This is a genomic window from Bacillus sp. MRMR6, from assembly GCF_001940785.1.
GTDB lineage: Bacteria > Bacillota > Bacilli > Bacillales > Cytobacillaceae > Neobacillus.
Map to the genome: position 1 here is coordinate 1 of NZ_MSLS01000006.1, position 57,671 is coordinate 57,671.

Below are 57,671 nucleotides of genomic sequence, written 5' to 3' on the forward strand. Positions count from 1 at the left end.
CATTCGAATTGGTGGCACGGCATTGCGACCGTTATCCAGACAATATTTATCTTTTAATTCTTCAATTATGAATGAAAAGTCGACTAGTTTTTTAATTTGGCGAAGCATATTATCTTTTGGAACAATGAGATCATAAATTCCTATATATGGGCTAAGATTAAATGAATCTTGAAAGGAAATCATTTCGGTACCACCTTTAAAGTCTTGTTACCTTAATTATAAAATAAAAAGCAGTTGAAGGGTTGATAAAATCAACCTTCAACTGCCTCAAAACAAAGGACTTTTTCAGTGCCCTCGCGGAACGACCGAGGAGGCTCAGCGGTGAGCCCGCGGAAAGGGAGCGGATTTCGCAAAAATCTCTACATAAGAAAACAGCCTATAGTTGATAGACTGTTCTGAAAAATTATTTTATTTCATTCGCTAGTGGAAGTAAATACTTCCACTCTTCATACCTGATAATCGTTTCCCAATGACCTGTGATTTTTGCAAAGGCAACAACTAAGAAGAACGCAGCTAAGAAAGCAACAGGGATAAACCATTTGCTTACCTTTCTATTCACAACTGTCATTTCCAGGGTATCCTTTTTCGGGCAAGCTTCCACGCATGCCATGCAGGCATTACAATTTAAGCTATTAACTGTTTCAACCTTGTGTACGGTTATTCGCGAAGGACATACCTTTGTACACATTTCACAATTCGTACAGGTTTCTTCATTTCTGCGAACCTTTGAAATTCTGAATATAGATCCTAACCCAATCAAAGCACCATAAGGGCATAGAAAACGACACCAGAAGTTCTTAAAAAACAGCGATAAGACAAACAATGAACCGACTACAATTAATCCTACACCGCCAATGTTTAAGAAAAACAGCAGCATTTTCACATCAGAGATTTTATTATACGGCTGATTCAAGAATTCAATTGCACCATAAACCGGCATCGCAAAAACCATACTTATGAAAAAAAATAAGATCATATATTTTATCGGCGTTAGCAGCCAGCCTAGCCAGGTTGGAATCTCAAAGTTTTTGCCAAAAATCTTCTTTCCGAGTCTTCCCACCCATTCACCGACCGTTCCAACGGGGCAAATCCAGCTGCAAAAAGACCTGCGGAAGATAATTGCACCGCCAACAAAAAAGGAAAATAATACAAGACCTGCCGGATGGATCGCATCAAATTCTCCAATTGATAGCCAGACCTTTGACGCAAGCAGTGCACTTACTGGTAAAAAACCTTCAACAGCAGCCGGTCTTTCAACAAAAGGCGACTCCCCTCCAGTTGTAAAGTGCATATAGAACTGATAAAACTCAATTCCTACATAGAGCATAAAGAATAAAAAGATTGCTTGAACCGTGTATCTCGTCATTTGAACCGGTTTCCGCTTAATCTGTTTGATATACCAGTTCTTAGATTTCATGATAATTCCTCCATTCTTCCATATTTTAAATATAGAAGAGGAAGCAAACAGGGTATGTGATAAAAGTTAATATAAAAACCTTATTCATAAAGAGTTCACAGATTCCTTCTTAAAAAATTCGAAAATTAATTTTATTATTATATTTACAATATTGTAAACGGTTACTGCTTAAAAGTCTGCAAAAAATAGGGTTGCAAAATTATATAATAATAATATAATTACTTTATTGTTAATTCGAATTTTTAGAAAATACCTTTAAAAAGTCTATGACGAGAAGAGTAACTGATATACTTGTCCAAAGAGAGCCGGCGGTTGGTGAAAGCCGGTGTCAAGATATGAGCGAAAATCATCTCTGAGATGCCTAGCTGAAATTGTTCTAGTAAGCTATGCCGGAACTGCCCGCCGTTAAATTAGGGACGCGTATGTTGGTACGTTGATCGAGAGCCGCATTTTTTGTTGTGCGGAAGTAGGGTGGTAACGCGAGCTAGCTCGTCCCTATCCATGGGACGGGCTTTTTATTTTGGGTATAAATTGAAGGGGAGAGAGAAGTTATGAAGAAGAAGGATACGTTTTTTGTAGGATTAATGCTATTTTCAATGTTTTTTGGAGCTGGGAATTTAATTTTTCCACCATTTCTAGGGATGGGCTCAGGAACCTCCTTTTGGCCAGCTATTACTGGTTTTATTATCACTGCAGTAGGATTACCCTTATTAGTTTTGGTTGCAATCGCTCGTGTTAAGGATGGTGTGAATACACTAGGCAGCCGAGTACATCCGTGGTTCGGAGTCATTTTTACAATTATCGTCTACCTTTCAATCGGACCATTCTTCGGTATTCCTAGAAATGCCAATGTAGCTTTTGAAATGGGATTTAAACCTCTCTTAGGCAGCTCTTCCGATCAGGCTTTTTTATTATTAGGGTTTACTGCTATTTTCTTTTTAATCGTTTATGTATTAAGCTTAAACCCCTCTAAAGTAGTTGATTATATGGGCAGATGGATTACGCCAACACTTCTTTTGTCTATCGTCGCCCTTTGTGTGATCGGTTTTGTTAATCTAGATCAAGGGCTGGAGGCACCGACTGAGGGTTATCAAACCGCTTCATTAATGAAAGGCTTTATCGATGGGTACTCAACCATGGATGCTCTGGCCGCACTTGCTTTTGGGATTGTCATCTTAACTACCCTTAAGCAAAAAGGGGTTCGTGATAAAAAGCAGTTAACCTCTTATACGATTAAAGCAGGTTTAGTAGCGGGCTTGGCGCTTTCTCTCGTTTATGTTGCGATTGGTCTATTAGGTGCAAAAATGGCACCATATGGTGAATTCGAGAATGGAACAGCACTATTGTCTTCTGCATCCACCATCCTTTTAGGAAGCAGCGGCAAAGTTCTGCTTGGTGTGATTTTTACGCTTGCATGCTTTACCACCTGTGTAGGATTAACGATTGCCTGTGGACAATTTTTCACGAAACTGGCACCAAAAATGAGTTACCGTATGGTGGTAACCGCAGTGACGGTCGGAAGCTTTTTAATAGCGAATCTCGGATTAAATCAAATTATCACTGTTTCTATTCCTTTCTTAGTAATGGCATACCCATTAACCATTGTCTTAGTAACACTTGCTCTGCTCCACCGCTACTTCGGAGGATCAAATAAGGTTTATGCTGGTGCTATGCTCCTAACTGGGATTGTCAGCTTATATGATGGAGTAAAAATGTTCGGGCTTAACTTGAGTGTTTTAGAACCGTTAATGAGCAGTCTGCCATTTTCAGCAGTTGGTCTTGGATGGGTTGTCCCTGCCCTTGTGGGAGCTGTTTTGGGCTATATTTTAGATCGCGGAAGTAAATCAGCAGCAAACAGAGACGCTGAGCTTCGTAAAGCTTCATAAGCAAAAGAGCCAGGACAACAAACCCTGGCTCTTCCCTATTTTTCTACTGCAAAAATAATGTTATTTTGTTTTCTTGCTTCTTCGGTAATCTTCAGGACGATTTTACTCAAATTTTTCAGGTCCATATATTCTTCTTCATTATTGGTTTCAATAATTCTTGCGAAGGTAATACATTCGTAGGCCATATCCTGCTTTTCCTGAGATACACTCAAAAGTTGGCTTTCTTTCGTGTGGCTGTCTAAAAACTTGATCTCGGATATAGGTGCAGCGTCTTCTAAGACAAAAGTTCCCTTTTCGCCATGAATTTCACACGGTGCAACAGAGTCCGCAATTTTAGAGCAAAGAATGGTACAAACAAAGCCCTCATATTTTAGTATAAGCGTACCACTTCCATCTACCCCACTTCGTAAAAGGACAGGATGATAGGTTACTTCCTCTGGCTCACCAAACAATCCGACAGCTATCGCAAGCGGGTAAACACCCAAATCTACTAGGGCACCGCCAGAGTACTTCGCAGAAAAAATATTGGGCTCTTCTCCTTGTAAAAACAAATCATACCTTGATGAATACTTCATATACGGTAAAATAGCACTTCTAACACTGCCAGCTAAATGCAGCTTTTCTTTTAAAATGCGATAATTGGGAGTATGTATATTCCGAATAGCTTCAAATAAGTACACACCATTTTCCTCAGCCGTTTTATAGGCTTCATCGAGTTCAGCAGTTGTTGAAAACATTGGTTTTTCACAGATTACATGCTTTTTATTTTTCAAAAATGTAATGGCTTGTTCAAAATGCACTGAATTCGGAGAGGCAATATAAACTGCCTGAATATCTTGATTCTTTGCTACTTCATCAATGGAAGTATAATAGGCAGTGTTAAAAGAATCAGCAAACTTTTTTGCCTTTTCTTCGGTTCGTGAATACACACCGACTAGCTGAAGCTCATTACTAAGTTGTGCAGCATGAATAAATCTTTCAGTAATCCAACTTGTTCCAATTGTAGCATAGGTTAACATCGACTCACTCCTTACATTCATGAACACTATTGTATCCTTTTCTTTTGAATCATTCCATTTTTTCAACCAATCTTTAAAAAATTTCACCTTCTCTTATAGTTTTTCCTTTGAATTGTTGGGAACAATGGAAAAATATCAGTATTTATGTTATTTATTAATAGTACCTAATGTAGTGCACGGAGCAAGACACTGAAAGAAAGAGGTTGAATAGAGTGGACAATCTAACGTCAAATTTTATAAAGGATATTATGATCAAGGATTTGGAAACAGGAAAACACAGTAAAGTGATTACCCGTTTTCCTCCAGAGCCAAACGGTTATTTACATATTGGACATGCAAAATCAATTATTATTAATTTTGGACTAGCCGATGATTTTAACGGAAAGACGAATTTACGATTTGATGACACGAACCCGTTAAAGGAAGATATCGAATATGTAAATAGCATTAAAGAAGATGTGAAATGGCTTGGGTTCGAGTGGGATAACCTATACTTTGCCTCTGATTATTTTGAAGAAATGTATAAACGTGCCGTTCTTTTAATTAATAAGGGACTCGCATATGTCGATGACCTTAGCGCTGACGAAATTCGCGAATATCGCGGGACACTTACAGAGCCAGGTAAGGACAGTCCTTACCGAGAAAGAAGTGTAGAAGAGAATCTAGATTTATTTACTAGGATGCGTAACGGCGAGTTTGCTAACGGAGAGAAAGTACTGCGCGCAAAAATTGATATGAAGTCGCCCAATATTAACCTGCGTGACCCAGTTATTTATCGTATTTCTCATGCAACACATCATAACACGGGCGATAAATGGTGCATCTATCCAATGTATGCTTTCGCTCATCCGCTTGAAGATGCGATTGAAGATGTAACACACTCCATTTGTACGATTGAGTTTGAAGATCAGCGCCCTCTTTATAATTGGGTTGTAGAGAAATGTGAAATGGACAGCCAACCTCAGCAAATTGAATTTGGCCGTTTAAATGTGACAAACACCGTTATGAGTAAGCGGAAATTAAAGCAATTGGTCGATGAACGATTTGTCGATGGCTGGGATGACCCACGTATGCCGACAGTCTCTGGAATGAGACGTAAGGGATTCACTCCTAAATCGATTCGTGATTTTGTCATAGCAACTGGTGTATCAAAGGGCTCTGGTGCAGTCGATTCACAGATGCTTGAATATTATGTTCGTGAAGATTTAAAATTAAAAGCACCGCGGACAATGGGTATTCTAAAGCCGCTTAAGGTTGTTATCACCAACTACCCTGAGGGTCAAATTGAATTACTAGATGCAGAGATTAACCCTGAAGTACCAGAAATGGGCATGAGAAAAATTCCGTTCTCAAGAGAAATCTTCATTGAGCAGGATGATTTCATGGAGAATCCTCCAAGCAAATATTTCCGTCTATTTCCTGGCAATGAAGTTCGCTTAAAGCATGCTTATTTTATTAAGTGTGAAGAAGTGATTAAGGATGAAAGTGGAAATGTCGTAGAACTACGCTGTACGTATGATCCTGAAACAAAGAGCGGTACCGGCTTTACAGGGCGCAAGGTAAAAGGAACCATACATTGGGTTGAATCAACGAACTCTGTTCCTGCAGAATTTCGTCTATATGAACCACTTATTTTGGATAAAACAGAAGAAGATGCAGAAGACGAGGGAAAAACTTTCCTTGATCATGTTAATCCAAACTCTTTAGAAGTTTTACAAGGTTTTGTTGAACCGAACATGAGAGACTCTAGACCACAGGATAAATTCCAATTCTTTAGACATGGTTACTTTAATGTCGATCCAAAGCACACTACAGTTCATAAGCTTGTCTTTAATAGGATTGTCTCGTTAAAAAGCTCATTCAAAATTTAGTACGAACAAAAAGAAGAACCACGCAACGTTGCTGGTTCTTCTTTTTAATATTCCTTTTTATCCTTTTCTGGAATGGAAGCAGGAACTTCTAGTATCACTTTTGTTCCCGTACCTGGACTCGACCAAATGGTTAATTCTCCACCCACTGCCCGTGCTCGTTCCTCCATACTAAAAAGTCCCACACCGCGTGTTTGTGTTCGGGGATCAAATCCTTCACCATGATCTTCAATCAAAATTCTCACCGCATCATCCAATTCTCTAATCGTAACCGCTGCATCCCGAACATTGGCATATTTGCGTATATTGGTTAATGCTTCTTGGATGATTCGATAAATCGTTAATTCGATGCTTATATTTAGGCGCTGGTTCAATACGCATTCAAGGTACACATCGATGTTATAGTTTTCCGAAAAACGTGAGAGAAAAGATCTTATCGCAGGGACGAGTCCCAAATCATCCAGAACAGATGGGCGTAGCTCCCATGAAATGTCTCGGATTTCTTGAATTAATTGCGTGGCTTCCTCTTGCATTTGCTGAAGCAATGGATGGTTGATCTCGGAAATTAAACGGTTAATGGTAATGAGATGACTATATAAATTTTGCCCGATACCATCATGGAGGTTTCGAGACAAACGTTTACGTTCCTCTTCCTGAACATCAATAATGGTTGTCATCATTTTCTGAAGCTCTTGTTCTACACGCTTTCGTTCGGTAATTTCATAGCGGATCGCTAAGTACTGATACGGTTTTCCCTTTTCATCTAAAAAAGGAACAATCGTGGTATCAACCCAATATAAGGTTCCGTCCTTTGCTCTGTTACGGATTTCCCCTTTCCATACTTCACCCGTCCCAATGGTTTTCCACATATCTTTAAAGAAGCTTGGCACATGAAATTCAGAATTTAAAATACGGTGATCCTGCCCAATCAGTTCTTCTTTCCGATACTTTGAGATTTGACAGAATTGTTCATTTACATATGTAATAATCCCCCGGGAATCGGTTATTGCTACGATAGAAGATTCATCTAGTGCAAATTTGATATCCATTAATTCCTGCATGCTCTTCTTCAATTCTAACTCCAGATTCGCCTTCTCTGTTAAAGGCTTTTGCCTATCCATACCATAGTAACCCCCTCTCATCTACCGAATTAAATGGCTTTTTAAGACTTGTTCCAATTGACTGGCAGATTCCTTTACTATGTCCTGTTCATCTTCGTTAAAAGTATACCTCTCTCTCTTGCCAACAAGTAAAACCCCTTTAGGGGCACCATTAAAAAATAAAGGAACAGCATATGAAGACACAAGTTTTTCCGCAAGCATAATCGGATAATCGGTTACTTTCCCGATAATATTCTCTGGAAAGTTGCTAATCATCATGGCGCTGCCACTGGAAATAATCTTACCTGCAATACCTTTTCCAAAACGAACGGTTATTCTTTTGTATTTGTCATTTAAATTACCAGAAGCATAATGCCACTGAACATCTGGTCCTACCTCATTTTGCAGGGCAAGAGCAACGAATTGAAAGCTTGTTTTTTCTAATAATTGATCACATACCTCAGAAATTGCTTTAATTCCTTTTATTTCCGTCATAACTGGTTACTCTCCCTATATGCCATACCCTAGTAACCCCTTCTTTACTGCATATTGGACAAGTTCTGGACGGGTCTTCATTTGCAGTTTCTCCATTAGGTTCCCTTTATGGGTTTCTACCGTTTTTACACTGATTATCAGTTTCTCAGCAATTTCCTTATTTGCGTAACCCTTCGCAATTAAAGTAAGGACTTCCTTTTCACGTTCAGATAGAAGATTATAAATGTCGCTGCTGTCTTGCTTCATACTAATTAAATATTCCTCCATTAACCTTTTCGTTGCTGCAGGGTGCAGATAGGCATCCCCCTTTGCAACAGATTCAATGGCTGACATTAATTCATCGTGGGGAGCACTTTTTAAAATACAGCCTGATGCTCCTGCTTGAACTGCTCGAAATAAGTACTCTTCATCATCGTGCATCGTCAAAATTAAAATATTCACTTCAGGCATCAGTTTTTTAAGCTCCGCGGTGGCAGACAATCCGTCTTTTCCATGCGGCATACTCAAATCCATTACGACTACATTCGGTTTTAGCTTTAACGCTTTTTTTATTCCCTCATTGCCTTCCGACGCTTCTCCAATAACCTCCATTTCGGGGTTATTATTTAAAAGCAAGGTCAGCCCCATTCTAACTACCGCATGATCATCAACTAATAGGATTTTAATCAACATACCCGCTCCTTTAATCCCTAGATGGGAAGAGAAATCAAAATTGAAGTTCCTTCATCAATTTTAGACGAAATTACACATGTTCCGCCAGCAAGAAGCATCCTCTCTTTCATTGCTGAGATCCCTAAAGTATAGCTTCCAATTTCCTCAGGCTGAAAACCTTTGCCAAAGTCATCAATGGAGATTTTTAGTTCCGTTTCATTCCAGTGTATATCCATACTTACATTGCAGGTATCTGCATACTTTGCAATATTGGTCAAGGCTTCCTGACATACCCGGAAAACAGAAATACTGGCTTTCTCTGAGATTAGTTTAACTTCTCCACTAGACTTTAAATCAATAAGAATTCCAAATGTGGATGTATATAACTTGCTATAGCTCTTTAATGCCGGCAGTAATCCAAGGGTTGTAAGGGAAGGAGGATGTAGCTCAACGGATAGCAATCGAATTTCCTGAATCGTCTTCTCAATTAACTGGGTCATTCCATAAAGATAATCTTTCAAATGCGGCTGATTTGTACTTGATTCGACGAATTGTAAACCAGTCAAAATACTGTACAGGTTTTGTCCAACCCCTTCATGAAGATCCAAGGAGATTCGCTTGATCTCTTCTTCTTGTTCTTCAATAATGTAAGAACGAATCTGCTGTTTTTCAGGTGATATCTCCACTTATTTTTCCTCCTATCCCTTTATAAAAAAATTCAGGTGAGATTAATCAACCTGATCTTTTTTTAGTATATAGGTTAACCCACTAGCTTGGTCAAATGCGGACCATTGTGTGTCTGTTTCTTTAATTGAACTGTTGACGGGTACAGCTAGAAAATATACTTGGTCAAAATAAAAGCGTACATGAGTTTGATCCGGGCAAAGTTGAACTTTCTTGATGGATTTTTTTACAGCCGCGGCCTGGTCACCGCCTTGTTTATCCTGGATCATAATTTGCACCTTTTTCTCGACAAATCTCTGCAATTCTTTTACATTAATGGGTAGCACAGCTATTACACCCTCTCTTAACCGGGTAGATAAACATCTTATAGCCTTGAATATATTCCCAGAATTTTCCCTCTGCATGATCTTCTATATAAAGGATTGCTTCCTCTTCGGAATTCCAGTTGCTCATGCCCTTCACTTCTGCGACAACCATTTCGGCACCTTCAATTGTTTTCTCCTCTAGATACCAATTCAAACGTTTTTTCCCAAATGTCTTTTTCAATAATTCATCAATTTCAACTGCAAATCCACCTGATTCTTTTCGGATAAAACAAAAATCAATATACGTTTCGCTAGTCATTGACCTTCACACCTTTTTTATAAATAAGGAATGCTATAGGAAATAAAATGAAATTCATTACACCCGCAAGAACGGTGTTTGTATAATTTTCATAATAGTATTGATGTACCATGTATTGAGTAAAGATAATATTCAGCATTAACACCGCAAGCAGGAGGGCAACCGGAATGTAACTACGCTTCATAACGCTTTACCCCCACTGCATAAACTGCATCGTTCTCTACTTTCACATAAATCTCAGGCAGTGGTCTTCTTGGCGGACCCGCTGTTGGTGCACCTGTTTCAACATCGAATTTTCCGTGATGGCAAGGGCAAAGCATTTCTTGCTCCTCTTTCTGCCAGAAAACCGGGCAGCGAAGGTGTGTACACGCATTTTGATAAGCTACATATCTCTCTTCAGAAAGTCTGATTAAAATAGCACTATCATGTTCTCCTGGAAAGTGAAATTCTACCGCATCCCCAACAGGGATCGATTTTACATCGGTAATTTTTTGTTTCGGGTATTTCTTTTCTTCTAAACCTGTAAGTTCCTTAGCGGCTAAAACTCCCCAAGGCAGGGAAGAAACCGCGAAAACTCCAGCTGCACCGACTAATGTTTTCATGAACCCACGGCGATCTAGTTTTCTTTCATTATTACGGTTGATATTGTGTGTATAATTATCTTCATTAAATGGGATTTTATTATTTTTGTCTGTCATGCTAATCCCTCCTAAAACAATTTGGTGACACCCTGCAGAATACCAGGGAGATTCACTTTTACATTTGTTTCGCCTTCTAAATAAGGCATACTTGTTACCCACTTACCATTATCTAAGTTAAACTGCTTTTGCTTTGCTTCAATTTCTTCATCTGACAGCCATTGTAATGTATTAGAAGGACAGACACTCGCACACATTGGCGGAATCCCATCCTTTGTACGATCGATACACAAATCACATTTATACATTAAATTTTGCTCAGTATCGAATTTAGGAATTCCATATGGACAGGCAATCGTACAGTTTTGACAGCCTATGCACTTTTCAACAAGTGCTGATAAAACCGCGCCTGTTTCATGGATTTGTATCGCTTGTGCAGGACAGCTTCTCGCGCAGGCTGGGTTCACACAGTGAAGGCACATGAGAGGCATTGTTTGACGGTTAACAAGCGGATTAACATCGTACACATAGTTACGGTTACGCTCCTCATGCCCTCCACACTGTGTACAAGCCGCTAAACAAGAGCGGCATCCTATACAGTTTTCAAGTTCTAAATATAACCTCTTTTTCATTTATTGCACCTCAGTTTTTTCTAGTTTTTCCATCTGTGCGGCACAGGCTTTAAATTCTGGCATTCTGGACATCGGGTCCAATGCGGCAATCGTTAATAGATTAATAGATTTATCGTGACCCCAGTGATAGGGGACAAATACGGTATCTTTACGGATTGCTTCCGTAACTTTTACTTTATACTCCGCTTCCCCTCTACGGGTAAAAAGCCGCACATATTCTTCATGATTGATATTGTATTTTGCTGCTGTTTCAGGATGTACCTCAACAAATGGCTCTGGTGACATATCACGCAAGAATTGAATTCTTCGAGTCTGGTTACCAGATAGATAGTGATAGACAACTCGACCTGTTGTTAAGCGTAATGGATATTCACCGCAAGGCTCTTCTGCTGGTGCTCTATAGGGTAATGCACAGATTTTTGCTTTTCCATCTGGGTGATAGAATTTCTTATCTAAGAACATATGTGGTGTTCCTTTATCACTATCCTCTTCACTGCGACATGGCCAGAAGACCCCGTCTTGCTGGTCAATTTTTTCCCAAGTAATTCCGTAATAATCTGCATATCCACCTTTTGAAGCTAAACGGAATTCATCATTAACATCTCTAGCTGTTTTTAAATGTGAGAAGTACTTTCCTCTGCCTAGACGTTCACATAATTCAATTTGGATTTGCCAATCTGGCTTAGATTCTCCAAGTGGTTCCTGTGCTTTATTGATTTTAATACAACGTCCTTCAAGATTCGTAACTGTTCCTTCATCTTCAGACCATGTTGTAGTTGGTAGAATGACATCGGCAAATTCTGCTGATTCTGATAAATAGAAATCAGCGCAAACCATGAAATCAAGGTTTTTCATTTGCTCACGAACATAGTTTAAGTTTGGTGCCGATACTGCTGGATTTGAGCATAATAAGTACAATCCGCGGATGACTTTCTGCTCCATTAATCCGAACATTTCATAAGCTGAAACGCCCTCTTTCGGCATTTCTTCTGGTTCAATTCCCCAAACCTTCGATACTGCCTTTACATGCTCTGGATTCGCAATCTTTCGGTACCCTGGAAGAGCATCGGCTTTCTGCCCATGTTCACGGCCTCCCTGGCCATTCCCTTGACCAGTAAAAGTGGCGACACCTGATTTTGGACGGCCAATTTTCCCGGTGATTAAGGCCATATTGGTGTAGCCTGAAACATTATCAACACCCTTATGCTGCTGTTCAATCCCGCGTGCAAACATAACAATTGCGTTTGGAGCTTTTCCATAAATCTCTGCTGCTTTGATGATTTTTTCTACCGCTACACCTGTAATTTCGCTTGTATATTCTGGTGTAAATTGTTTTACAAGTTCTTTTGTATCTTCGAATCCATTTGTATGTTTATTGACAAACTCTTCATCTACATGACCATTTTTGATAAGTAGATTTACAATTCCGTTCGCCAGTGCCAGGTCTGTTCCTGGTCTTAAATCCAAGTGAACATCTGCCCTTCTAGCAATTGGTGTTTCACGTGGATCTGCTACGATTAAGTAACCGCCGCGTTCTTGTACAGCCCAGATTCGGAACATAGATGTTGGGTGACACTCAGCCGTATTACTTCCCGCAATAAATAAGCAATCTGTTTCATGAAGATCTGTCCATGGAAGTGTCGAACCGCGGTCAACACCAAACGATCTCATAAAGCCACCGGCAGCACTTGCCATACAAAAACGACCGTTGTAGTCGATATAACGTGTTTGTAAACCAACACGGGCAAACTTACCAGTTAAGTAGCATTTCTCGTTCGTCATCGATACACCGCTATATACACTTAGTGAATCTTTACCATATTTGTTTTGTAACTCTTGGAAATTCTTCACGATTAAGTCATAAGCTTCTTCCCATGTTGCTTCACGGAAGCCTTCTTTTGTTCCTTTTAGTGATTTATCATCACGAATTAATGGTTTTAATATTCGATCGTCATGGTTCGTTTGCTGGTAAGCCGTCACACCTTTAGGACACATTTTACCAACTGTTACCGGCCAATCATATCGTGGTTCTACACCAATGATTTTGTTTGTCTTTGTATTTACACGCAGGTTCATCCCACATTGCATACCGCAATAACTGCAGTGTGTTTTTACAAGCGTTTCATTTGGATGGTTTACGTTTTCTATTTCTTTAAAGAATTTATCCCTTTGCATTCTGGTTAGCCTCCTTGACCTGAACGAAGTGCGTTGCGATTCCAGAGAATCTAGCTATACGGTATTTTCTACGGCATGGAAGGCACAACTCAGCGAGGTTAAAGCCATCCTCCATATTAAATTCGATCTCATTTACACCCAATACTTGAATTACATCATTTGATTGTTCAACTGATACAAAATGATCTCCACACACTTTACATTCCTTCGTTGCCTGCTCCGCATAATGCTCACGATAATTTCTAGCGAATACGCTCAACGGACGGAAAGGAATATGTGCCAGTTTTCCGAAAGGCAAGTATATTAATGTTACGATTACTGAGAATTGATGAATTAGGGACATAACTGGGTGGCCCCATCCATGTAAAAACATGTTGCTAAATGTTAACATTAAGCCTGTAATACTAATAAAAAGAAGCAGATATAGTGGTAAAAAGTCATAAATAATCGTTTGTTCCGCTCTTGCCTGCATGTTTTTCAATCGGCGGTAGAGGACCATACAAACACCTGTGATCACCATGAACGATGAAATATTTAAAGCATTATAGAAGAAATACCCAAGAATTCCATCAGCTTTAATCGTCATGATATCGATACCCATTCCAACTACCGTATAATATCCATTGTCACCCATCGTAAAGTACATCCAACCGAATACAAGAGGGAAAGTAACAAAGCATGCTAATACACAGCCCCAGCCAATCAGTAAATGCTGTGACCAGCGATAAATGCCGCGATTCCAGATAAATCTGTAAGTAGCTAGGTGCTCTACAGATGTTTTAGGTGTTGATTTTCTGAATAATAGTTTAAGTCCCTTTTTAATGAAAATCTTTGTTGGCGGTCTCTCTCCCCATGCGATAAAGCGATAGAAGAATCCTCCAATAAACACAAGCGTTCCGACCATATAGCCGTAAAGGTTTAAATCAACATGTGTGAACATTCTTGTTCCAATAAATGATAAAATAACTAGCCCTGAGATGGTTAGAAACATTGACTTTGCAAACTTTGAAGCAAATGCATTATTGACTGAGTGTTTTTTATTTTTTGTCGTTTCAGCTTGCGTGTTAGTAGTAGAATTTGCCTGCACTTGAATTCCTCCTAAAAAAATAGCACTAACGTTTTTCTTACTCTTATTGTAAGAAAAACGTTAGTGCTTTCTATATCGGGGAACTCCCCCATCCTCAGGGGAAAAAACCCCTAGAAAACCGGAATTAGACAAAACTCTGTCACAAACTACTACGATGGTACTTTTTGACCCATGAATATGAAAGCAGCACTACTACAATAACGATTTGCACTGAAAATATGGCTGCGTCCCAAAAGGCATAGGTTGTCGGTGCTTGTTGAAAACCTGGAAGAACCTGTTGCCAAGCATAGATCATTTGTGGAATATAAAAAATACTAAACAGTCCAATCGTCAGAACTACCCCAGAGAAATAAAAGACAGCATAGAGCATGATCGTATTTTTTTCACCCTTAAATACGACCTCTGTCTTTGTATTTGTCTGTTGGTATCGTAGTTTACTATTAATAAACTGCTTTGCATTTTCCATTAAGTTATAGCAGCCTGATTTATTTTCAAGCACAAAATATAGATCTGTTTTCATGTAAACACAGCATTGATATAGCATTCTCAGAAGGATATCCAATGCAGCAAGGGTAATGATCCCACCGAGGACGACTGATTTATTAGCAATAAGCAGCTGGGCCATTAAACTAATCGTTAGGAGTACAGTATCAAAGCATAGTCCTGCAAAAAATAACTGGTTACGAGCTTTAGAGGGTAATTTCCATACTGTCGACATATCTGTTTCGAGCACTACCAGGAATAATCGATGACCAACCTCTAATCTTGTTGGGAGGTTGTGTGCTCTCATTGCCAAAATATGACCAAATTCATGTATAAGCACAAGAACAAATGTCAAAGACATCCAAAGTAAGATATTTAAAAACATATAATCAAAAACAAATACATCCTTAAAATGAGGCAATAATGAAGGATTCAGAATGAATAGAATAATATTTATGATAAATAAACAAATATAGATAACAAAGGAAAACTTATTAAAAAAGAATTTCCCTACTTTTGGAGAGATCGCTAAAAAACCGGGCCGACCCTTTTCCTTCTGCTGTTTTTCAACCTTTACACCGTCGATTTCAGCAATTAAGTTTAATTGAAGAAGCTGTTCGGAAAAATCAAGAAGATCCACTTCCTCACTAGGGAATCTTTCCTTTAGTAACCTTTCAATCTCCCCCAGCTGTTCACCCTGGTTTAACAAATTTATGGCGTCAATACAGACCTCAGGCATTTCATAAAATTCACCTGTGTGTTGATCTTCAATTATATAGTGTTTTTTATCTTTGCGAATACCGATTGGAACGGTAGCAAGCCGTGAATTATGGTTTATATTCAAGTAACATCGTTCCTATCTAATTTTTTATAAAAAAGAAGGATGTCTAGCATTAAGCTAGCATCCCTCAAGAATTACTTACCTACTCCTAAATATGGACACCACCAGCAAGTTGTCTTAATCTTCTTAAGCTTACGGATTTTCATGAATCCACCTCCTTAAGTACTTCACATTTTTTTGTCCATTGATAATTTTCATGAAATTTGACCCAAGCTGGATAAACCTTTTTAAATTCTTCCACTAAAAAAGGATCAAATTGTGAACCCTTACCTTCAATAATTCTTCGGTATGCTTCCTCCACCGGCATTGCTTCACGGTATGACCTCGAAGAAGTCATAGCATCGAATGCATCTGCGACTGCTGACACTCTTGCAAGCAATGGTATGTCCTCACCTTTAAGTTGGTCCGGATAACCTTTACCATCCCAGCGTTCATGATGAGAGCGGATAACACAAATACTATCCTTTATCCCTTCAACATTCTTCACTGCCTCTGTTCCAACAACAGGATGGGTCTTAATAATGTCAAATTCCTCTTTTGTAAGTCGTCCTGGTTTCATTAGAATATGATCAGGTATATTCACTTTCCCGATATCATGAAGTAAAGCAGCATAATAAAAAGATTTTTGTTCTTCATTTGAAAATTCACCAACTTGTTTTGCTAATATTAGTGCATAACTAGCTACACGTTCACTATGTCCTCTAGTATAAGGATCTTTCAACTCAAGGGTGGCGATTACACCTTTCACGATACCTTCTAATTGATTGTCATACAAATTACTAATTGCTCGAACATATCCTTGAAAGCGTACAAGCAAAAAGAAGGAAACGATTGATAATATTAAGATTAAGATAATTGGCATGATTACATAAGATGTGCTTAAAATTAATCCCGTAAGTAAATATTTAATAGTAAATCCTAAAGTTACAGACCAAAAGTATTTAGTATTTAGAAATAGAGGTAATGATAAGATTAAAAATACTTCTATTACATTGCCACTAAAATAGTCATCAGGTTTTCCTAAATAGGTTAAAACATCTACCAAAAGTGCTGTAAAAAGATACGAGAATATAAATACATATTTAACCCAATTATGCTTATCAATCTTATTCAAATAGAAGGAAACCGGAACTATAATAAACAAGGTCAAATAGTTTAGAATCCAATAATGGCTCGGTAACCCAACTTCTCTATTAACAATATTCAGAGTCGGAGCTAGATAAAAGTAAAAAATGTCATACCCTATTAAAATAATGTAAGATATTAGAAGAAACCATTTAACGGTTTGTTTTTCCTCTTGCGGTATCATAAAATCCTCCAGTGTGTCTGCACACTCATTCGACATTTTCTTTTCATACATACATCATTCAACATTCCTCTACATTATATATCATTGATGATAACGTTGAAATATAGTATATTGTTGATTTTTGTATATTTATAGAATTATTTTTGGGTGATTGGTAAAACAACTGTTACCGTTGTACCTGTATCAAGACTGCTTTCAAATTTCAAATTACCTTTATGCTCATTTATTATTTGATTTGTCACCATCAACCCAAGACCGGTTCCTTCCATTTTTGTGGTAAAGAAAGGTTCGCCTAGGTTAAGTAGGTTAGCATCTGGAATTCCACAGCCTTCATCTCTAATAGTAATCATCATTTTTTTTCCATCTATTACTTTTACTTTAATTTGAATATTTCCACCATCTAGCATTGATTCAATTGCATTTTTTATAAGGTTTAGAAACACCTGCTTGAGTTGCCGAGAATCACATTCAATTGGCGGAAGAGGGCCTTCCATAATTGTTTCAACCTTTATTAGACTTCTTTCAGCATCGTGCTGAGTTATCGATAAGGTATATGCAATTATTTCTTCTATACTAGCTTTATCATACTTGATAATTCTAGGTTTTCCAAGATACATTAAATCATCGACAATTTTATTAATTCTATCAATTTCTTGAATCATAATTGGGTAATAATTATGATTATCAGGGTTTCGTTCTTGCTGCAATTGGGTAAAGCCTCTTAAGGAAGATAAAGGATTTCGAATTTCATGACCAATTGCTGCAGCCATTTGTCCAATAACCGCTAATTTTTCCTTTTTTCTTAGTTCTTCATGTGCACTATTCAAAGAACTAATATATGAGTAAAAACGAGTTAAGATGACATAGACAATTGCTGATAATATCATATAAATAATGATAGGAACAAGAACCAAGTTATCTTCTAACACAAGTCCCATAAAGAGATATTTTAAAACTACAACTGAAGATACGGTCCAAAAATATTTCTTACTCACAAATATTGGTAAAAAGAGAATAAACAACACTTCTACTATATGACCTGCTGCAAATGACTCATCTGTACCTAGATAGATAATTAAGTTATTGATAATATCAATGAAAATAAAACTAAAAAAGTAAATATATTTTATATTTTCCACTTTTCCAATTTTAAGAAGATAGTACGAAACTGGGAAAATACCAGCTATTAGAACGTACATCCAAAGACCTATTCCATCATTTGGTCTAGTAATAACACCATCGCCTGTTAACCGTGGGGCAATATAAAAATATACTACCTCGAAAATAATAAAGAATATATAGAATAACCATATGAAAAACTTTGTAGCTTTGGTTTCTTCATGTAGTAATTTCGTTTTCCTAAGTTCCTCTTTCACTGCGATACTCCCCTATACAATAAAACATTAAATATAGTCAAATATTTCTCCTACTATTTTATCATCTTTCAACAAATAAATAACGATATAATTTTGGTAAATTCGACAAAAATCGATAAAATAGACAAAAAAAGCCTTGCATCCCGCAAGACTCTTACTCTGGTAAAATTTTCACTAGTCTTTTAGCTTACTTTCCTTAAGCTTTCCTCATTGTGACTAAGCTTAGAATGTTTATATCCATAGCTAAAGTAAACAATTAATCCGATGACTAGCCACACAATGAAGCTGATCCATGTGGATAATGGAAGCTGGATGGCTAAGTATCCACAGAACAAGAAAGCTAGGATTGGAATCACTGGAACAAACGGTACACGGAAACCCGTTTTTGGCAGCTGTTTGTTTTTACGTAAATATAATATTCCGATTGATACAGTCATAAAGGCAAAGAGTGTCCCAATGTTAACTAAATGAGCCAGTTTACCTAGTGGAATAAATCCTGCAAATAGAGCTACTATTATGCAAGTGATCCACGAATTCACTACTGGAGTTTGTTTCTTTTTATCTACTTTAGAAAAAATCTTTGGTAATAACCCGTCACGGCTGATTGCATAGAACAAGCGCGATTGTCCATAAATCATGACAAGCAATACGGTTGTAATCCCCGTAATCGCACCTAATGAAATAAATCCAGCCACCCAATCCTGATTGATATAGTTAAGGGCAAAAGCAACAGGGTTCTTCACCCCAAGCTCTGTATATGGAACAATTCCGGTTAATATTGCAGATACTGCTATATATAGGATAGTACAAATCAACAGAGATGCAATGATACCTATTGGCATATTCCTTTGAGGATTTTTCACTTCCTCCGCTGCAGTAGCAACTGCATCAAACCCGATATAAGCAAAGAAAACAGTTGCTGCACCTACCGTAACTCCTGAAAAACCAAAAGGCATAAATGGAGTCCAATTTGCTGGTTCAACATACCAAACACCTACAGCAATAAATAATAATACTACAGCAATCTTTATAAACACCATGATTGCATTAAATTGTGCTGATTTCTTTACACCCTGCATTAAAAGCATAGTTATTAAGATTACAATAAGAATAGCAGGTACATCGACTACCGTTCCATTTACTGAATCGTATGCGCTGGTTATGGCTTTTGGCAGGTGAACTTCAAATCCAGCTAGTAATCCTTGAAAATAACCTGACCAGCCACTGGCCACTGCTGAAGCAGCTAAACCATATTCAAGAACTAATACCCATCCTAAAATCCAGGCTATGATTTCCCCAAAAACCGCGTAGCTATAGGTATATGCACTCCCTGCTACTGGAACAGTGCTAGCAAATTCCGCATAACATAAGGCTGCAAAAACACAGGCAAGTCCTGAAAGAATAAACGAAAGGATAAGCGCTGGCCCCGCATGTTCTGCCGCCGCAACTCCTGTAAGAACAAAAATACCCGTTCCAATAATGGCACCTATGCCAAGCATAGACAAATCAAATGCCCCTAAATCCTTCTTTAAGGCAGCATCTTTCTGACCAACTTCTTTTATCAAAGCCTGAATAGACTTTTTTCTAAATAAACTCATCAAAATTCCTCCCTGAAACTGTTAAAACATGCTTCTCAAAAAACACATAACGAAATAATATAATTACTTTACTAAAAAATCAATCTATTTTAAAAATAAAAAAATAAAGTAAGTATAGTCACGAGAAATTTGAAATTTTTCCAATATAACACTATTCCGATAGAGTAAATTAATTTTATTGATAAACAAAAAAAACAACCATCTTCTATGATGGTTAGCTAGTAAACTATAAACTCAGCAATTCTTTTTTTCCTTCAGGAAGAATCATCGTCACGATTGTTCCAATACCTGGCTCACTCTTGTAAGAGACTTTTCCATTCATCGTTTCAATAATTCGTAGAGAAACTGAAGTTCCAAGACCTGTGCCCTTGTCTTTTGTTGTATAGAACAATGTACCAATCCTCGACAGTTGTTCAGCGGTCATTCCTTTGCCAGTGTCAACGATAAAAATATACGCCTGGTTTCCATTAGGTTTATAGGTGACTGATACTTTTCCACCTTCTGGGGTTGCTTCAATTGCATTTTTCACCAAATTAACGAGTGCCTGCTTTAACTGGTTTCGATCCGTCACAAGCAAAAAATCATTATGTTCTAATTTACTATCCAGCAGCACACCTTGTTTGGTAGCAAGAGGCTCTAAAAGCATCAGTACCTCGTTTAATACTTCAGCTAGCAAGAACTCCTCAATCTTTTCAAACTTCGGTTTCGCAAAATTTAGATAGTCATTAATGATTGATTCTGCACGTCCTAACTCATTTAAAACAAGTGTAAAATATTCATATTTTTTCCCCTTTTCTTCCTCCTTCATCAGTTGCAGGAATCCTTTTACAACCGTTAAAGGATTTCGAACTTCATGGGCGATAGATGCCGCGAGCTCACCAAGGGTATTTAGCTTTTCAGCTCTTTGAATTTCTTCCTTCATTCTTACTCGTTCAATCAATCCTTCATTCAGCTTTGCTGCAATCGCAATGGCGATCGTATTGATAATCCCAACGATTAAGATGTCCGGGATATTTAAATTAATCGTAATCGCTTCCCCTATTAAACTTTGATGTACGGTAAAGGAAAAGTAACAAACGAGTAAGGACCACCCGCCAATTAAGGTTGTGATTAGCACTCTCATATTCGGATTAAACCCCATAAATTTTCTCATTAAAAGGAACGGAATGGCTGATATAACCAAAGTATTGATCAGTCCATAAATAACTGTCTCCCCCCCTAATAACACACGCCCTGTTATTAGAGTCCCAAAGACCATCGCACCTACAATCGGTCCACCATAAAGAAAAGCTAATATGAGCGGGACGTACCGAAGGTCCCAGTTAAAACCATAGCTGGCATAGGTAAAAATCATACACGCAAGCGCCGCAGTACTTTGTAAAACACCGCAGATGATAGGTGAAGTAAATTTTCTTTTTTCTGAAAGGACACTGTAAAGCAGGACTGGTGATATCGTAATTAACATGTTCAAAAGGAGCTTTTCTGCCAACATTTTACTTCCCCCAAAATGTTTCCATTTAATATGATTAAAAAATACGACAAAAATTTTATATTTCCTTCAAATCCAAGAAAAATAAATATTTATCGCATTTTTCCTGTAAATTTGCCATAGTACACATAACATTTCCGGTCCTCATCGATTTCACGTGAATCCAAGGCAAACTCCCTAAATGCTCTTTCCTTTTGAATATAGATGAAATCAGAATGTAATGCGGTTACAATTTCTTCGTGTTCCCATACATCCTTACTCTCCAAAAGTATGGAACCTGTACCTGTCATTTCCCGTATTTCAAAGCCAATATGGGAGTAGGTCTTTTCTGAAGGGTCATTAGGATAACTTTCTTTTTTTACATATAAAACAGTTGTTCCATCTGGATCTAGAGCAGTTGCTGTTACCATATAAGTGTCTCTCTCTTTAACATAAAATTCACACGTCATTCTTGCTACCGCTTCACTGACAGAAATATTTGGATAGTTCCATAAAGCAGGGTAGTTTTTATATTCATCATCCAGACGATATTCCAGTCTCATCCTCAATCCCTCTTTCCTTTTCTTCAATATACCATTGTTTTCCTAAAATTTACTTTTATAATAAAAATATAACTCAAAAAAGGAGAGTGAGAAAGTGAAGAAAACCCAATGGCTTATAACCGGTGTTCTTACTTCTCTTATGGCCGGAACCTTAGCAGGCTGTGGGCAGGATTTACCACCGACTCCAGATGACCCAAGCTGCTCTGATTGGGATTGGGACGATGAACAAGGTGTCTGGCAGTGTGATGATACCACCTCGAGACATTATGGGCATTTTTTCTATGGAGGAATGTTTTATCGGAGTAAATCTGCTCTTTTAAACTCCTCTGCTTATAATTCTTATAAATCGTCCTCATCCTTTAAGGGCGGCTTTGGCAGTGGTTCAAAAGGTGGATTTGGGGGATAACCATGTCTACATACAAGGAGAAAAGATCAAATTTTTATTCTGAATTCCCCGCCTTTTGGTCTGATTTATATGGCGGAGAGTATAGTCTTTATCATGTTTTCCCTATAAAAGAACAAACTTTGCACAAGGTCCAGGAAGCGACAGAACGTCTAGGAAGGGTCTTCTTTAAAACGGCTAAACTCCTTCGAACCCTGCCTGATGACCAGCTGCTCGCACTCGGCTTTCCATCTGCATCCCTGCCCTTTTTAAAAGTAAAAGCATTGTTTCCCGAATCAGTGATTTCTAGGTTTGATTTTGCATTAACCGAACATGGTATTAAAATGCTTGAGTTTAATAGTGATACACCAACGTTTATCGTCGAGTGCTTTCAGATGAACGGCAGACTTTGCAGCGAATTTAATCTCCATAACCCAAATGAAGCACAAGAAATGATACTTGCTTCTGCAATTACAAAAGCTGTGCAGGAAGCATCGCGGGGAATACAGTCTCCAAATATCGTTTTCACAGCCCATGATGACCATATCGAGGACTGGAATACCACCCTATATTTAAGCGAATTATGTCAGATTGCCAATCAAATGCTTCCATTAACTAAGTTGAGAATTAGCAAAGATGCCTTATTGGACGCTAATGGTCGCCCCATTGACGTGTTATATCGTCAAACCTATCCGCTCGAGCATTTACTTGAGGACCGTGACCTAGAAACTGGTGAACCTGTTGGAATTGAGCTGCTGCAACTCGTAAAAGAAAGGAAGATTTCGGTTATTAATCCGCTCTCCGCCTTTCTCCTTCAGCCAAAATCGATTCAATGTTTAATCTGGGGTCTGGCTGTAGAAGGTGCATTTTATACGAGTGAAGAACAGCAGTGGATTTTCGAATACATGCTGCCTACATACCTTGAACCAGATACTTTTCTAGGTGAAAGCTCCTTTATTGAAAAACCTTCCTTCGGGAGAGAAGGGGACACGATTAAGCTCTTTGATCAAAATAATGAAATGGCTTTGCAGAATCCTTTTCAAACCTATAAGGATGAGCTGCCAGTCTATCAAGAGTATGTTCCCCTGCCAGCCATCACTCTTGAAACAGAAAAAGGTTTAGAGGAGTTATCCTATGTGATTGGATCATTTCTAATCGCGGGGAAACCAAGCAGTATTGGGATTCGTGCTGGTGACAAAATTACTGGTAATGACTCATATTTTTTACCAGTTGGCGTTAAGAAAAACTAGGGGCTTATAACGATTGTTTTAAAAGGAGGATTGGAATGATGATTAATTTCTTGATCTATTTGCTGGTTGCACTTGGTCTGCTACTAGTTGGATTGTTCTTAATGGAGGTAACGACGAAAGTAAAGGAATTCACTTTGATGGCGAAAGGGAATAAAGCAGCTAGCTATGTGCTTGGCGGAAGACTCTTGGGTCTTGCGATTGTACTCTATTCTTCGCTTGCCAATTCCATTTCACTAACGGATATGCTTCTATGGGGGTCAATTGGAATCCTGGCACAAATAATTGTATTTTACCTGGCAGAGCTTCTTACACCGAAGTTTAATGTCAACCAAAGTATTGAGGAGGATAACCAGGCAGTCGGAATCTTCCTCATGCTTTTATCTATCTCCATTGGGATTATTATAGCTGGCAGCATCACCTATTAAAGAAACGCATCATTTGATGCGTTTTTTCTATAGTTTCTTATAGGTATGCTTATCACAAATAACAAGCAGACTTGCTTCCTTCGGTATTGGTTCGTTTAACTTTTTAAGGATGTTTAGATCGCTTCGATCTGCGATTAATTGGGCCCCTTTACTTTTCAAGTCATCATACGCATGACCATATGTTTTCCACTCTTTTTTTACATCCACTTCCCAAAGGTCACTGCCTTCATCTTGTCTGCTTAACAATTGGGTAAAAAGGTGACTGGCTCCTTTTGTCTGGGCTGATTTAGCCATCAGATTGGAGACAGAGCCGTTTGATAAAATAAACTCATCAATTTTAACATGTTTAAAGTTTTCAACATGCTTTTCATTTAATATTTCAGCGATGGTATAAATATTTTGTTCAGTTCCCTCATCATATCTTTCAATAGAGGATGCTGTTAACAGTGTTTTTCCATCTGCTAAATCCGGATTACTAATACCATCTTCAGCAAATAACAGCACTGCCTTAGATTTTTCAATTCTAGCTTTACGTAAGGTCTCTACATCCGTAGGACTTCCTTGTATATAATGGAAGCGCTCGTGCTCATATGGGGTCTTTTCCTTGTCATCAATTAATACAATATCGGTAATAGAATCTGCCAATATCAGCTCTTTAATGGTATTTTTACTTTTAGCTGTCCAACCCATAATAACAAAATGATTTTCTCCTTTATAGGACAATTTCCCTTCCTCCTTCGCTCGTTTGTATTTCGTCACTGCATCAACAATCATTCCTATTACAAACCCAAAGAGACCAATCCCAAGGGTATAAACTACCAGCATCGCCCAAGTTCTTCCTGCAACGGTAACAGGAGAAACATCCCCATACCCAACCGTTGTCATGGTCGTCAACATCCACCAAATGGCTTGGAAAGTACTGTCAAAGGTCTCTGGTTCCAGCCATTTAATGATCTCCGCATTGATTAGAATATAGATAAGGGTGGTCAAAAATACGGTGCGATAACGATAGCGAGACACTGTTAAAAATATCTTGCGAAAAAAAATCATGCTGTAACTCCTTTCTACTCATGATTGAAAAATGGATTACCTTGAACAGGCACCCACAAATCTGATAGTTCAAGCTGCCCAGCTAAAGAGTAGAGTAAATCTTCTCTGCCTCGTGCCGCTATGAACTGAACACCTACCGGCAGTCCGTCACCAGTTAAATGCAGGGGTACCGTCATCGCAGGCTGTCCTGTTAAGTTTGCAAGTTGTGTGAACGGTGTTCTTTTTAGGTTATCCTCTGCTACCTGTTCAAAAATCCCTAATTTTTTTAATATTCCGCCAACCCCAAGAAGCCCGCAACCTGCATTAATCTCATCTCGGAGCTTTTCGGCTCAAGTTCGCCAATTTTCGCTGGCGGCATGGCAGTAGTTGGCGTTAAATAGAAATCATACGTTTCATGAAATTGTTCCATCACGATTGTTGCATGGTCCCATTCTCTAATACTAAGAACAAATTCCTCTGCTGAAGTTGCCCTCCCTACTAACCCAAGAATCCATGTAGTGGTTTCTACATCACTCATTTTCACTTTTCGTCCAAGGACGTCTTCAAGCGACGCTAATAATGCCGCTACCTCGCCGAAATACATCGTTAAGTAACTATGAGCAATTTTCTTTCCATCAATAGGAGGATCTTTTTCAACCTCATGTCCTAATGATTCTAAATATTTGGCTGTTATTATTACGGCCGCCTTGCATTCCTCATGTACTTCTGTTCCCAGAGGCGATTGAACGGTAAACGCAAGCGTTAACTTTTTATCAAGCGTTCTTTTTGTTTGCTCGAGATAGCTTCCCTTGTTTGGCTCAATGTCTCTGCTTTATCATATAATTTATGAATAACTGCGTTTAGTTTACAATTATGCTGTTCAATCGTTCTAATTGCATCTTTCAACACTTCTTTGGGTTGAACTTCTTTCTTTTTTATCAATTCAGCAAGTCCAAGACCATCAAAATGTTTATAATCGAACCCCTCCATTATTCACACCCTCTCCCTTACCTATTCTCTATTTACTTCTATTAAAGAAGCAGTTTTTCCTTTCCAATTACAATTCTTGACAAAATCGGTGTAATGGTTTAATATTACTAATTGTGCTTCAAAATTATGTAACTTGTTATAGATAGATGAAATAACGCAATGTAAGAATTATTTCTGGCATTCTGCTTATGTTTTAAAAGTAACACTTATTCACACTGGATCGGCTTAGGAGCCGTAAGGATGTAAGAGAGGTAGGGCTTACGTCGTTTAGGTATAAAACCATCAGGTGGAAGAGTAACCGCGGCAAATTGGTCTTTTAATACCATTTATTATAAATAAATTTTTACCTTGCGATGGATGAACAATTGAATTTAACAACCATTCACAAGTTACAATTTTAGAAAATCCTAACATAGGATTTAAAGAGCAAAAGAAGGCAGAGGATTGTTAATCCTCTGCCTTCGCCCAATTTTAGATCATTATGGCAGCTGCTTGATTCTAAGCCTTTCATGTCTCGCCTTTCGAATCAATTGATTAATTACCTCTGAAAAAACCAGACCAAAGGCGATTGAGCCTGATAGCATCGTTACTTTTGCACCCAAGGCAACCGCTGTATAATAATCACTCTCAACAAATTTCCTCATCGTATCATAGGCGAGCCCCCCAGGCACTAAGGGGATAATTCCAGCAACACTAAAAATTATCACAGGTGTTTTGTAAAATTTCGCTAGTTCTTGACTGACTACTCCGATAAAGATTGTGGCCCCAAGCGTGGCTATAATAGCATTACCTGTATAATCCTCTGTTACATAATAGATAAGCCAGCCTCCCATACCGACTAACCCGCACCGTATTAGCGTTTCCTTCGGAGCATTAAAAATGACACCAAAGGCAGCGGTAGCAACGAAACTAGTAATTAACTGTCCGAAAATATCCATCTTCCGCTCCTTTTAAATGATTGAAAATACCACCGCAATACCTGAGCCAATCGCAAAGGCCGTCAAAATTGCTTCAGCACCTTTTGATAATCCTGAAACCAGATGCCCTGCCATCAAATCCCTAACTGCATTTGTCACTAGCAATCCAGGCACGAGCGACATTACTGAGCCTATTATGATCTTATCCAACTGATTTCCTAATCCAACGTTTATAAAGGTCAGTGAGACCAGCCCAATGATGAACGACGCCAAAAACTCAGAAAAAAACTTGATTTGGATAAATCGATGGAGATATAAAAATCCCGCATACCCAATTCCTCCCGTAATCAAAGCTGGAATGAAATCAGCCCACTCACCATTGAACATGATCATAAAACAGCCACTTGCTAGTGATGCTGCCGCCACTTGAAGTTTGAAGGAGTAGGTTACATTTTTAGATTCTAGTTCTTTTAAAAGCTTTAGCGCCTCTTCTAATTGGAGTTCCCCACTCGTGATTCTCCGCGAGATACTGTTCACCATGTCTACCTTTTTTAAATCAGTTGAACGAGTCGATATTCTGATTAATTTTGTTTTCGTTGGTTCACTGCCTTCTGCGGAGAAAATAATGCCTGTCGGGGTTACATAACTATGAGTGCTTTCAATTCCAAACGCTGCAGCAATCCTCATCATTGTATCCTCGACACGATAGGTTTCCCCACCGCTTTGAAGCATGATTTTTCCGGCTAGCAAGCAAACCTCCATAATGTCGTATGTGTCCGACCGTGTTACTTCATTTTCCATCTAACTCTCACCACTACAATCATTCTCTTATAATTCCCTAAGTGTAAAGAAAAACCAAATTTTAATCAACAAAAAGACGCCTTTTGTAAAGGCGCCCTTGGAGATGATTAGTTCTCCTATCCGCAACTAAATCCAGCTTTCCGCAACTAATTCCAGCTATCCGCTACTAAAGTCCGGCTATCCGCTACTAAAACCAGCTTTCCGCAACTAAAGTCCGGCTATCCGCTACTAAAGTCCGGCTATCCGCTACTAACTCCAGCTTTCCGCTACTAAATTCAATGTTATTTTTGTTTGTAATAGGTAATCGCCAAGGCAAAGGCGAGGACAGTTCCTTTCACAATATCCATCGCGTAATACGGAACAGACATCATGACGAGACCATTCGCGAGGATTCCTATTAGGACGGCACCGATAAAGGTTCCGAAGGCATTTGGCTTTCCAGCCCCTAGCACAGAAAAACCAATAAAGGCAGCGGCAACTGAATCCATTAAGTATGGAGCACCAGAGTTTATTTCTGCTGTCATAACTCTTGACGCCAGTACCATTCCGCCAATTGAGGCGAATAGAGCGGAGAGCAGGTAGGCTGCCACTTTATATTTATTGACAGGGATTCCCGAAAGTCTTGCTGCCTCTTTATTCCCACCAATAACATACATGTATCTGCCATGTTTCGTATAAGTTAAGAAAATATGAACAAGAACAACAATCACAATCATAATGAGGATGATCCACGGAACCTCTCCAATTTTGGAAAAAAACGGACTAATTAAACCTTCAGCCATCGACCCATCAGCCATCACCATATTTTGTGAAACAGTTGCCCCTTTTGTATAAGTTAATGCTATCCCTTGAATGATAAACATGGTGGCAAGCGTCATTAACATATCAGGAATTTTCATTTTTATAATCATAAATGAATTTAACGCTCCGACGATTAATGATGCAGCAATCGCAGCAATGATCGCAACCAAGGTATTCTGTGAAAACCAAACAAACATCGAGATGACAATTGCATTTGATAGCGATGCGACTGAGCCTACTGAAAGGTCGAATCCATTGACCGATAACGAGATGGTAATCCCAATAGCAATAATGGTGACAATCGAGATAGATCTTAGGATATTAATGATATTATTGCCCTGAATAAAAGCAGGATTTGCCGCTGAAAAAATGATGATAAGGGCAACAATCGTGATGATCGTTCCATATTTATATAGGAATTGAAAAAAATCAAATTTCGGGGTCTGATTCTTCGCTGATAGATTTGTCTCCATTTTACCTGCCCCCTGCTGAATAATATAATAATTCTTCTTCACTCGAATTCTTCGTTTCTAATTCTTTAACAGACCGGCCATCATATAAAACATAGACACGATCGGTAATTCCGATAATTTCGGAAAGCTCTGAGCTAGCATAAATAATTGCCTTTCCTCGATTGGCTAATTCAACAATCAAGTCAAAAATATCCTTTTTCGCCCCGACGTCTACCCCCTTTGTCGGTTCATCGAAGATATATACCTCCGCTTCCGCTACCAGCCATTTACCAATAGCTACCTTTTGCTGGTTTCCTCCTGATAAATTCTGAACCTTCGTTTCCTCAGAAGGAGTCTTAATTCCCAACCTCTTGATTAAATCTTTTGCCGCATCCTTTTCTTTTTTACGATCTAAAAAGCTCAACACTTTTGAAAAACGACCTAGATTGGCTGCTGATAGATTGGATTCAACTGATTCTAGTACTAGAATCCCTTCCTTCCTCCGTTCTTCAGGTACTAAAGCCATTCCGCTTTTCACGGCATCATACGGACTTTTCAAGGTTAAGGTTTTCCCATTCAACACCACTGCACCGCTGGCTAACTTACCCTCAGCTCCAAATAACGCTTTGCACAATTCCGTTTTACCAGCTCCGACTAGTCCTGCAATCCCGACAATCTCACCTGATTTAACATGAAGTGATAAATCTTTAATTTTTTCTTTATCCGAAAGTCCCTTTACCTCAAGGACGTTATTTCCAAGTTCATTATTTTTTACCGGAAACTGTTCTTCTAGCTTTTGTCCCAGCATGTGTTCAACAACTTTGTTTGGTGTGGTCGCAGAAATACTTTCCCTTACTACCAATTCACCATTTCTCATTATAGTAATCTCATTACACACCTCAAAGATTTCCGGAAGACGGTGTGAGATAAAGATAATCCCTACATTTTGCTTCTTTAATTCTTGAACAATCCGAAACAGTTCTGTTGTTTCCGTATGACTTAGCGGTGCAGTTGGTTCATCTAAGATTAGAAATTTACATTGCTTAGAAATCGCCCGAGCGATTAAAATCATTTGTTTTTCAGCAAGCGTCAGGTCACTGACAAGTTTCTTCGTGGAAACATGGACATTCATTTCTTCTAGTATGGCAGCAGCTTTTTCATGTAGAAGCTTCCATTTCATCCATTGCCTTTTACCCATATTGTGAACTGTATCCATCAGCATGATATTTTCGCCGACAGTTAAGTATGGAATGAGCGCTGTATCAACTTCTTGATATACAATTTGAATTCCAGTATCCATTGCATCTTTGGGAGAACGGATATTTAGGTTCTGTCCATCCATCATAATCTCACCGGTGTAATGATCATAAGCTCCTGAAAGGACCTTCATTAACGTAGATTTCCCCGCACCATTTGCCCCGATCAACGCATGTATATTCCCTGTTTGCATTGAGAAATCGACCTTATTCAATGCTTGTACACCCGGAAACTCAATTGAGATATTCTTCATTTCTAATGTTGTCATGATGGATTCATCCCCTATCTAAATGAAAGATTCTCTTCCTCTCATGAGAAAGAGAATGCTCCACTATCTTTATCCCGCATTAACGGGCAGTAATACCCCCACCTCAAGGTTAAGTGTGCAAACAAGACTTTTGGTGGGGGATAACTGCCCGTAAAAGCCCGATAAGTTCAACTAACCATCCGTGGAGGATGAAGCCCCTCCGCTGATGGCAGTTTCACTTTATTTCTTATAGTGATCCTTTAGCTTCTTCATCCAATCTTCTTCAAATGCATCAGATTGTCCCCAGCCAGCAATGATTTCAGCTAGATTCACCATGTTAACTGGTTCTTTTGATTTCTGTAAACCTTCTTGAGAGATTAAAGATGCTTCTAGGTCATAGGTTTGTGGTGTTTCTTCCTCTGCAAATTTCTTCGCTAGTAGTCTCATATTTACCGCACCGATTAACTTAGGGTCAACCGCGGCTGTATACTTCCACGCACTGCCTTCACGCTGGATTTCTTGTAAGTCTGCATTAGAAACATCAATTCCATAAATTTTCACTTCTTCACGGCCAGCTTCTTTTAGTGCACGAGCGGCGCCGATTGCAAATGCATCCCATGTCGCAAAGATCGCATCAAGCTCACCCTTTGGATACTTATTAAGCATCGCAGCTACTGCATTTTGTGTTTGTACACTTGTATCCGCTGCTGCTACACCAAAACGCTCCACTTCCTTCAAGCCAGGGTTTTTCGAGAGTACATCTTGGTATACTTTGTTACGTCTAACCATTGGAGGGAACCCATCAACCCAAAGGTATGCAATATTAGCTTCACCATTTGTATCTTTTACTAATTGTTCAAGTGCAAGGGTTGCTAATGCTTCATCATCCTGGGAAGTTAGTGTAACTCCTTCTACAGTAGTCAAATTTGCATTTGAGTCGAACGCTACGACACTTTTACCTGCTTCCACAATTTCCTTCACATCGTTAACAGTTGCGTCATCGTCACCGTGTGAAATGATAAATCCATCATAACCCTGGTTTAATGCTTGATTGATTGCATCGTGGAATTTCGCTGTATCTCCATTTGCTGTAAATACATCTACTTTAAAACCTAATTCTTCCCCTTCTTGCTTAGCACCAGCTAGGAACTGGGCCGTATGATCATCTCCGCCGATTTTACGAATAACTTTAATTTTTAGCTGATCCCCTTCTGCAAATCGTTCAGGTACCCCTTCAATCTTTGTGCTTCCACTTGGTTGTTTTGTTTCTCCACCAGATGCACAGCCGGTCAGTAGAAGTGTTGCTGCTATTGCTGAAACAATTGTGCTCTTTAATAGATTCTTTTTCACGTTAAGCTCCCCCTTGTTTGTTATGTACGAACGATCTTACCAATCGAGGACAGAGAGTAAAAAACAAAAAAACCTCTCCAGAAAAGAGAGGTTTCATCACAAATTTTGGGACTACTCCTCTCTTATCTCTCAAAACAATTTCTTGTTTTGCAGGATTTAGCACCAATTCCTAACGGAACGGTTGCTGGGCGTCATCGGGCCAGTCCCTCTGCCACTCTTGATAAGAGAACGTATTATTCATTTAGCGTTGTAAAGCGATAAACTAAATTTAATCTCCTATTAACAATTTGTCAATAGTGTTTTCTAAATATTTTCATTTTTCCACTATAACGATCCTGCTCTTTCGAGGTTTATTGGCTTATTTTAACAAATGACTCACTCGGAGATGGCCAAACGATAAGGCACCAATGGCGATGCAGGGGGAGGTTTTAGGCTATAATACTAGTTTAAGGTTTCTCGGAAACATAATCGGCCCAATGTTAGGGGGATTTATTTCCGGTTACCTTGGATTCTCGGCTGTTTTTATCAGTACTAGTGCCCTTCTAATCATAAGCGGAGTGATCTTATTAATCGCCATGCAACGCCATCCAAAACTTCTGAAATATACGGTTTTAAAAAAGCAGGCACACCTGCTTTTTTATTTGCTTATTTTGTTTTGCAATTGCTTAAAGTCCGTTTCACGATAATAGCTATTTTTCACCAATATATTAGGTCCAAGGCACGAAACAGCAGGACAATGACAACTTAATTCCTTTGAAACTGCTGAGTTTTGCCAATTTTGAAAGGCGTCTTCCAATTTGGTTGAATGGATATGACCGAGGGGGAGTGTATCGCCAAAATCGGTGACAATAATGTCGCCATTAAAAATATTTACATTCAGACGTGAACGTCCATCAGGGTCATTCCTGACAGTTACATTATTGCTTTGATAGAGCCTTTTCAGCAGTTCCAAGTCCTCTGGATTGCTGCTGCATGCATAAAAAGGCAATGTTCCAAACAGCATCCATACCTTTTCATCACGAATATCAAGCAAGTTTTGAATCGCCTTCCTAATTTCATCTAATGTCAATGATTCTAAACTGCTGGCCCAATCGCTAGGATACATTGGGTGCACCTCATGACGCTGGCAGAGCATTTCATCTACAATCTGCCGGTGGATATTTTCTAAATGAGGTACTGTTCGCTTGTTAAGCATCGTTTCAGCAGAAACCATTACCCCTGCTTTCACCAGTTCCCTGCTGTTTTCTATCATTCTAAGAAAATACGTTTCCCGCTGAGAATAATCTGGTTTTCTTTCCATCCTTGCAAAACCGCCCTCAACAAAATCATCTACAGTGCCCCAATTATGCGAAATATGTAAAACATCTAAATAAGGAATGATGGGTTCGTAACGCTCTAAATCAAGTGTTAAATTTGAGTTTAGTTGCGTACGGACTCCCCGTTCATGCGCATATTTTAAAATTGGAACAACATAGTTTTTAACGGATGACCTCGAAAGCATCGGTTCTCCGCCAGTGATGCTTAGTGAACGGAGCATTGGAATTTCCTCTAATCGCTGCAGCAGTAAATCAATAGGTAGTGCAACTGGGTCTTTTGTCTGCAGTGTATAACCTACTGCACAATGTTCACAGCGCATATTACATAGAGTAGTAGTGGTGAACTCAATATTAGTTAGCCGGGGCTTTCCGTATTGTTCTATATCTAAATAGGCTTCCCATGGGTCAAATTCTGGGGTTATTTTTTTCATCGATTTCTTTGTAACTCCTTTAAGTCAGTTATAAAAACCATTCCATTATAGCTGAAAGAATGAATCTTAGTCATGTATATTTGAAAAAAACTATGAACACTGTGTCGTTAATTATTCTAAAAGTTGGAAATCTCTGTACATAAATGGTTATTTTTTTTAAGATACTAAAGAGATGATAAATGATATCAGTGGATGGTGAATGTGATTATGGAAATGCAACCCTTAAGAGAGGTTGAAAAATTAGCTCTAAAGAAAGTAAAAGTCTTTAGACAAAGTCTATTAAGATATATTTTAAGAGCGATGCTTGCAAGTATGTATATTGGTTTTGGCGTCATCGTTGCTTTTAAAACAGGAAATTATTTTTATATGGAGCATTCTCCGTTAACCTATCCCATGGCAGCCCTCACCTTTGGTGCAGCAATTATCTTGATTGCCTACGGTGGTGGTGATTTATTTACAGGTAATACCTTCTATTACACTTACGCTGCACTGCGCAAAAAGCTTAAATGGCTGGAGGTAACGAAACTATGGATTAGCAGCTATATCGGCAATATTTTGGGTGCAGCGGTCTTTGCCTTCTTAATCTTTACAACTGGCCTATTCGAAGATTCTTCGGTAAATGGTTTTTTACTAAATGTCGTTGAAAAGAAAATGCATGTCCCGACGATGGAATTGTTTTTCCGAGCAATTCTATGTAATTGGCTTGTCTGCTTGGCATTCTTCATTCCGATGAGCTTAAAAGGTGATGGTCCAAAAATGTTCTCGATGATTCTGTTTGTTTTCTGCTTTTTCATTTCAGGATATGAACATAGTATTGCAAATATGTGTACCTTCGCTATAGCCTTAGTTGTGAATCATCCTGGAACCATTTCTTGGGCGGGCGTAGTCCATAACCTAATACCGGTTACTATCGGTAATCTAATCGGCGGTGGATTGCTCATGGCATGGATGTATTATTTTGTTAACAAACCGTTTTTGGATGAGTACGAGCAAGAATAATGTAAGGCCTCATGACATACGTGAGGCCTTTTTGTTGAGATTGAATCGACATATTCCCGGGAAATATCAACAAAGTTATACGGCAGTCGACAATTATTAAGAATAGTCTAATAACTATTTTTTTTACTCAAAAAATATAGATACCCTTTAATCATAAAATAGCTGACTTCCTCTGGAAGTAACTCCTTAATTGGCTTTAAACGATCACGGCCTGCTTCCTCCACCGCTTTTTGCAATAAAGGCATGTATTCACTAGGTATGAGACTTGAGAAATTAACCTCCATCCCCTGCTGGGCACATTGAATGAGGTGGCTTTCAACCGTGCTGACAGCTAGTTCCCGTTTTTCTGCTATTTCCTTGATGGATAAGTTCTCATGGTGTAACTTGTGCGTTTCTAGATGTGAATCCGTTACGGTTTTTTTGACAGCCTTTTTTTGGGGAACTGTCGATGCCCCTCCTACAGGCTCACGGTCAGGATGGACTTCACAAAATGATCGGATTGCTTGAATAAATTCAAGTCCATATTTTTGCAATTTGTGCTCTCCTACTCCACTCACTTGTAAGAACTCCTCATTTGTTTTTGGAAGCTTGGCACACATATCTTTTAGGGCAGCATCTGAAAAAATAACGAATGGAGGTACGTTTGCTGCTTCAGCTATTTGCCTTCTTACTTCACGAAGGGTTTCGAACAATGGATCGTCCTTCGCAATTTCCTTAACCTTAACAGATTCTCTTCGATGAACCTGTTCTTTTCCTAGTAAAACCTCTTTTCCTTTTGGGGAAACATAGAGTGTAGGAAATTGCCCTTGTTCAATCGCAATTAACTCCTGTGATATTAAGAATTCAATGAAATCGCCTACCTCTTTTGCACCTTGATTCTTCATAATTCCATAGGTGGTTAGCTTGTCAAAACCCATCTCCGTTACTTTTTTATTTCGCGAACCTGTTAAGACTTGTGCAGTTAATGTTTTTCCAAAGCGCTGTCCCATCCGAATCATGCAAGACAACACCATTTGCGTTTCCTTTGTCACATCGATACTCGTTCTTGAATCCAAGCAATTGCCGCAGTGTCCGCATGGTTCTGTCTCTGTTTCACCAAAATATTTTAAAATATATTCCTGCAGGCAGTCCTCCGTATGGCAGTAATCGGTCATCTGCTGTAGTTTTTCTAGTTCCTGCGTAATCCTGCTCCTGTCATGTGATTGATCAATTAAAAATCGCTGAATCTGTACATCCTGTGAAGAATGGAGCAGAATACATTCACTCTCAAGCCCATCACGTCCAGCACGGCCCGCTTCCTGATAATAGCTCTCCATATTTTTGGGCTGCTGAAAATGAAAAACATAGCGGATATTCGATTTATCAATTCCCATCCCAAAAGCGGAGGTGGCAACCATGACCGATGCTTCATCCTTTAAAAAACGGTCTTGTTCTCGTGTGCGGTCGTTTTCTCCCATTCCGGCATGATAGCGGGCAGCATTGATCTTTTCTTTCCTCAGTCTCTCATAAAGCAGGTCAACATTTTTCCTAGTGGCCGCGTATATAATTCCAGCTTCTTTATTATTTTTTCTTATATAATCTAGTAAAAAAGGAAGTCTGTCCTGCCCCTTTATCACCGAAAAAGATAGGTTTTCCCGTTCAAATCCTGTTACGATTGAATTTTCTTCATCAATTTCGAGTGTTTCTGTAATATCTTCACGTACCCTTGGAGTAGCTGTTGCTGTTAGAGCTAGCACAATTGGCCGCTGCGGGAGGTTTTTCACCATTTGTTGAATATGTCGGTAGCTTGGACGAAAATCATGTCCCCACTGTGAGATACAATGTGCTTCATCGACGGCAACTAATGGAATGTCCATCTGTCTTAAGTCCTCGATGAATTCACGTGATTCTAGTCTTTCAGGTGCAACATAAAGAAGCTTGTACTCTCCCTGCTTCGCTTCCCACATCCTGTCTGCTGCTTCATTGTAACTTAATGAACTGTTAATAAAGGTGGCTGAAATTCCTGCCTGAATGAGGGCATCTACCTGATCTTTCATGAGTGAGATTAGGGGTGAGATGACGATGGTTGTACCCGGGAGCACAAGTGCGGGGATTTGATAGCAAATCGATTTCCCTCCGCCAGTAGGCATGACACAGATGGTATTTTCCCCATTCAGTACAGATTTGATGGCCTGTTCTTGACCGTTTCGAAAGGAAGAATAGCCAAAATGTGATTGTAAAAATTGCTGCGCTTTTTCAAACAAACGAGTCACTCCTCTCCATAGAGTTATATCTTATATCATTATAACTTATTATTCACTTTGGATGAATGGAGTTTTTGGCAGGTTATTGTGTTTACACTTGGAACCTGTTGCTCACTCGTGTTACTAAGGGTAAGACTTTGAACAGGTTTTCACCTTACCTTCGAGATTCCTGCTTCCACGGTAAAAACTAGTCTCAAGTTTTTACCGTACTCCACTTTTCACACGTGTACGGGCAAAACTATAACTCAGTTTTTACCTTGACTCCACTTATCCTGCTTCCGCGGGAAGAACGATTCCCTAGTTTTTACCGTACACCCGCTTTTTCAGCCGAGAACGGGCAAAACTTCCCCTAAGATGCCTGCCTATAAAAAAAGCTGCCGATACATGCTCGGCAGCCTTTCTTTATCATCCTTGTGTAAACAATTCTTCTAGCTGTTTACGCAGGACGAATTTTTGAATTTTTCCACTTGCATTTCGCGGCAGTGCTTCACAGAAAATATACTTCCGTGGACGCTTGTATCGAGCTAAACTATCTCCGTTTAAAATATACTCATCTAAATCCTGCTCGGTGATATTTGAATTTTTCTTAACGACAAATGCGGTTACCGTTTCACCCCAACGGTCATCAGGCTGACCGACTACGGCTACATCAAGAACTCCTTCATGAGCATGGAGAACATCCTCCACCTCGCGAGGATATATATTTTCACCGCCGCTGATAATCATGTCATCTACACGGTCATTTACAAAGAGGAATCCATCTTCATCAAGATATCCGATATCTCCTGAGTGGTACCAGCCTTTGTACAATGCTTTTTCTGTTGCTTCTTCGCGGTTAAAATAACCGACAAGCATCGAAGGGCCTCTAACAATAATTTCACCGGTTTCACCCGCTGGCACAACATCCTCTGGATCTGATGGTCCATCCTCTCTAGTACGGACAATCCGGATTTCGTGGTTTAATGCTGCCTGCCCCGCAGAACCCACTTTTCTAAGCTGATCATGCTCAGACAAGAAGGTGATGGCTGGCCCCATTTCTGTCATACCGTACGCTTGGATTAATGCAATACCAAATTTATCATTTAGGGCATGCACAAGTGCTGGTGCCATCGGAGCAGCACCATACAACCCAAGCTTTAAACTTGATGTATCATACTTGCTTAAATCTTCTTGCAATAGCATATTCCACATAGTTGGCGCTGCAAACATTTTCGTGATTTTTTCTTGTTCAATCAGCTGAAGAATCACTTTAGGATTGAACTGATGTAAAATAACATTTCTCGCTCCTACATGGACTCTCGCTAGGAATGCACAATGCAGCTCCGCACAATGGAACATTGGAGCCGTTACAAGTCCCACATCCTCCGTTTCAAGTTTCCCAGCCGCTATACATAGAATGCTTTGGTCCACCATATTACGGTGAGTGTGCATTACTCCTTTTGGTCGGCCGGTGGTCCCACTAGTATAAATAAACGCATACAGGTCATTTTCTTGAACATCAGCTTTGACATCATCGGTCGAGGAAGCAGCGAGTTTTTCTTGATAGCTAGCAGCATAGACGGGAGTGTCTTCATCAATGAACCAGAAGGAAGTTGAATCAAAGCGATTTTCAATCGCAGCAATAACAGGCTCTAATGCTTTTTCAAAAAGCACTACCTTTGGGGCTGCATCTGATAAAATGAAGGCCACTTCCTCAGGCATTAATCGGAAGTTAATTGGGTTAAAAATAGCACCAATTTTTGAACAAGCAAAAAAGGCAGTCCCTAATTCTTCTGTATTAAACATGAAGGTGGAAACACGATCTCCCTTTTTAATGCCTTCTTTCAAAAGGGCATTTGCCAATCGATTTACCTGCTCGCTCCACTCTTTATACGTTAAGCGTAGATTTTTCCTCACATCGTAAATAGCTTCCTTGTTTGGATTCTTACTCACCGTTAAATCAAAGATTTGCCCAATTGTAATCGTCATCAAAACTCCTCCTTATTTTTTTCTACCTATAATCCAAGATTCTTCGCAATAATCGTCTTCATGATTTCGTTAGTGCCGGCGTAAATACTAGAAACTTGAATATCGCGGAATCTTCTCGCAATCTCGTATTCTTCCATATAACCGTAGCCGCCATGCAGCTGCATACATTCTCCAGCAACACGCTTGGCAGTATCCGTTAATTTCCACTTTGCCATCGAGACCTTCGTTACCACATTTTGACCATCGATATGCTCTGCTATTAATTGATCTAAGAACGCTCTCCCCATCTCAACTTCGGTGGACATTTCAGCGATTTTAAATTGGGTGTTTTGAAATTGACTAATTGATTTTCCAAAGGCTTCACGGCTTTTCACATATTCTATCGTATCTTTCAGCATAACTTCTGCTGCCGTCTGCGCTGCGATCGCGACTACAAGGCGTTCCTGCTGTAATTTGTCCATCATATAGAGAAAGCCTTTGCCTTCCTCACCTAACAGGTTTTCCTTTGGAACTCTACAATCCTCAAAGATTAGTTCAGCTGTATCCTGGCAATGTAACCCTACTTTGTTAAGCTTCCTCCCACGTGAAAACCCTGGGGTATCTCGTTCCACAAGCAGTAAACTAACACCTTTATGCTTCGGTACTGCGTTAGGGTCGGTTTTACAGGCCACCAAAATAAGGTCTGACTGAATCCCATTGGTTATAAACGTCTTTTGTCCATTCAAGACATAATGGTCGCCATCAAGCCTGGCGGTCGTTTTAATATTTGCCAAATCAGAGCCTGTTCCTGGTTCTGTCATAGCTATGGCAGAGATTAGTTCACCCGTCACACAACGAGGCAACCACCTTTTTTTTTGTTCCTCCGTGCCGAAAGATCCTATGTATGGTACAACTATGTCGCTATGCAGGCCAATCCCAACTAATCCTGATCCTACTCGTTCTAACTCTTCGTTAATGACCACTGAAAAGCCCCAATCAACACCAAGACCTCCATAGTCCTCTTCCACATCCGGGCATAAAAACCCTTGCTCACCCATTTTCGTCCACAACGAACGCGGAATTAGCCGATCCTCTTCCCATTGTTCATAAAAGGGATAGGCAGCATTTTCTAAAAACTTTCTTAGTGATCTTCGAAAAATTTCATGCTCATCGTTTAAATAAGGATGTTTCATCAGTAACGCTCCTTTTTAAGATGTAAACGCTTACTAAATTATTGTAACAAAGTCATAGAATTTTTAGAATATTTTACTATAGTTTAATCCTGTTTATCGTTCTACTTAATTCTACATTCGCAGGTGAAATTTAGGGGAAACTGACGTATTTTATAGTAACTCTAATTCGTGTCTAGAATCCTTTAAATAGGGCCAGGACCAGTTAATAATGTGGTCCTGACCTACTAATGGATGGTTCTTTCTTGTGTGATCATTCGCTTTTTTCTTATTTCTAGCATGGTGAGCACTAGTGATAATAGTAAAAAGCCACTAGCTATTCGAAAGATGGATCCTGTATCAAGAAATAATGCCATTGCACCAAAAATCAAGCCCCCGACGCCGATCCCTAGATCGATTGACGAAAAGTACATACCATTCGCAACACCTCTGCGGTTTTCTGGTGTAAGCGATAAAGTCCATGACTGCAGTGTTGGCAGTAAACATCCGAACCCCACCCCAAACAACATACCCGATATCACAACTAACAGATTCGAATGGGCAAAAGAAAGAACCCACATTCCCGCAATCGTGGCTAGAGTACAAAATAGAACAAGTCCAAGAGGTCCCTTCTCATCAAACCATTTTCCAGCTATTGGTCTAGAAATAGACGATAGAATGGCATTAAAGATATAGAAAAGAAAGATTTGATCAATTCCACGCTCCTGGCCAAAAATGACGATAAAGGTGGCAACTGCTCCATAACCTAGACAAATGGTAAAAGTAATAAAGGACGGATACCAGCTAGACTTTTCAAATAAAGAATCGACATATGAGAATGTTAAGCTTTCCTTCTTTGTTTTTAGGACAACATCAGGGGTCCGATAACCAACAACTCCTAGTAAAATGACCGAAGTAACACCTAGGATTGCTGAAATAATAATAAGATTCGTGAAAGAGGTTATATTGAATAGAAAGATTCCAAGACTTGGTGCAATAATCATACCAATTGTAATGGAAAGTCCGAAGTAACCCATTCCTTCACCAAGACGTGAAAAAGGAATAACATCTACCGCTGCGGTCCCGTTAGCCGTTGTTGACCATCCCCATGCAAGGCCATGGATGAATCGAATCAGCAGGAAGATGAAAACAATTTGGGATATAGGATAAAGTATAGTAATCACTAAGAGCAAAACTGCTCCCATTAATACTAGTGCCTTCCTCTCCTTATATGAAAGCAAGAAGCCAATAAACGGACGGCTAATCACCGCACCAACTGAAAATAAAGCAGTCACTAGCCCAATTTCTAAACCTGATGCGCCAATTGACTGAATGTATGGGGGCAAGGTTGGAATCAGCATTTGAAAGGACATAAATAAGAACAAATTCCCCACCATTAGCATGATAAACGACTTAGACCACAATTGATCTTTCACTGTTAACTCCTCCCCCAAAAACAAATCCGCCAGTTAAATCATTTTATTTCGACTCTCTAAAGATTAGCACAGCAAGGGTAAAATTGAAATGATATCGTGATCTTATAAAGAATTAGTTATTTTTTTAAAAAATTCCGTTATCATTAAGATACAAAATCATTCACTGGGGGTTCTATATGAATACGCGTAAACTTGTCGTTACCCAAACTATCCATCAAGATCAGCTTGATCAAATACAAGAGATTATTCCAGATTGGAAAATCATTGCTGGTAAAGACAAAGCAGTTTGGGAAGAACATTTACAATCCGCCGAGGTAATCGCTGGCTGGAAGAAAGAAATCAAAGAAAAATGCCTGCAAACAGACTCTCAGCTCAAGTGGCTGCAGACCTGGAGTGCAGGTGTCGACAGCCTGCCACTGGATTCATTCGAAGCTCGAAACATTGCAGTTACAAGTGCAAATGGTGTGCATAGCTATCCGATTTCAGAAACCATCTTCGCCTTAATGCTGGGGTTAACAAGGAAAATCCATACATATGTTAGAAATCAACAAGCGAAGGTTTGGCATCACGGGAATATGAATCTTGAATTACACGAAAAGACAATAGCGATTATTGGTGTTGGCGCAATTGGGAAGGAAGTTGCACGGCTGGCAAAAGCCTTTAGGATGAAGGTAATCGGAGTACGCCATTCAGGAAAACCAGAGGAATTTGTAGATGAAATGTATACAACCGAAGATCTTACTATTGTTTTAAGTAGTAGTGATTATGTGATCATAACCCTGCCGCTGACAAAGGAAACAAATCGACTTTTTGGTGCAGATCAATTCAATGAAATGAAACCATCAGCATTTTTGATCAATATTGGCCGCGGTGAAATCGTCGTTGAAGAGGATCTGATAAACGCACTGCAGACAGGGAAAATTGCTGGAGCAGGCCTGGATGTCTTTGAAAAAGAGCCGCTAGATGAGAAAAGTCCATTATGGGAAATAGACAACGTGATTATCACTCCTCACACCTCAGGGTCGACAGAGCATTATAATAAACGGGTAATTGAAGATATCCTAATCCCTAACCTAAAAAACTATGTATCCGGAACAAACCCTAGTATTAATCTTGTTGATTTCTCAAAGGGGTACTGATGGTAGATTTTTGCTGAACTCTATTTTCAAAAAATAATAAACCAAAAACGAAGATGCTTTAACATCTTCGTTTTTTTCAATTTATTAAATTGTTTCTACACCTTTCCCTGCTATGGTCATCCATTCAAATTGACGAAGTCTTACTTCGAACAGGGTCAAAGGATCGCGGAACATTTCAGGATTGGTATTCATCGTTTTTAGAATTTCTTTCTTTGTGGTAATCTCTGTACGAGCTTCATCTACTGCTTTATTAAGCTCCCCAAGCGGCTGCCTAAAGAACAAGGCAATATCCCGCTCTAAGGATTTCTCAAAGAGTTCAAATTGCTGGAAGAATTGCCGGATCACTTCCGCTGTTGTTTCAGAATAAGCCTCATTTTGGACAAATGATTTATATTTATTATAGATTGGTGCTTTATTTTGCGATAACGCACCAAAAAGTTTACCTGCACTTTTCAGTAAAAATTGTGAAGGTGTATTTCGAAGTAAGATATTGACTTCACCTAATTGAAAGCGACTTGTCATTCGGTCGGTATCACGGCGCCAATCATCGAGCACCTTAAAGTCACAACTTGGCTTTAACCGCTCTGCTCCATATAAGGTGTTGAAGCCTTCTGCCATCTCATTTAGGAAACCTTGACTTTCCACAAACTCCTCTTTAGAGTTTGCTATCCAATTCTCAAGTGAGGAAAAATACTTTGGCATTGCTTCATTCTCTAAATAATCTTGAATTCTTCGGTTCATCTCTAAGTTAAGTTCCAAATGAATGCTGGTGTAATTACTATCCTCCGTAATGAGTTCTGAGCAGTCCTGAAGCATCTTAGGTACGGCCATAGAAATGTCTCCCTGAATGGTTTCCTTGATTGATTGGTATGACCTAGTGATGGATCTTATTGTTTGTACCTCTGTATCCTTTAACTGATTCACAGCCCCATTTAACTTCATCAATAAATCTTCATTCCATCTAACAGACTCAATTAACTGATTTTCAACATCAATTCTTTTTTGCAGTAAGCTTGTAATCGTTGTTCGAATCAGATATAAAAGTTTGGCTAACCGTTTATCTGCGAGATTTCTCGTATTTTTTATTGAATGGACAAATTCCTTTAATTCAACTAATTGCTGCCCGCTTTCATACTGTGAGGAGAATGCAAATACTTTTGCATCCGGTAAATAGGTGTGGATCCGTGAACTAGTTTCATTAAATATTCTAACTGCCTCCTGCTCATTGACAATCGTATCCATTTTATTCAGAAGAAAATGAACAGGAATATCCGGTGCTAATTCGTTAATAGTAGAAAGAGTCGAGCGTTCTTTATCCGTAAAAGGTGCATTTGCATCTAAAATAAACAGAATCGTATCAGCAACCTGAAGATACTGCAGTACTTCATAACGGTCATGGTGCGTCCCTTTTAATCCTGGAGTATCAATAAGTGCGATACTTTGCTCGTATAAAAATGGAATTGGCTGTTGAAATTCGAGAATAGAATCCAATGCGTTCCGCCGGCGATCCATCCGTTCTTGGAACTGTGTAAAATCTTCGAGTTGAATTGTCTCATGATCACTTATTTCATAGAAATTCTCATTTTCCGTGTCCTTGAAAACAACAACAGACGATGTAGGGCAGTCCTGTACTTCTTCTCCGAGTATCGAATTTATAAAAGTAGACTTTCCGTTACCGCTTAAACCAGTAACCAATAGGTGATTTGTTTCAAAATTAGTTAACTGCTGAACCATCCATTTTAATCGGTTATTTTCTCCCATCTCTTGGTCTTTTGCCCAATGCAGAATACTTTCAAATAGATCTAAGCACTCTTCAAACTCATCCATGTTATGCTCTGTCTGGGCGAGGATATTTTCCGCCTCACTGACGATTGATAAACTAATACTAGCTGGAAAAAGCTCATTCCAGGATAAAACAGCAGCCGCTGCCAGCACTCTTTGCTTTGGTGAGGCCAAGCGAACCCAGTTTGTTAAAAGGTCTGGAATCACATTATCCAGCTTTTTTATCAAGAAGGTGCCGTTTATTAATAAGAAATAGGTTTCTTTATGGAGAATGGATAATTCCGGAAAACTCCGATTACTGTTCATATCTAAATGTAATAGAAGATGATTAAGCTCATTTAACCAGGTAAAATAACCTTCTTCATTTTGGTAGCTATGCCATAGCGAAACGGATAGTTGTTCGAACTTGTTTTCATCAATCGTAAACAATTCATATAATGCCTGCGAGAAATAGTTGGGTGCTAAATGATTTGTGACACCTTTTTCTACATAATAATTGACTGTTTGATACCATTCTAGTGATTCTGTCCGTTTTGCCTCATTTAAAGCCAAATCTATGGCATCATCCCAGGCTTCGTGCTCCTCAAAAAACTCCCGTCCCATGCTAGTAACATTTGGATAATCCGGATTTGATAAGATTATTTTTTTGATCGTTGCAGTTGCCTCTGCTAGTTTGCCGCGCTTTATATAAAGAGAAAATAACTGCAATGCAATTTCCGTTTTTAACGTGAGATGATTAGTCTTAATTTCAAGATATAAATCCTCGGCGTTAGAGTATAGACCAGTTTCATAATATGCGTCTGCAATATTTTTCCTAGCCCATGGCTCGAGTTCATTAGAAACATTTTCCCATTTAAAAATGGCCGTTTCATAATCCCTGTTATGAAAATATACTTCTCCTTGGGCAAAGCGAATCGATGAGACGTTATGTTCGTCCTTATCCAGTTCCTCCTGATAGGCATCCCCAAGAACACGAACGGGATGAACCTGTTCGTAATCATTTATATAGTTCTGATAATACGTTTTATTAATTAATTGACTCTCTATTGTCATGTCTGTCCCTCCAGTTACCACCACTTCTATGTCATCATATGGAAAAGAGGCAGAATTATTCTTTATACCATTCGAGCGGTGCACCCTTTTTAAGTCCTAATTATATGATTCTACCAAACCATTTTTGTAAGTAGATTTCAGAATTATTTCAATTTGAATACAAAACCCTATCTTATTCGATAACATTAATTTATTCCCTTAAGTGCTAATGGGCTTTTGCCCACACTCTCCGCCATGATCCACATAGTCTATATAGTATTAAAAATAAAGGAGAGTTGCCCATGTATCCTTATGGCTTTCAGCAAGTTTCATCCTCTCAATATGATTATACTCCATATGACCAATATCTAGTTCAAAACCACTTTGACCCTGATCGACAACCGCCACAGCTCGAGCGAAGAGTTAGTCAATTAGAAAGACAAAATCAACAACAGGAGAGACAAATTGACCAGCTTCAACGTGATGTTAACCAGCTTCAACGACGCATACAGCGAATTAACCAGCGTCTTCGTCAAGTCGAAAGACGATTCAACTTTCCATTTACACCATATGATGGAGAATATTAACCCATTCAAACCGAGCTGCCTAGCTCGGTTTTTTCTGTTTTAAGTTAGGTAATTTTACAGAGTATTAAAAATCTTGTCAGTGTTTCTGACACAATCACTGACAAACTTAAAAAATTCAGATAACTTTTACAGTAAACCTACCAGAAAGGAAGATGGGAATGTATAAGGCTAATGAGATTAAACTTGCAGAGAAAATCTTGCAACTAGATAAGCAAAGAGACGCATTGTATGAGGAGTTAGCGAGAACACTTGGTCCGAGTGCGTTCGAGCTTTTAAGAATGATGCAAAATAGGGTCAGTTAATTTAGGAGGGGAGTTAAAATGGCAAATCAATTGCGAAAAGGGGTAGAAACACTTAAACTATTCTACATTAATAAATTATTAAATTCTGATAATTATAAAGTGTCCTACCATGAGTTGAACACACTTACCTTAAGCGAACTGGAAAATCTATATAGAAAGGTCTTCATTCCCAAAAAGAACAGCTAACAACTTCAACTATTTTTCTTCCCTATAATCTAATTAGACTAACCATATCAATGTAAGTAAAACTAACATATATTAATATATCAAACAATCACGATAGAGTGTGGTGAAAACAAACAATGGGAACAGATTCTTATAAAGACAAAAAGGTTATTACAATTGGGATTGTTAGAGATTTAACAGGTCTTTCAGAGCGTCAAATCCGCTATTATGAAGAACGCAAATTGATTTTCCCCGAGCGCTCAGCTGGAGGGAGCAGAAAATACTCCTTTTTAGATGTTGAATTACTGGTTGAAATTGCCAACAAAATTGAAGACGGTGTTCAAACACATGAAATTAGAAAAGAAATGCTTAAAGCACAAAAGAAAGAAAATCAGGGTGAGGTTCGCAGAAAAATGATTCAAGGACAATTGAATGCTCAGTTTGGTTTACGCAAAGGCCCAGCTTCTAAATAGTTTGGGTCTTTTTTTATGCCATAAAAACAGTACCTCTGTCACTTATTCCCCTTTCTTCCCGCATCCCTTATCAAATCAGATTCCAATATTTACAACTCACCTCAAAAACCGTGTTAGGAAACCTTACAAACTTGTAGAAATGGCCTTTAATCCATGTAAAAATACAAATACACCAAATGTTAAGAAAACTAACATAATTTCAAGGGGGAGAAAAAATGGATACTACATTCTTAATGAACAGTCTATGGGTAATGGTTTCTTCTGTACTGGTTATTTTAATGATCGGCGGCTTCATACTTCTAGAGACCGGGTCTACACGAATGAAAAATGCCGGACATATTGCAGGTAAAACCATACTTACTTTTGGTATTGGATCAATTGTGTTTTGGGCGGTTGGTTACGGACTTATTTTCGGAGCTGGTAATTCAATCATTGGACTTTCGGACTTTTTCTATTCTGGTTATGACGTTGAAGGCTTAGGACTTTCTGGGGCAGTATTCTTTTTATTCCAATTAGCTTTCGCAGGAATTTCACTTACCATCGCATTTGGCGGTTTCGCTGAAAGAGCAAAGCTTGGAGCATATCTTGTTTTTGCAGTTTTATTCTCAGTAATCGTATATCCGCCAATCGCTCACTGGATTTGGGGCGGCGGCTGGTTAGCAGAGCATGGAAAGCAGGACTTCGCTGGTTCTACAGTGGTACACTTAACAGGTGCAATGGCTGCATTTGCTGCTACACTAATCTTAAAGCCACGAATTGGAAAATATAATAAAGATGGCTCAGCAAATAATTTAGCGGGTCACAACCAAGTATTTACAGCACTAAGTGTTTTATTATTATGGGTAGGATGGTTTGGATTTAACGCCGGCAGTACAGTATCAGTTGACGGAGCATTCTTTGGGTTTGTAGCAGTTAATACAAATCTTGCTGCTGGAGCTGGTGTCATTGCAGCAATGATTATCTCTTGGATAGTGTTAGGGAAAGCAGATGTACCAATGATGTTAAACGGAGCTTTAGCAGGGTTGGTTGCAATCACAGCTTCTTGTGCCTTTGTTGATACTTGGGCAGCAGTATTAATTGGTTTTATCGCTGGAATTCTAGTATTCTATAGCATTCGATTCTTTGAGAGCAAGAAGATTGACGATCCAATTGCAGCTCTTTCTGTACACGGTGCAGCCGGGGTTTGGGGAACTTTATCAACCGGTCTTTTTGCAACACCAGAATTAGCTGCTGTTGGTCAGCCTGGATTATTCTACGGCGGCGGCTTACACCAGTTAGGAGTTCAAGCTTTAGGAGTAGTTGTTTGTGGAGCTTTTGCCTTCGTTGTCTCCTATATCCTATTGACAATCATGAAAGCCGTTATGAATGGTTTACGAGTAACAGAAGAAGAAGAAATTATTGGTTTAGACATGAGTGAACATGGCAGTTATGGTTACCCTGAAATGGTTAAGGCAGAACATAAAGGGATGACCTCTGAGGCAATAATGTCTGCAAAGCCTAATCTTAATTCTTAAGTTTCATCATGAAAGAGCGGCCTCCCATCTTCTTAAAACCACAGGAGATGGAACCGCATTTTTTAACGAAAAGGAGGAAAGACAGACATGGATGCTGATGGTTTTAGTAAGATTCGTCAATATAGAGACCAGCATATTCAAGCTGCAGCTTTAGATCACTTTTCGTTAAATCATTTCCATGATGGTATTATCAATCAGACTTTAGAGTTATCTATCAAGAAAACGATTGAACAATATGGCCCTATTCCCTGCCCTTTTTCTTTTTTTGTGATGGGCAGTGCCGGTCGTTTTGAACAATCAGTTTGGAGCGATCAGGACCACGGTATTATCTATCAAGAGCAGAACGATGAGGCAAAGAGCTACTTTTTGGCATTAGGGAAGACAATATCAAATGGTTTATACCAAACAGGCTATGACTATTGTGACGGAGGAGTCATGGCAAGTAACACATTATGGTGTAAATCCACACTAGAATGGCAGAGTCAACTAGCCAATTGGCTTCAGGTTTCCTCTTGGGAATCAATTCGTCATTTACTGATTTTTATTGATGGGCGTTCTGTTTACGGACAATCACATCTGATCGAACAATTAAGAACCTTTGTCTACCGATCGATTGACAAAGCTCACCTTTTAAGAAAGATTTTCAGCAATACATTGTATGTAAAGAAAGGTATTGGCGTATTTGGCCAGATATTAACAGAAACACATGGCCAGCATACAGGTACTATAAATCTAAAAGAAATAGCTTTTTTCCCTTATGTAAATGCGATACGCCTATTAGCTATAAAAGGGGGAATTAGTAAGACCCCCACCCTATCAAGGCTCGATGCTCTTCCAAACGATTGGATTACCAGCGAGGAAAAGCAGATTATCCAGCGTCATTTTCTACAGCTATTAACATACCGATTATCATTGGCAGAACATCCTGACTATGAAACGGGTCATTATTTACCTATTAAGCTTCTTACAAAAGAACAAAAAAATGAATTGAAAGAAATTCTTAAACAAGGAACTACTTTATATCGTTTTGTTAGACAATTAGTAGAAAAGGAGGAAGAATGATGGGAATGAATGATATGCTGCAATTTTTCAGACAAATGTCTGGTAAACTCGGTTCGAATGTATACGCCGGTGTCCAAGGGAAAAACAACCTTCAAAATGTTTCCTTTTTAAGACAGCTCCAAAAAGAGATGAAAGAGAATAACAGCCTTGAAGTACCCCTTCAAGAATTAAATGTAGTTGTATTTGATTTAGAAACCACCGGCTTCTATCCTGAAAAAGGCGATCGTATTATATCTATCGGAGCCATTAAAATGACAGGCCATGAAATGAAAGAGCACGAAACCTTCTATTCACTCGTACAATCAAATCTTCCTCTATCTGATGAAATAACAACACTAACAAACATTGATGAAAGAGATTTAATAGATGCACCTCCTCCTTCAGAGGTGTTAATGCAATTCTTTCAGTTTGTAAATTGTCATGTCCTTGTTGCCCATCACGCAAAACACGAACAATCCTTTATGCAAAAGATGACTTGGGATCTCCTGCGTACAAGATTTGAACATCGGATTATTGATACATCATTCTTAACACGTCTTTTAAACCCTTCAGTAAAATCGATGCCTCTAGAAGCAGTTTGCCATGATTGTGGCATAGAAATAATTAATCGTCATCATGCTCTAGGTGATGCAATCCTAACAGGGCATATTTGGAGCTATCATTTAATTCAGGCCCAAACAATGGGATTTAGAAATCTTCGGGAAGTCTATGAGTACATCGCTGCCTTAAAATAAAATACTATTACAATAGGAATATCCAGATACTATCCTTTTTACTAACCATCATTTTTTGACCTTTTTAGACCTTTCACCCCCACGTTTTACCCCTTTTCAATCCAAAAATCAATTAATAGAAAAAATTTTTTCACTATTTTTTTTCCCCTTAACCTTGTTACATCAATAATGAAAACGCTATCAACTTTACTGATTAGTTTGAATTGTCAGATTTTTATATTGACCAAGATTTAGATTGGTTGTATGATTACTGAAAATATAAAATGTATTAAAGAATCTGATTAGTAAATAATCTGCATCATTACTTTATCATCAGAATGTTGCAGGGCTGGTCTTCTTTAAAGCAAATTAATCAGTTAGAGCTTTTTTCACTAAAAGGAGTGGTTAGGTTGGGAAGTCAGTGGATATTCCTTGACGGTAATTTCGTCAAGAAAGAGGATGCTGTTGTATCGGTTTTTGATCATGGCTTTTTATATGGCGATGGAGTTTTTGAAGGCATTCGTGTTTATAGCGGAAACGTATTTCGACTCGACGCTCATTTAAAAAGACTATTTGAATCAGCACAATCCATTATGCTGAAGATTCCATACACACAGGAGGAAATGACGCAGCTAATCGTCGAAACGATTAGAAAAAATCAGCTAGAAAGCGCCTATATACGTGTCGTTGTTTCACGTGGTAAAGGGAATCTCGGACTAGACCCTTCCTCCTGCCCAAAGCCAAGCGTCATTATCATTGCTGAACAATTAGCCCTTTATCCTAAGGAGTTTTACGCTCGTGGCATAAAAGTAGCTTCTGTTGCTAGCAGAAGAAATCGCCCGGATGTACTTAGCCCTCAGGTTAAATCGTTAAATTATTTAAATAATATTCTCGTGAAACTCGAAGCCAATCAGGCTGGTGTGGAAGAAGCATTAATGCTGAATGACCAAGGCTATGTAACAGAAGGCTCAGCTGACAATATCTTTATTGTAAAAAACAATGTAATTTACACTCCTCCTGTCTACCTTGGAGCACTCGAAGGGATTACTCGCAATGCCATTATAGATGTTGCTAGAGCAAAGGGTTTTGAGGTCCGTGAAACACCATTCACTAGACATGATGTATATGTAGCAGATGAAGTTTTCTTAACTGGAACCGCTGTTGAGGTCATCGCTGTTATTGAAGTAGACAGCCGCGTAATCAGTGGAGGTATACCAGGAGAGGTAACCAACCAATTATTAGAAGAATTCAGACAAATCGTTACAACAGATGGGGTTGCTTGTTACCCTACAGAAACAAATCATGCAGTAGTTAGTTAGGAGGATTACAATGCGAAGCGATATGATTAAAAAGGGGATTGACCGAGCTCCCCACCGCAGTCTTTTATACGCAACTGGGGTAACAGTGAAGGACCTAGAAAAGCCGTTTATCGGTGTCTGTAACTCATTTATTGAAATTATCCCTGGACATAAACACCTTAATCATTTCGGTGAGGTTGTAAAAAAAGCAATTAGAGAAGCTGGCGGTATACCTTTCGAATTTAACACGATTGGTGTTGATGACGGCATTGCAATGGGACATATCGGAATGAGATACTCCCTTCCAAGTCGTGAAATCATTGCCGATAGTGCTGAAACAGTCATAAATGCACACTGGTTCGACGGTGTTTTCTACATCCCGAACTGTGACAAAATTACACCCGGAATGTTAATGGCAGCTGCCAGAACCAATGTTCCATCCGTGTTTGTATCAGGCGGTCCTATGGAAGCAGGCGTTTCACCAACAACTGGTAAGAATCTTTCCTTAACTTCCGTTTTTGAGGGGGTTGGTGCTTACCATAGTGGAACGATGACAGAGCAGGAATTGCTCGAAATCGAAACCAATGCCTGTCCTACCTGTGGTTCATGTTCAGGAATGTTTACAGCAAACTCAATGAACTGCTTAATGGAAGTATTAGGGATGACGGTTCCAGGTAACGGAACAATTATCGCAACTTCTGAAGAAAGACATGAACTGATTCGCCAAGCAGCAAGGTATTTAGTGGAATTGGTAAAAAAGGATATTCGCCCGCGTGACATCATTACCCGAGAAGCAATTGATAATGCCTTTGCACTTGACATGGCTATGGGTGGTTCCACAAACACTGTACTTCATACCCTGGCGATTGCCCATGAAGCAGGTATTGACTATGATTTACGTGAGATTAATAAGATAGCTGAAAGAGTACCTTATTTATCAAAAATTATGCCAGCCTCCGATTATTCAATGGACGATGTTCATCGTGCAGGAGGAGTTAGCGCCATCATCAATGAGCTTTATAAAATTGAAGGGGCCTTGCATGATAACTGCTTAACTATCACTGGAAAAACCCTTGCTGAAAATGTGAAAGATGATGCAATCACAAACGAAGCTGTCATTCGCACAAAGGATAACCCATATAGCCCTGTTGGCGGACTATCCATCCTGTATGGGAATATTGCTCCTGATGGCAGTGTTATAAAAGTAGGTGCAGTGGATCCATCGATTAAGACCTTCCTTGGGGATGCCATTGTTTTTGAATCCCAAGAAGAAGCGCAAGAAAATATTAATAACGGCACAGTTCGAGCTGGACACGTAGTGGTCATCCGCTATGAAGGTCCAAAAGGCGGGCCGGGTATGCCAGAAATGCTTGCTCCTACCTCCGCTATTATGGGTCGTGGATTAGGTAAAGAAGTAGCTCTTATTACAGATGGGCGATTCTCTGGTGCAAGCCGAGGAATTTCAATCGGTCATATTTCACCTGAGGCTGCTGAAGGCGGACCAATTGCCTTAGTTGAAAATGGTGATAAAATTTTAATCGATTTAGAGGCTCGCTCTATTGATCTTCTAATTGATGATGAAGTTCTAGCTGAAAGACGCAGATTATGGCAAAAGCCTGAACCAAAAATTAAAACAGGCTACCTTGCTAAGTATGCCAAGCTTGTCACCTCTGCCAATACCGGCGGGATTATGAAAATATAAACAAAAAGCGCAAGCACCCTGGTCAGCGGCGTATGGCCTAGAGTGCTCCAACTGAGATGAAGGAAACACGATGAGCGGTTTTTGCGAATCGATGTTGACTTATCGTAGGGCGGAGGGCGAAGAACACTAGCCGCTAGGGCACTGGAGCTGGATTCAGAAAGCTATTACATTTTTGTGAATGTCCATTTAATCTAACCCAGGGATTAGGCGCCCTTTTTATCGCCGGGATTTGATGGACATTCAACCTCCTGAAAATTTTATATCTAAATCGATGACGGGAATAAAGGAATAAGAAATCGTATTTTCAGAGAGCTGGGGTTGCTGGAAGCCCAGTAATACAACTTATTCTGACATCATCCCTGAGTATTGTGCTGAAAAGTATTAACTTAGTAGGCTCAATCGGGTGTTTATAAAGCACCTGTTACAAAAAGAAGCGGTCAGGTTTTTATATTGAATCGCTTCAAAAGGCAGTATTCGTGAGAGTGCTGCGAAAACGGGTGGTACCGAGAAAACAAGACCTTTTCTCCCCGAATTATTCTGCTAATGCTGATGTATTACCATCACTGCAGTCTATTCAGGGAGAAAATGGTCTTTTTTAATGTACGAGTGAAGCAGTTTTGAGGATATCTACAAGGATTGACGTGATATCTACAATTAATGATTAGATATCTACAAATTTTAGGGTTATATCTACAAATCTAAGAAAATATCAACATATTTCAAGATTTCTATCACCCACAGGGAGGGATTATGAAGTGAAAGTAGAAGCAAAACTGGAGTCCAAAACCAGTACAGCACCAAAAACTGGTGCAGATCTACTCATTGACTTGTTGATTAAAGAAGGAGTTGAAACCCTTTTTGGGTATCCAGGTGGTGCTGTTCTACCAATATACGATGCCATTTACCGAGCTCGGGACTCTATCAAACACGTTCTCTTCCGCCACGAGCAAGGCAGTATCCATGCTGCTGAAGGTTATGCCCGAATTACGGGGAAACCGGGGGTTGTAATCGCAACATCTGGTCCTGGAGCGACGAACCTTGTTACCGGAATCACAGATGCTATGATGGATTCTCTGCCACTTGTAATTTTCACAGGACAGGTAGCACGCGGTGTTATTGGAACAGATGCCTTCCAAGAAGCAGATGTAATGGCCATCACCACGCCAATAACGAAACACAATTATCAGGTTCAAGATATTTCTGATTTACCGAGCATTGTTAAGGAGGCATTCCATATTGCCTCCACAGGAAGGCCAGGACCAGTACTAGTTGATATTCCAAAAGATATTTCCGCTGGTGAGCTTTTTGCGGAACCAAGTGAAGGAGTAATCGACCTCCCTGGTTATCAACCGACAACGAAGCCTAATCCTTTACAAATTAAAAAACTAGCAGATGCTCTTTCAAAGGCAAAAAGGCCATTAATTTTAGCTGGTGCAGGTATTCTTCATGGTAAGGCATCCGCAGAATTGAAGGAATTTGTTGAAAAGCATAAAATTCCAGTCGTTACCACACTGCTAGGACTTGGAACTTTTCCAGCAGCCAATCCCCTTTCCTTAGGAATGGGCGGAATGCATGGAACTTATGCTGCAAATATGGCGATGTACGAATGTGACCTACTTATCAACATTGGGGCACGCTTTGATGACAGATTAACTGGAAATCTAAAGCACTACGCACCAAATGCAAAAGTAGCCCATATTGACATTGACCCTGCTGAAATCGGTAAAAATGTTCCAACACTCATTCCCATTGTTTCTGATGCTAAGGAAGCCTTGCTTGATCTGCTGAATCAGAATTCAGATTCGCCAGATACAGAAGAGTGGCTTACAAGAAATAATCAAAATAAGCTTGAGTATCCGCTTTGGTATAAGCATGATTCAAACGGAATGTCTCCCCAGTGGTTGATTGAAGCGATTCATAAAGTGACAAACGGTGAAGCTATCGTAACTACAGATGTTGGGCAGCATCAGATGTGGGCGGCACAATACTACAAATTTGATCAACCACATCGGTGGGTCACTTCTGGTGGTTTAGGCACAATGGGCTTCGGCTTCCCTGCTGCCATTGGAGCACAAATGGCTTCCCCAGGAAGTCCAGTTGTTGCGATTGTTGGTGATGCTGGTTTCCAAATGACCTTGCAGGAATTATCGGTCATTTACGAACAGAAGTTACCAGTCAAAATTATTATCGTTAATAATGGAGCACTAGGTATGGTTCGCCAGTGGCAGGAGTTGCTGCACGGAAACCGAATTTCAGAATCCATCCTTCACTCTCAGCCTGATTTTGTAAAACTAGCTGAAAGCTATTCGATCCGCGGGGTGAAGATTGAAACGCAGGAAGAACTCATTACAAAGCTTCCAGAACTAATTGCCTATGAGGGCCCAGTTCTAATGGATTGCCGGGTACTTCAGCAGGAAAAGGTATTCCCGATGATTGCCCCTGGTAAAGGGATTCACGAAATGATTGGGGTGAAGCCATCATGAAACGGATTATCTCGTTAACGGTTCGGGACAGAAGCGGGGTCTTAAATCGAGTCACTGGTGTATTGGTTAGACGTCAATTTAATATTTCGAGCATCTCAGTCGGCCCAACCGAAACAGAGGGAATTTCGAAAATGACCCTTGTTGTTGAGGTGGCCGACGAGCAGCGTCTCGAGCAAGTAACAAAACAATTAAACAAACAAATTGATGTTCTAAAGGTTTCCGATATCACTGACAAAGCAATCGTCGCACGGGAGCTTGCCCTTATCAAAGTGGCTGGAAGCTCACAGCTTCGCAGCGAAATCAATGGTATTATCGATCCGTTTCGTGCCTTGATTATCGACGTTAGCAAGGACAGTTTAGCGATTCAAATCACAGGCCGTCCAGAAAAAATCGATGCTTTAATTGATTTGCTTCGCCCATATGGAATCAAAGATATTGCCAGAACAGGATTGACCGCCTTCCAACGGGGGCATCAGCCGCAAGTAAACGATCTAAATACCTACTCTCAAATAAAGTGAATCTTCCAACAGTGGGGTTCTTCTTCCACACTATTGGTTAGTTGAACGAATCGGGCTTTTACGGGCAGTTTATCCCCCGCTATCCTCCTTTAATTCCTCAAGGAATTGTAAGGTGGGTATTACTGCCCGTTAATGCGGGACAAATAGGATAATTGAAAGGATGATTAATAATGGCAAAAGTACTTTATAACGGAGATATTCAAGAAGAGGTTTTAGCAGGTAAAAAGATTGCAGTAATCGGTTATGGTTCACAAGGTCATGCACATGCTCTTAACTTAAAGGAAAGCGGTTTTGATGTAGTTGTTGGTTTACGCGGTGGAAAGTCATGGGATAAAGCAGTTGAAGATGGTTTAGATGTTCGTTCTGTAGCCGAAGCAGTAGCAGCTGCTGAAGTTGTAATGGTTCTTCTTCCAGATGAAATGCAGCCAAAAGTTTACGAAGAAAGCATTAAGCCGCACCTTGAAGCTGGTAATTCACTAGTATTTGCTCATGGCTTTAACGTTCATTTTACTCAAATCGTTCCCCCAGCAGATGTAGATGTATTCTTAGTAGCACCTAAAGGCCCGGGACATTTAGTACGTCGTACGTACACTGAAGGCGCTGGAGTTCCTGCCCTATATGCAGTATATCAAGACTACACTGGCCAGGCTCGTGACCTTGCTCTTGCATACGCTAAAGGTATTGGTTCTGCCCGTGCAGGTGTATTAGAAACTACTTTCCAAGAAGAAACAGAAACGGATCTATTCGGAGAACAAGCGGTATTATGCGGTGGTACTACTGCCCTTATCAAAGCTGGCTTCGAAACGCTTGTAGAAGCAGGATACCAGCCTGAGGTTGCTTACTTTGAGTGTTTACATGAATTAAAACTAATCGTGGACCTTCTATATGAAGGAGGATTAGAAAACATGCGCTACTCTATCTCTGATACAGCTCAGTGGGGTGATTTTGTTTCTGGACCACGTGTTGTTAACGAAGATACAAAAGCCCGCATGAAGGATGTATTAACAGATATCCAAACAGGCGCATTTGCAAAAGGCTGGATCCTAGAAAACCAGGCAAACCGCCCACAATTTAATGCAATCAATCGCAGTGAGAACAATCATCAAATCGAGCAAGTTGGACGCGAGCTTCGTGCACTAATGCCGTTTATTAAAAACCCTGTAAATAAAAAGAAAGAAGTGGTGGTAAATGGTTCACGTTAACATCTTTGATACGACACTGCGCGATGGTGAACAGTCTCCTGGTGTAAATTTAAACCAACTTGAAAAATTAGAAATCGCTAGACAGCTTGAACGGTTTGGCGTTGATATTATGGAGGCCGGCTTCCCGGCTTCCTCTCAAGGAGATTTCGAAGCAGTAAGAGCGATTGCCCGAACAATTAAAAACACTTCGGTAACAGGTCTGGCACGAGCGACGAAATCGGACATTGACATTGCGTGGGACGCTTTAAAAGATGCGGCAGAACCTAGGTTACACGTTTTTATTGCAACCTCCCCTATTCATATGCAATATAAGTTACTTAAAACACCTGATCAAGTCATTGAA

55 protein-coding genes, 1 pseudogene, 1 riboswitch and 1 other annotated feature (1 of these 58 running past the window's edge) are annotated in these 57,671 nt (G+C 39.4%); of the genes and pseudogenes, 21 read left to right on the top strand and 35 right to left on the bottom strand.

Translation table 11 applies throughout. The annotated features are described in order from the left end of the window. Positions 1 to 183: transposase (locus BTR25_RS08130; RefSeq protein WP_483295243.1), on the bottom strand; the 183-nt coding region annotated here is incomplete at its 3' end. Positions 184 to 403: 220 nt separating this feature from the next. Continuing rightward, positions 404 to 1,417, bottom strand: coding sequence for a 4Fe-4S binding protein (locus BTR25_RS08135; RefSeq protein ID WP_075687574.1), 1,014 nt, complete (start codon positions 1,415 to 1,417; stop codon positions 404 to 406). A 257-nt stretch (positions 1,418 to 1,674) separates the two neighbouring features. Continuing rightward, positions 1,675 to 1,917, top strand: a binding site (T-box leader). Between the two features lie 51 nt (positions 1,918 to 1,968). On the opposite strand from BTR25_RS08135, the gene brnQ reads away from it, so the two are divergent. Then, positions 1,969 to 3,303 carry a branched-chain amino acid transport system II carrier protein gene (gene brnQ, locus BTR25_RS08140; protein ID WP_075687575.1) on the top strand — a complete coding sequence of 445 codons (1,335 nt, stop codon included), beginning with the start codon at positions 1,969 to 1,971 and terminating at the stop codon, positions 3,301 to 3,303. A gap of 35 nt (positions 3,304 to 3,338) precedes the next feature. On the opposite strand, the gene BTR25_RS08145 is transcribed toward brnQ, so the two are convergent. Then, on the bottom strand, positions 3,339 to 4,322 hold the full coding sequence (locus BTR25_RS08145) for a Gfo/Idh/MocA family protein (protein WP_083652294.1): 984 nt from the start codon (positions 4,320 to 4,322) through the stop codon (positions 3,339 to 3,341). A gap of 212 nt (positions 4,323 to 4,534) precedes the next feature. Between BTR25_RS08145 and BTR25_RS08150 the strand changes: the two genes are divergently transcribed. After that, positions 4,535 to 6,193: a glutamine--tRNA ligase/YqeY domain fusion protein gene (locus BTR25_RS08150; RefSeq protein ID WP_075687576.1), complete on the top strand. Its 1,659-nt coding sequence runs from the start codon at positions 4,535 to 4,537 to the stop codon at positions 6,191 to 6,193. Positions 6,194 to 6,237: 44 nt separating this feature from the next. On the opposite strand, the gene BTR25_RS08155 is transcribed toward BTR25_RS08150, so the two are convergent. From BTR25_RS08155 to BTR25_RS08235, 17 genes are all read right to left on the bottom strand, one after another. Further along, the gene (locus tag BTR25_RS08155; RefSeq protein WP_254842653.1) at positions 6,238 to 7,311 is read right to left on the bottom strand and encodes a sensor histidine kinase; all 1,074 of its coding nucleotides are present in this window, start codon (positions 7,309 to 7,311) and stop codon (positions 6,238 to 6,240) included. A 21-nt stretch (positions 7,312 to 7,332) separates the two neighbouring features. Further along, positions 7,333 to 7,785, bottom strand: coding sequence for a GAF domain-containing protein (locus BTR25_RS08160; RefSeq protein ID WP_075687577.1), 453 nt, complete (start codon positions 7,783 to 7,785; stop codon positions 7,333 to 7,335). A 15-nt stretch (positions 7,786 to 7,800) separates the two neighbouring features. Then, positions 7,801 to 8,454, bottom strand: coding sequence for a response regulator (locus BTR25_RS08165; RefSeq protein WP_075687578.1), 654 nt, complete (start codon positions 8,452 to 8,454; stop codon positions 7,801 to 7,803). Between the two features lie 20 nt (positions 8,455 to 8,474). Continuing rightward, positions 8,475 to 9,122 (bottom strand): sensor histidine kinase, encoded by a 648-nt coding sequence (locus BTR25_RS08170; RefSeq protein ID WP_075687579.1) that lies wholly within the window; start codon positions 9,120 to 9,122, stop codon positions 8,475 to 8,477. 42 nt (positions 9,123 to 9,164) lie between these two features. After that, positions 9,165 to 9,446 (bottom strand): hypothetical protein, encoded by a 282-nt coding sequence (locus BTR25_RS08175; RefSeq protein ID WP_254842654.1) that lies wholly within the window; start codon positions 9,444 to 9,446, stop codon positions 9,165 to 9,167. After that, entirely contained in the window at positions 9,433 to 9,744 is a 312-nt protein-coding gene (locus BTR25_RS08180) for a hypothetical protein (RefSeq protein ID WP_075687580.1), read from the bottom strand. Before BTR25_RS08180 ends, BTR25_RS08175 begins: the two co-directional genes overlap by 14 nt. Next, on the bottom strand, positions 9,737 to 9,928 hold the full coding sequence (locus BTR25_RS08185) for a hypothetical protein (RefSeq protein WP_075687581.1): 192 nt from the start codon (positions 9,926 to 9,928) through the stop codon (positions 9,737 to 9,739). The genes BTR25_RS08180 and BTR25_RS08185 overlap by 8 nt, the downstream gene beginning before the upstream one ends. Next, complete coding sequence (locus BTR25_RS08190; RefSeq protein WP_075687582.1) at positions 9,918 to 10,442, bottom strand: QcrA and Rieske domain-containing protein; 525 nt, start codon at positions 10,440 to 10,442, stop codon at positions 9,918 to 9,920. The genes BTR25_RS08185 and BTR25_RS08190 overlap by 11 nt, the downstream gene beginning before the upstream one ends. An 11-nt stretch (positions 10,443 to 10,453) precedes the next feature. Then, on the bottom strand, positions 10,454 to 11,014 hold the full coding sequence (locus BTR25_RS08195) for a 4Fe-4S dicluster domain-containing protein (RefSeq protein WP_075687583.1): 561 nt from the start codon (positions 11,012 to 11,014) through the stop codon (positions 10,454 to 10,456). Further along, positions 11,015 to 13,189 (bottom strand): molybdopterin oxidoreductase family protein, encoded by a 2,175-nt coding sequence (locus BTR25_RS08200; protein WP_075687584.1) that lies wholly within the window; start codon positions 13,187 to 13,189, stop codon positions 11,015 to 11,017. Then, positions 13,176 to 14,180, bottom strand: coding sequence for a hypothetical protein (locus tag BTR25_RS08205; protein ID WP_075687742.1), 1,005 nt, complete (start codon positions 14,178 to 14,180; stop codon positions 13,176 to 13,178). Before BTR25_RS08205 ends, BTR25_RS08200 begins: the two co-directional genes overlap by 14 nt. Positions 14,181 to 14,415: 235 nt before the next feature. After that, positions 14,416 to 15,603 (bottom strand): hypothetical protein, encoded by a 1,188-nt coding sequence (locus tag BTR25_RS08210; RefSeq protein WP_075687585.1) that lies wholly within the window; start codon positions 15,601 to 15,603, stop codon positions 14,416 to 14,418. A 139-nt stretch (positions 15,604 to 15,742) separates the two neighbouring features. Continuing rightward, positions 15,743 to 16,909, bottom strand: coding sequence for an HD-GYP domain-containing protein (locus tag BTR25_RS08215; RefSeq protein ID WP_075687586.1), 1,167 nt, complete (start codon positions 16,907 to 16,909; stop codon positions 15,743 to 15,745). A 137-nt stretch (positions 16,910 to 17,046) separates the two neighbouring features. Next, positions 17,047 to 18,285 (bottom strand): ATP-binding protein, encoded by a 1,239-nt coding sequence (locus BTR25_RS08220; RefSeq protein ID WP_075687587.1) that lies wholly within the window; start codon positions 18,283 to 18,285, stop codon positions 17,047 to 17,049. Positions 18,286 to 18,467: 182 nt separating this feature from the next. Continuing rightward, positions 18,468 to 19,883 carry a branched-chain amino acid transporter BcaP gene (gene bcaP, locus BTR25_RS08225; RefSeq protein ID WP_075687588.1) on the bottom strand — a complete coding sequence of 472 codons (1,416 nt, stop codon included), beginning with the start codon at positions 19,881 to 19,883 and terminating at the stop codon, positions 18,468 to 18,470. 226 nt (positions 19,884 to 20,109) lie between these two features. Continuing rightward, a complete protein-coding gene (locus BTR25_RS08230) occupies positions 20,110 to 21,375 on the bottom strand; it encodes an ATP-binding protein (protein ID WP_075687589.1) in 1,266 nt (421 codons plus the stop codon). A gap of 89 nt (positions 21,376 to 21,464) precedes the next feature. After that, complete coding sequence (locus BTR25_RS08235; RefSeq protein WP_075687590.1) at positions 21,465 to 21,914, bottom strand: hypothetical protein; 450 nt, start codon at positions 21,912 to 21,914, stop codon at positions 21,465 to 21,467. A 94-nt stretch (positions 21,915 to 22,008) separates the two neighbouring features. Between BTR25_RS08235 and BTR25_RS08240 the strand changes: the two genes are divergently transcribed. Genes BTR25_RS08240 through BTR25_RS08250 form a run of 3 tightly spaced genes read left to right on the top strand, consistent with a single transcriptional unit; the run spans position 22,009 to position 23,971 of the window. Continuing rightward, positions 22,009 to 22,320 carry a hypothetical protein gene (locus BTR25_RS08240; protein ID WP_075687591.1) on the top strand — a complete coding sequence of 104 codons (312 nt, stop codon included), beginning with the start codon at positions 22,009 to 22,011 and terminating at the stop codon, positions 22,318 to 22,320. 2 nt (positions 22,321 to 22,322) lie between these two features. Beyond that, complete coding sequence (locus BTR25_RS08245) at positions 22,323 to 23,546, top strand: glutathionylspermidine synthase family protein (RefSeq protein WP_075687592.1); 1,224 nt, start codon at positions 22,323 to 22,325, stop codon at positions 23,544 to 23,546. A 38-nt stretch (positions 23,547 to 23,584) separates the two neighbouring features. Next, positions 23,585 to 23,971, top strand: coding sequence for a DUF350 domain-containing protein (locus BTR25_RS08250; protein WP_075687593.1), 387 nt, complete (start codon positions 23,585 to 23,587; stop codon positions 23,969 to 23,971). A gap of 27 nt (positions 23,972 to 23,998) precedes the next feature. Here the strand turns inward: BTR25_RS08250 and BTR25_RS08255 are convergent, their stop codons facing one another. The 9 genes from BTR25_RS08255 to BTR25_RS08295 form a co-directional block, all read right to left on the bottom strand. Beyond that, positions 23,999 to 25,021, bottom strand: a complete 1,023-nt coding sequence (locus BTR25_RS08255) for a potassium channel family protein (RefSeq protein ID WP_075687594.1) — start codon at positions 25,019 to 25,021, stop codon at positions 23,999 to 24,001. A gap of 14 nt (positions 25,022 to 25,035) precedes the next feature. Next, positions 25,036 to 25,197: a hypothetical protein gene (locus BTR25_RS28070; protein WP_254842655.1), complete on the bottom strand. Its 162-nt coding sequence runs from the start codon at positions 25,195 to 25,197 to the stop codon at positions 25,036 to 25,038. An 89-nt stretch (positions 25,198 to 25,286) separates the two neighbouring features. Further along, complete coding sequence (locus BTR25_RS28075) at positions 25,287 to 25,823, bottom strand: amidase family protein (protein WP_254842664.1); 537 nt, start codon at positions 25,821 to 25,823, stop codon at positions 25,287 to 25,289. Beyond that, positions 25,763 to 25,990: a hypothetical protein gene (locus BTR25_RS28080; RefSeq protein WP_075687596.1), complete on the bottom strand. Its 228-nt coding sequence runs from the start codon at positions 25,988 to 25,990 to the stop codon at positions 25,763 to 25,765. The genes BTR25_RS28075 and BTR25_RS28080 overlap by 61 nt, the downstream gene beginning before the upstream one ends. A 479-nt stretch (positions 25,991 to 26,469) precedes the next feature. Further along, entirely contained in the window at positions 26,470 to 26,928 is a 459-nt protein-coding gene (locus tag BTR25_RS08275) for a threonine/serine exporter family protein (RefSeq protein WP_075687597.1), read from the bottom strand. Between the two features lie 12 nt (positions 26,929 to 26,940). Next, positions 26,941 to 27,708 carry a threonine/serine exporter family protein gene (locus tag BTR25_RS08280; protein ID WP_075687598.1) on the bottom strand — a complete coding sequence of 256 codons (768 nt, stop codon included), beginning with the start codon at positions 27,706 to 27,708 and terminating at the stop codon, positions 26,941 to 26,943. A 281-nt stretch (positions 27,709 to 27,989) separates the two neighbouring features. After that, positions 27,990 to 28,982 carry an ABC transporter permease gene (locus tag BTR25_RS08285; protein ID WP_075687599.1) on the bottom strand — a complete coding sequence of 331 codons (993 nt, stop codon included), beginning with the start codon at positions 28,980 to 28,982 and terminating at the stop codon, positions 27,990 to 27,992. 1 nt (position 28,983) lies between these two features. Continuing rightward, a complete protein-coding gene (locus BTR25_RS08290) occupies positions 28,984 to 30,486 on the bottom strand; it encodes a sugar ABC transporter ATP-binding protein (RefSeq protein ID WP_254842656.1) in 1,503 nt (500 codons plus the stop codon). Positions 30,487 to 30,705: 219 nt separating this feature from the next. Continuing rightward, on the bottom strand, positions 30,706 to 31,815 hold the full coding sequence (locus BTR25_RS08295) for a sugar ABC transporter substrate-binding protein (RefSeq protein ID WP_075687600.1): 1,110 nt from the start codon (positions 31,813 to 31,815) through the stop codon (positions 30,706 to 30,708). Positions 31,816 to 31,934: 119 nt separating this feature from the next. Beyond that, positions 31,935 to 32,042, bottom strand: a riboswitch (SAM riboswitch). A gap of 171 nt (positions 32,043 to 32,213) precedes the next feature. Between BTR25_RS08295 and BTR25_RS28085 the strand changes: the two are divergent. Beyond that, a pseudogene (locus BTR25_RS28085) lies at positions 32,214 to 32,501 on the top strand (MFS transporter); the annotation flags it as partial. Here the strand turns inward: BTR25_RS28085 and yfkAB are convergent. Continuing rightward, the gene (yfkAB, locus tag BTR25_RS08305) at positions 32,453 to 33,562 is read right to left on the bottom strand and encodes a radical SAM/CxCxxxxC motif protein YfkAB (RefSeq protein WP_075687601.1); all 1,110 of its coding nucleotides are present in this window, start codon (positions 33,560 to 33,562) and stop codon (positions 32,453 to 32,455) included. The pseudogene BTR25_RS28085 and the gene yfkAB sit on opposite strands and share 49 nt — an antisense overlap. Before the next feature lie 207 nt (positions 33,563 to 33,769). Between yfkAB and BTR25_RS08310 the strand changes: the two genes are divergently transcribed. Continuing rightward, on the top strand, positions 33,770 to 34,561 hold the full coding sequence (locus tag BTR25_RS08310) for a formate/nitrite transporter family protein (protein WP_075687602.1): 792 nt from the start codon (positions 33,770 to 33,772) through the stop codon (positions 34,559 to 34,561). A gap of 107 nt (positions 34,562 to 34,668) precedes the next feature. Here BTR25_RS08310 and recQ read toward each other — a convergent pair whose 3' ends face one another. The 4 genes from recQ to BTR25_RS08330 all read right to left on the bottom strand — a co-directional run bounded on the left by recQ (position 34,669) and on the right by BTR25_RS08330 (position 41,356). After that, on the bottom strand, positions 34,669 to 36,804 hold the full coding sequence (recQ, locus tag BTR25_RS08315) for a DNA helicase RecQ (protein ID WP_075687603.1): 2,136 nt from the start codon (positions 36,802 to 36,804) through the stop codon (positions 34,669 to 34,671). Between the two features lie 405 nt (positions 36,805 to 37,209). Beyond that, entirely contained in the window at positions 37,210 to 38,772 is a 1,563-nt protein-coding gene (locus tag BTR25_RS08320) for a fatty acid--CoA ligase (RefSeq protein WP_075687604.1), read from the bottom strand. A gap of 26 nt (positions 38,773 to 38,798) precedes the next feature. Further along, positions 38,799 to 39,944 carry an acyl-CoA dehydrogenase family protein gene (locus tag BTR25_RS08325; protein ID WP_075687605.1) on the bottom strand — a complete coding sequence of 382 codons (1,146 nt, stop codon included), beginning with the start codon at positions 39,942 to 39,944 and terminating at the stop codon, positions 38,799 to 38,801. Between the two features lie 224 nt (positions 39,945 to 40,168). Further along, complete coding sequence (locus BTR25_RS08330; RefSeq protein WP_075687606.1) at positions 40,169 to 41,356, bottom strand: MFS transporter; 1,188 nt, start codon at positions 41,354 to 41,356, stop codon at positions 40,169 to 40,171. Between the two features lie 176 nt (positions 41,357 to 41,532). Between BTR25_RS08330 and BTR25_RS08335 the strand changes: the two genes are divergently transcribed. Next, positions 41,533 to 42,495, top strand: a complete 963-nt coding sequence (locus BTR25_RS08335; RefSeq protein WP_075687607.1) for a D-2-hydroxyacid dehydrogenase — start codon at positions 41,533 to 41,535, stop codon at positions 42,493 to 42,495. Positions 42,496 to 42,579: 84 nt separating this feature from the next. Here BTR25_RS08335 and BTR25_RS08340 read toward each other — a convergent pair whose 3' ends face one another. After that, the gene (locus BTR25_RS08340) at positions 42,580 to 45,330 is read right to left on the bottom strand and encodes a dynamin family protein (protein ID WP_075687608.1); all 2,751 of its coding nucleotides are present in this window, start codon (positions 45,328 to 45,330) and stop codon (positions 42,580 to 42,582) included. Between the two features lie 281 nt (positions 45,331 to 45,611). Here BTR25_RS08340 and BTR25_RS08345 point away from each other — a divergent pair, with 281 nt between their 5' ends. The 13 genes from BTR25_RS08345 to BTR25_RS08400 form a co-directional block, all read left to right on the top strand. Next, entirely contained in the window at positions 45,612 to 45,896 is a 285-nt protein-coding gene (locus tag BTR25_RS08345) for a hypothetical protein (RefSeq protein WP_075687609.1), read from the top strand. 158 nt (positions 45,897 to 46,054) lie between these two features. Next, on the top strand, positions 46,055 to 46,198 hold the full coding sequence (locus BTR25_RS27495; RefSeq protein ID WP_175596731.1) for a hypothetical protein: 144 nt from the start codon (positions 46,055 to 46,057) through the stop codon (positions 46,196 to 46,198). Between the two features lie 18 nt (positions 46,199 to 46,216). Then, on the top strand, positions 46,217 to 46,384 hold the full coding sequence (locus BTR25_RS26830; protein ID WP_083652297.1) for a Fur-regulated basic protein FbpA: 168 nt from the start codon (positions 46,217 to 46,219) through the stop codon (positions 46,382 to 46,384). 116 nt (positions 46,385 to 46,500) lie between these two features. Next, positions 46,501 to 46,836: a MerR family transcriptional regulator gene (locus BTR25_RS08355; RefSeq protein ID WP_075687610.1), complete on the top strand. Its 336-nt coding sequence runs from the start codon at positions 46,501 to 46,503 to the stop codon at positions 46,834 to 46,836. A 215-nt stretch (positions 46,837 to 47,051) separates the two neighbouring features. Then, positions 47,052 to 48,350, top strand: a complete 1,299-nt coding sequence (locus BTR25_RS08360) for an ammonium transporter (protein WP_075687611.1) — start codon at positions 47,052 to 47,054, stop codon at positions 48,348 to 48,350. An 87-nt stretch (positions 48,351 to 48,437) separates the two neighbouring features. Continuing rightward, positions 48,438 to 49,412, top strand: coding sequence for a DUF294 nucleotidyltransferase-like domain-containing protein (locus BTR25_RS08365; RefSeq protein WP_075687612.1), 975 nt, complete (start codon positions 48,438 to 48,440; stop codon positions 49,410 to 49,412). Then, positions 49,409 to 50,146 (top strand): exonuclease domain-containing protein, encoded by a 738-nt coding sequence (locus tag BTR25_RS08370; protein WP_254842657.1) that lies wholly within the window; start codon positions 49,409 to 49,411, stop codon positions 50,144 to 50,146. Before BTR25_RS08365 ends, BTR25_RS08370 begins: the two co-directional genes overlap by 4 nt. A gap of 389 nt (positions 50,147 to 50,535) precedes the next feature. After that, positions 50,536 to 51,444, top strand: a complete 909-nt coding sequence (gene ilvE / locus BTR25_RS08375) for a branched-chain-amino-acid transaminase (RefSeq protein ID WP_075687614.1) — start codon at positions 50,536 to 50,538, stop codon at positions 51,442 to 51,444. A gap of 10 nt (positions 51,445 to 51,454) precedes the next feature. Then, positions 51,455 to 53,125, top strand: coding sequence for a dihydroxy-acid dehydratase (gene ilvD, locus BTR25_RS08380; RefSeq protein ID WP_075687615.1), 1,671 nt, complete (start codon positions 51,455 to 51,457; stop codon positions 53,123 to 53,125). A 755-nt stretch (positions 53,126 to 53,880) separates the two neighbouring features. Beyond that, entirely contained in the window at positions 53,881 to 55,608 is a 1,728-nt protein-coding gene (gene ilvB, locus BTR25_RS08385; protein ID WP_075687616.1) for an acetolactate synthase large subunit, read from the top strand. Next, entirely contained in the window at positions 55,605 to 56,126 is a 522-nt protein-coding gene (gene ilvN / locus BTR25_RS08390) for an acetolactate synthase small subunit (RefSeq protein ID WP_075687617.1), read from the top strand. Before ilvB ends, ilvN begins: the two co-directional genes overlap by 4 nt. A gap of 170 nt (positions 56,127 to 56,296) precedes the next feature. Continuing rightward, a complete protein-coding gene (ilvC, locus tag BTR25_RS08395; protein WP_075687618.1) occupies positions 56,297 to 57,328 on the top strand; it encodes a ketol-acid reductoisomerase in 1,032 nt (343 codons plus the stop codon). Further along, on the top strand, positions 57,315 to 57,671 hold the beginning of the coding sequence (locus BTR25_RS08400; RefSeq protein WP_075687619.1) for a 2-isopropylmalate synthase. 1,185 nt of this gene lie beyond the right edge of the window; the window shows 357 of its 1,542 coding nt (coding positions 1-357); its start codon is at positions 57,315 to 57,317; the stop codon falls past the right edge of the window. Before ilvC ends, BTR25_RS08400 begins: the two co-directional genes overlap by 14 nt.

Bases quoted from the DNA above. Each gene is read 5' to 3' on its own strand.
- ilvC (WP_075687618.1), top strand. From the start codon at position 56,297: ATGGCAAAAGTACTTTATAACGGAGATATTCAAGAAGAGGTTTTAGCA.
- BTR25_RS08235 (WP_075687590.1), bottom strand. From the start codon at position 21,914: ATGAGACTGGAATATCGTCTGGATGATGAATATAAAAACTACCCTGCT.
- BTR25_RS08155 (WP_254842653.1), bottom strand. From the start codon at position 7,311: ATGGATAGGCAAAAGCCTTTAACAGAGAAGGCGAATCTGGAGTTAGAA.
- brnQ (WP_075687575.1), top strand. From the start codon at position 1,969: ATGAAGAAGAAGGATACGTTTTTTGTAGGATTAATGCTATTTTCAATG.
- BTR25_RS27495 (WP_175596731.1), top strand. From the start codon at position 46,055: ATGTATAAGGCTAATGAGATTAAACTTGCAGAGAAAATCTTGCAACTA.
- bcaP (WP_075687588.1), bottom strand. From the start codon at position 19,883: ATGAGTTTATTTAGAAAAAAGTCTATTCAGGCTTTGATAAAAGAAGTT.
- BTR25_RS08215 (WP_075687586.1), bottom strand. From the start codon at position 16,909: ATGATACCGCAAGAGGAAAAACAAACCGTTAAATGGTTTCTTCTAATA.
- BTR25_RS08145 (WP_083652294.1), bottom strand. From the start codon at position 4,322: ATGTTAACCTATGCTACAATTGGAACAAGTTGGATTACTGAAAGATTT.
- BTR25_RS08335 (WP_075687607.1), top strand. From the start codon at position 41,533: ATGAATACGCGTAAACTTGTCGTTACCCAAACTATCCATCAAGATCAG.
- BTR25_RS28070 (WP_254842655.1), bottom strand. From the start codon at position 25,197: ATGACGGTACCCCTGCATTTAACTGGTGACGGACTGCCGGTAGGTGTT.
- BTR25_RS08285 (WP_075687599.1), bottom strand. From the start codon at position 28,982: ATGGAGACAAATCTATCAGCGAAGAATCAGACCCCGAAATTTGATTTT.
- yfkAB (WP_075687601.1), bottom strand. From the start codon at position 33,562: ATGAAAAAAATAACCCCAGAATTTGACCCATGGGAAGCCTATTTAGAT.
- BTR25_RS08250 (WP_075687593.1), top strand. From the start codon at position 23,585: ATGATTAATTTCTTGATCTATTTGCTGGTTGCACTTGGTCTGCTACTA.
- BTR25_RS08310 (WP_075687602.1), top strand. From the start codon at position 33,770: ATGGAAATGCAACCCTTAAGAGAGGTTGAAAAATTAGCTCTAAAGAAA.
- BTR25_RS08365 (WP_075687612.1), top strand. From the start codon at position 48,438: ATGGATGCTGATGGTTTTAGTAAGATTCGTCAATATAGAGACCAGCAT.
- ilvD (WP_075687615.1), top strand. From the start codon at position 51,455: ATGCGAAGCGATATGATTAAAAAGGGGATTGACCGAGCTCCCCACCGC.
- BTR25_RS26830 (WP_083652297.1), top strand. From the start codon at position 46,217: ATGGCAAATCAATTGCGAAAAGGGGTAGAAACACTTAAACTATTCTAC.
- BTR25_RS08185 (WP_075687581.1), bottom strand. From the start codon at position 9,928: ATGAAGCGTAGTTACATTCCGGTTGCCCTCCTGCTTGCGGTGTTAATG.
- BTR25_RS08160 (WP_075687577.1), bottom strand. From the start codon at position 7,785: ATGACGGAAATAAAAGGAATTAAAGCAATTTCTGAGGTATGTGATCAA.
- BTR25_RS08355 (WP_075687610.1), top strand. From the start codon at position 46,501: ATGGGAACAGATTCTTATAAAGACAAAAAGGTTATTACAATTGGGATT.
- BTR25_RS08195 (WP_075687583.1), bottom strand. From the start codon at position 11,014: ATGAAAAAGAGGTTATATTTAGAACTTGAAAACTGTATAGGATGCCGC.
- BTR25_RS08200 (WP_075687584.1), bottom strand. From the start codon at position 13,189: ATGCAAAGGGATAAATTCTTTAAAGAAATAGAAAACGTAAACCATCCA.
- BTR25_RS08245 (WP_075687592.1), top strand. From the start codon at position 22,323: ATGTCTACATACAAGGAGAAAAGATCAAATTTTTATTCTGAATTCCCC.
- BTR25_RS08205 (WP_075687742.1), bottom strand. From the start codon at position 14,180: ATGTTTCTAACCATCTCAGGGCTAGTTATTTTATCATTTATTGGAACA.
- BTR25_RS08345 (WP_075687609.1), top strand. From the start codon at position 45,612: ATGTATCCTTATGGCTTTCAGCAAGTTTCATCCTCTCAATATGATTAT.
- BTR25_RS08135 (WP_075687574.1), bottom strand. From the start codon at position 1,417: ATGAAATCTAAGAACTGGTATATCAAACAGATTAAGCGGAAACCGGTT.
- BTR25_RS08190 (WP_075687582.1), bottom strand. From the start codon at position 10,442: ATGACAGACAAAAATAATAAAATCCCATTTAATGAAGATAATTATACA.
- BTR25_RS08370 (WP_254842657.1), top strand. From the start codon at position 49,409: ATGATGGGAATGAATGATATGCTGCAATTTTTCAGACAAATGTCTGGT.
- BTR25_RS08275 (WP_075687597.1), bottom strand. From the start codon at position 26,928: ATGGATATTTTCGGACAGTTAATTACTAGTTTCGTTGCTACCGCTGCC.
- BTR25_RS08325 (WP_075687605.1), bottom strand. From the start codon at position 39,944: ATGAAACATCCTTATTTAAACGATGAGCATGAAATTTTTCGAAGATCA.
- BTR25_RS08280 (WP_075687598.1), bottom strand. From the start codon at position 27,708: ATGGAAAATGAAGTAACACGGTCGGACACATACGACATTATGGAGGTT.
- BTR25_RS08340 (WP_075687608.1), bottom strand. From the start codon at position 45,330: ATGACAATAGAGAGTCAATTAATTAATAAAACGTATTATCAGAACTAT.
- BTR25_RS08180 (WP_075687580.1), bottom strand. From the start codon at position 9,744: ATGACTAGCGAAACGTATATTGATTTTTGTTTTATCCGAAAAGAATCA.
- BTR25_RS08290 (WP_254842656.1), bottom strand. From the start codon at position 30,486: ATGACAACATTAGAAATGAAGAATATCTCAATTGAGTTTCCGGGTGTA.
- BTR25_RS08230 (WP_075687589.1), bottom strand. From the start codon at position 21,375: ATGTTGGCAGAAAAGCTCCTTTTGAACATGTTAATTACGATATCACCA.
- BTR25_RS28080 (WP_075687596.1), bottom strand. From the start codon at position 25,990: ATGGAGGGGTTCGATTATAAACATTTTGATGGTCTTGGACTTGCTGAA.
- BTR25_RS08320 (WP_075687604.1), bottom strand. From the start codon at position 38,772: ATGACGATTACAATTGGGCAAATCTTTGATTTAACGGTGAGTAAGAAT.
- BTR25_RS08255 (WP_075687594.1), bottom strand. From the start codon at position 25,021: ATGATTTTTTTTCGCAAGATATTTTTAACAGTGTCTCGCTATCGTTAT.
- ilvN (WP_075687617.1), top strand. From the start codon at position 55,605: ATGAAACGGATTATCTCGTTAACGGTTCGGGACAGAAGCGGGGTCTTA.
- BTR25_RS08360 (WP_075687611.1), top strand. From the start codon at position 47,052: ATGGATACTACATTCTTAATGAACAGTCTATGGGTAATGGTTTCTTCT.